29 protein-coding genes, 1 tRNA gene and 2 pseudogenes are annotated in these 47,831 nt (G+C 61.7%); 17 read left to right on the top strand and 15 right to left on the bottom strand.

Going from position 1 to position 47,831, the window contains the following annotated elements:
* The first annotated feature begins 38 nt into the window (after positions 1-38).
* Both serA and FXV83_RS21760 read left to right on the top strand, forming a co-directional pair.
* Positions 39-1,628 (top strand): phosphoglycerate dehydrogenase, encoded by a 1,590-nt coding sequence (serA, locus tag FXV83_RS21765; RefSeq protein ID WP_148741434.1) that lies wholly within the window; start codon positions 39-41, stop codon positions 1,626-1,628.
* 144 nt (positions 1,629-1,772) lie between these two features.
* Positions 1,773-2,945, top strand: coding sequence for a thiolase family protein (locus tag FXV83_RS21760; RefSeq protein ID WP_148741433.1), 1,173 nt, complete (start codon positions 1,773-1,775; stop codon positions 2,943-2,945).
* Positions 2,946-3,116: 171 nt separating this feature from the next.
* On the opposite strand, the gene FXV83_RS21755 is transcribed toward FXV83_RS21760, so the two are convergent.
* Positions 3,117-6,527: a PAS domain-containing sensor histidine kinase gene (locus tag FXV83_RS21755; RefSeq protein ID WP_148741432.1), complete on the bottom strand. Its 3,411-nt coding sequence runs from the start codon at positions 6,525-6,527 to the stop codon at positions 3,117-3,119.
* 654 nt (positions 6,528-7,181) lie between these two features.
* Here FXV83_RS21755 and FXV83_RS21750 point away from each other — a divergent pair.
* Positions 7,182-7,616, top strand: a complete 435-nt coding sequence (locus FXV83_RS21750; RefSeq protein WP_148741431.1) for a phasin — start codon at positions 7,182-7,184, stop codon at positions 7,614-7,616.
* A gap of 196 nt (positions 7,617-7,812) precedes the next feature.
* Positions 7,813-7,889 (top strand) — tRNA-His (locus tag FXV83_RS21745).
* Positions 7,890-8,360: 471 nt separating this feature from the next.
* On the opposite strand, the gene FXV83_RS21740 is transcribed toward FXV83_RS21745, so the two are convergent.
* The 8 genes from FXV83_RS21740 to FXV83_RS21705 all read right to left on the bottom strand — a co-directional run bounded on the left by FXV83_RS21740 (position 8,361) and on the right by FXV83_RS21705 (position 20,024).
* On the bottom strand, positions 8,361-9,647 hold the full coding sequence (locus FXV83_RS21740; RefSeq protein ID WP_148741430.1) for a TIGR02679 family protein: 1,287 nt from the start codon (positions 9,645-9,647) through the stop codon (positions 8,361-8,363).
* Positions 9,644-13,822, bottom strand: coding sequence for a TIGR02680 family protein (locus FXV83_RS21735; RefSeq protein ID WP_148741429.1), 4,179 nt, complete (start codon positions 13,820-13,822; stop codon positions 9,644-9,646). The genes FXV83_RS21740 and FXV83_RS21735 overlap by 4 nt, the downstream gene beginning before the upstream one ends.
* A complete protein-coding gene (locus tag FXV83_RS21730) occupies positions 13,819-15,114 on the bottom strand; it encodes a TIGR02678 family protein (RefSeq protein ID WP_148741428.1) in 1,296 nt (431 codons plus the stop codon). The genes FXV83_RS21735 and FXV83_RS21730 overlap by 4 nt, the downstream gene beginning before the upstream one ends.
* A complete protein-coding gene (locus FXV83_RS21725; RefSeq protein ID WP_148741427.1) occupies positions 15,111-16,631 on the bottom strand; it encodes a TIGR02677 family protein in 1,521 nt (506 codons plus the stop codon). Before FXV83_RS21725 ends, FXV83_RS21730 begins: the two co-directional genes overlap by 4 nt.
* Before the next feature lie 249 nt (positions 16,632-16,880).
* Entirely contained in the window at positions 16,881-17,795 is a 915-nt protein-coding gene (locus tag FXV83_RS21720; RefSeq protein WP_148741426.1) for an aldo/keto reductase, read from the bottom strand.
* Positions 17,792-18,373: an AAA family ATPase gene (locus tag FXV83_RS21715; RefSeq protein ID WP_235940012.1), complete on the bottom strand. Its 582-nt coding sequence runs from the start codon at positions 18,371-18,373 to the stop codon at positions 17,792-17,794. Before FXV83_RS21715 ends, FXV83_RS21720 begins: the two co-directional genes overlap by 4 nt.
* Before the next feature lie 11 nt (positions 18,374-18,384).
* Complete coding sequence (locus FXV83_RS21710; RefSeq protein WP_235940010.1) at positions 18,385-18,975, bottom strand: 3'-5' exonuclease; 591 nt, start codon at positions 18,973-18,975, stop codon at positions 18,385-18,387.
* Complete coding sequence (locus FXV83_RS21705; protein ID WP_235940008.1) at positions 18,966-20,024, bottom strand: radical SAM protein; 1,059 nt, start codon at positions 20,022-20,024, stop codon at positions 18,966-18,968. Before FXV83_RS21705 ends, FXV83_RS21710 begins: the two co-directional genes overlap by 10 nt.
* 188 nt (positions 20,025-20,212) lie before the next feature.
* On the opposite strand from FXV83_RS21705, the pseudogene FXV83_RS45455 reads away from it, so the two are divergent.
* The 7 genes and pseudogenes from FXV83_RS45455 to FXV83_RS21675 form a co-directional block, all read left to right on the top strand.
* Positions 20,213-20,458, top strand: a pseudogene (locus FXV83_RS45455) (hypothetical protein); the annotation flags it as partial.
* 80 nt (positions 20,459-20,538) lie between these two features.
* Entirely contained in the window at positions 20,539-21,204 is a 666-nt protein-coding gene (locus FXV83_RS21695) for a hypothetical protein (protein ID WP_235940001.1), read from the top strand.
* 129 nt (positions 21,205-21,333) lie between these two features.
* Positions 21,334-22,143 (top strand): DUF6088 family protein, encoded by an 810-nt coding sequence (locus FXV83_RS21690; RefSeq protein ID WP_148741422.1) that lies wholly within the window; start codon positions 21,334-21,336, stop codon positions 22,141-22,143.
* On the top strand, positions 22,140-23,216 hold the full coding sequence (locus FXV83_RS21685; RefSeq protein ID WP_148741421.1) for a nucleotidyl transferase AbiEii/AbiGii toxin family protein: 1,077 nt from the start codon (positions 22,140-22,142) through the stop codon (positions 23,214-23,216). The genes FXV83_RS21690 and FXV83_RS21685 overlap by 4 nt, the downstream gene beginning before the upstream one ends.
* A 67-nt stretch (positions 23,217-23,283) precedes the next feature.
* On the top strand, positions 23,284-24,519 hold the full coding sequence (locus FXV83_RS42895; RefSeq protein ID WP_187436060.1) for a PD-(D/E)XK nuclease family protein: 1,236 nt from the start codon (positions 23,284-23,286) through the stop codon (positions 24,517-24,519).
* A 409-nt stretch (positions 24,520-24,928) separates the two neighbouring features.
* Positions 24,929-25,918, top strand: coding sequence for a RecB family exonuclease (locus tag FXV83_RS42890; RefSeq protein WP_187436059.1), 990 nt, complete (start codon positions 24,929-24,931; stop codon positions 25,916-25,918).
* A complete protein-coding gene (locus FXV83_RS21675; RefSeq protein ID WP_148741420.1) occupies positions 25,915-29,223 on the top strand; it encodes a UvrD-helicase domain-containing protein in 3,309 nt (1,102 codons plus the stop codon). Before FXV83_RS42890 ends, FXV83_RS21675 begins: the two co-directional genes overlap by 4 nt.
* A gap of 233 nt (positions 29,224-29,456) precedes the next feature.
* On the opposite strand, the gene eruA is transcribed toward FXV83_RS21675, so the two are convergent.
* The 3 genes from eruA to FXV83_RS21660 form a co-directional block, all read right to left on the bottom strand.
* A complete protein-coding gene (gene eruA, locus FXV83_RS21670; protein ID WP_148741419.1) occupies positions 29,457-33,470 on the bottom strand; it encodes an NACHT domain-containing antiphage protein EruA in 4,014 nt (1,337 codons plus the stop codon).
* A 246-nt stretch (positions 33,471-33,716) separates the two neighbouring features.
* Positions 33,717-33,968, bottom strand: a complete 252-nt coding sequence (locus tag FXV83_RS21665; RefSeq protein ID WP_148741418.1) for a hypothetical protein — start codon at positions 33,966-33,968, stop codon at positions 33,717-33,719.
* Entirely contained in the window at positions 33,955-35,010 is a 1,056-nt protein-coding gene (locus FXV83_RS21660; RefSeq protein ID WP_148741417.1) for a hypothetical protein, read from the bottom strand. The genes FXV83_RS21665 and FXV83_RS21660 overlap by 14 nt, the downstream gene beginning before the upstream one ends.
* A 279-nt stretch (positions 35,011-35,289) precedes the next feature.
* On the opposite strand from FXV83_RS21660, the gene FXV83_RS21655 reads away from it, so the two are divergent.
* Genes FXV83_RS21655 through FXV83_RS21645 form a run of 3 tightly spaced genes read left to right on the top strand, consistent with a single transcriptional unit; the run spans position 35,290 to position 39,471 of the window.
* On the top strand, positions 35,290-37,143 hold the full coding sequence (locus tag FXV83_RS21655) for a coiled-coil domain-containing protein (RefSeq protein WP_148741416.1): 1,854 nt from the start codon (positions 35,290-35,292) through the stop codon (positions 37,141-37,143).
* On the top strand, positions 37,124-38,029 hold the full coding sequence (locus FXV83_RS21650) for a sensor histidine kinase (RefSeq protein WP_148741415.1): 906 nt from the start codon (positions 37,124-37,126) through the stop codon (positions 38,027-38,029). Before FXV83_RS21655 ends, FXV83_RS21650 begins: the two co-directional genes overlap by 20 nt.
* The gene (locus FXV83_RS21645; RefSeq protein WP_148741414.1) at positions 38,008-39,471 is read left to right on the top strand and encodes a phosphotransferase; all 1,464 of its coding nucleotides are present in this window, start codon (positions 38,008-38,010) and stop codon (positions 39,469-39,471) included. The genes FXV83_RS21650 and FXV83_RS21645 overlap by 22 nt, the downstream gene beginning before the upstream one ends.
* A gap of 24 nt (positions 39,472-39,495) precedes the next feature.
* Here FXV83_RS21645 and FXV83_RS21640 read toward each other — a convergent pair whose 3' ends face one another.
* The 3 genes and pseudogenes from FXV83_RS21640 to FXV83_RS21630 all read right to left on the bottom strand — a co-directional run bounded on the left by FXV83_RS21640 (position 39,496) and on the right by FXV83_RS21630 (position 45,864).
* Positions 39,496-41,094 carry a hypothetical protein gene (locus tag FXV83_RS21640; RefSeq protein ID WP_148741413.1) on the bottom strand — a complete coding sequence of 533 codons (1,599 nt, stop codon included), beginning with the start codon at positions 41,092-41,094 and terminating at the stop codon, positions 39,496-39,498.
* A gap of 43 nt (positions 41,095-41,137) precedes the next feature.
* Positions 41,138-41,898, bottom strand: a pseudogene (locus tag FXV83_RS21635) (IS5 family transposase).
* A gap of 891 nt (positions 41,899-42,789) precedes the next feature.
* A complete protein-coding gene (locus FXV83_RS21630; protein WP_148741411.1) occupies positions 42,790-45,864 on the bottom strand; it encodes an HD domain-containing protein in 3,075 nt (1,024 codons plus the stop codon).
* A 478-nt stretch (positions 45,865-46,342) separates the two neighbouring features.
* On the opposite strand from FXV83_RS21630, the gene tnpA reads away from it, so the two are divergent.
* The 3 genes from tnpA to FXV83_RS21615 all read left to right on the top strand — a co-directional run.
* On the top strand, positions 46,343-46,795 hold the full coding sequence (gene tnpA, locus FXV83_RS45450) for an IS66-like element accessory protein TnpA (RefSeq protein WP_187436058.1): 453 nt from the start codon (positions 46,343-46,345) through the stop codon (positions 46,793-46,795).
* Positions 46,792-47,142: an IS66 family insertion sequence element accessory protein TnpB gene (gene tnpB, locus FXV83_RS21620; RefSeq protein WP_038952245.1), complete on the top strand. Its 351-nt coding sequence runs from the start codon at positions 46,792-46,794 to the stop codon at positions 47,140-47,142. Before tnpA ends, tnpB begins: the two co-directional genes overlap by 4 nt.
* Before the next feature lie 54 nt (positions 47,143-47,196).
* Positions 47,197-47,831, top strand: a 635-nt coding sequence (locus tag FXV83_RS21615) for an IS66 family transposase zinc-finger binding domain-containing protein (protein WP_235939999.1), incomplete at its 3' end; no start/stop codon positions are given.

Genomic DNA, 47,831 nt, shown 5'->3' with positions numbered 1-47,831 from the left:
CCCTCCCCCTCCAGGGGAGGGTGTGAAGGAAGACATCCATGACCAAGCCCAAAGTTCTCATTTCCGACGCGCTCTCTCCCGCCGCCGTGCAGATCTTCAAAGACCGCGGTATCGAGGTCGACTTCCAGCCCAATCTCGGCAAGGACAAGGACAAGCTCGCCGAGATCATCGGCAATTACGACGGCCTCGCGATCCGCTCCGCGACCAAGGCCACGGCCAAGATCCTGGAGAAGGCGACCAATCTCAAGGTGATCGGCCGCGCCGGCATCGGTGTCGACAACGTCGAAATTCCCGCGGCGACCGCCAAGGGCATCATCGTGATGAACACGCCGTTCGGCAATTCGATCACGACCGCCGAGCACGCCATCACGCTGATGCTGGCGCTGGCGCGCGAGATTCCGCAGGCCGACACCTCGACCCAAGCCGGCAAGTGGGAGAAGAACCGCTTCATGGGCGTCGAGATCACTGGCAAGGTGCTCGGCGTCGTCGGCTGCGGCAACATCGGCTCGATCGTCGCCGACCGCGCGCTCGGCCTGCGCATGAAGGTGATCGCCTTCGATCCGTTCCTGTCGCCGGAGCGCGCCAAGGACATCGGCGTCGAGAAGGTCGAGCTCGACGAGCTCTTGAAGCGCGCCGATTTCATCACGCTCCACACCCCGCTCACCGACAAGACCAGGAACATCATCGATGCGGCCGCGATCGCCAAGATGAAGAAGGGCGTGCGCCTGATCAATTGCGCCCGCGGCGGTCTGGTCGACGAGCAGGCGGTGGTCGATGCGCTGAACGCCAAGCACATTGCGGGCGCAGCCTTCGACGTCTTCGTCGAGGAGCCCGCGACCTCGAGCGTGCTGTTCGGCCATCCCAACGTGATCTGCACGCCGCATCTCGGCGCCGCCACCACCGAGGCGCAGGAGAACGTCGCGCTCCAGGTCGCCGAGCAGATGTCGGACTATCTGCTCACCGGCGCGATCTCGAACGCCGTCAACTTCCCCTCGATCACCGCGGAAGAGGCGCCGAAGCTGAAGCCGTTCATCGCACTTGCCGAGAAGCTCGGCTCGTTCGCCGGCCAGCTCACCGAGAGCGGCATCCTCAAGGTGCAGATTACCTACGAGGGCCACGTCGCCGAGATGAAGATCAAGGCGATCACCTCCGCCGTGCTGTCGGGCCTGCTGCGACCGATGCTGGGCGAGGTCAACGTGGTGTCCGCGCCGGTCGTCGCCAAGGAACGCGGCATGGTGGTGGACGAGATCGTGCGCGCTGCGCAGAGCGACTATGAGAGCCTGATCACCGTCACGGTGGCGACGGAGCGTCAGGAGCGCTCAGTCTCCGGCACCGTGTACCATGACGGCAAGCCGCGATTGGTTGACGTCAAGGGCATCCGCGTCGACGCCGAGTTCGGCAAGTCAATGATCTACGTCACCAACGAGGACAAGCCCGGCTTCATCGGCAGGTTCGCGAGTCTCCTCGGCGATGCCAAGCTCAACATCGCGACTTTCCATCTCGGCCGCGTCGCGCCCGGCAGCGATGCCATCGCGCTGGTCGAGGTCGACGGTGCGGTGCCGGCCGATGTGCTCGCCAAGGTGCAAGCCCTGCCGCAGGTCAAGCAGGTCAAGGCGCTGACGTTCTGAGGCGCCGATATATTCCGACCCGCGGAACAACGCCGCCTCCATCTCCGGAGGCGGCGTTTTTATTTCTCCCGCGGCCGCCCAACTTTGTGTACCAATGGCGCGAGGACGCTCCGTTCAAAATCGTTTCGAAAAAGGGAGAAAACAATGCGTGAAGCCGTCATCGTTTCCTATGCGCGCACGGGGCTGGCGAAGTCCGGCCGCGGCGGGTTCAACATCACGGCGCCGATGAGTCTTGCGGCGCACGCCATCCACCACGCGGTCGACCGCGCCGGCGTCGAGAAGGACTATGTCGAGGACAGCTATCTCGGCAACTGCGCCCATGGCGCGCCGAACATCGGCCGCCAGGCCGCGCTGCTCGCGGGTCTGCCGAAGACCACCGCCGGCGTGTCGGTGAACCGCTTCTGCTCCTCGGGCCTGCAGACCATCGCCATGGCCGCGAACTCGATCCGCTCCGACGGCGCCGATTGCATCGTCGCCGGCGGCGTCGAGAGCATCTCGATTCCGGGCGGCCCTCTGCCCAAGGAAGCGGTCGATCCGGAGCTGTTGAAAGTCGCGCCCGACATCTTCATGGCGATGATCGACACCGCCGATATCGTCGCGGAGCGCTACAAGGTCAGCCGCGAATATCAGGACGAGTTCTCGCTGGAATCGCAGCGCCGCATGGCCGCGGCCCAGCAGGCGGGCAAGTTCAAGAACGAGATCGTCCCGATGAAGACCAAGATGAAAGTGGTCGACAAGGCGACCAAGGCGGAGTCGATCGTCGACTACGTCGTCGATCGCGACGAGTGCAACCGGCCCGAGACCACGATGGAAGGCCTCGCCAAGCTCGAGCCGGTGAAAGGCCCCGGCAAGTCCGTCACCGCCGGCAATGCCAGCCAGCTCTCCGACGGCGCCGCGGCCGTGGTGCTGATGGAAGCCAAGGATGCCGAGAAGCGCGGCCTCAAGCCGCTCGGCCGGTTCGTCGCCTGGGCCACCGCCGGCTGCGAGCCGGACGAGATGGGCATCGGCCCGGTGTTTGCGATCCCGAAGCTGTTGAAGCGCACCGGCCTGAAGATCGACGACATCGATCTGTGGGAGCTCAACGAGGCCTTCGCCAGCCAGTGCCTGTATTGCCGCGACAAGCTCGGCATCGATCCCGAGAAGTACAACGTCAACGGCGGCTCGATCGCGATCGGCCATCCCTTCGGCATGACCGGCGCACGTCTCACCGGCCACATCCTCCTGGAAGGCGCGCGCCGCAAGGCCAAGTGGGGCGTGGTCACCATGTGTATCGGCGGCGGCCAGGGCGGCGCCGGCCTGTTCGAGATCTATAGCTGAGTAGCGCAGTGTGAATGCGAAAGGGCACGGCTCGCGCCGTGCCCTTTCGTCATTGCGAGCGTAGCGAAGCAATCCAGAATCTTTCCGCGGCGGCAGCCTGGATTGCTTCGCTGCGCTCGCAACGACGCGGGCGAAAGCCTTGTCTATCCCGCAGCTCGTATTTTTAAGCCTTCACGCCCGTTCCAGCGCCGGTGCGAACACCACTTCGATCAGCGTGCCGGTGTTGGCCGCGCTCTTGATGTTGAAGCGGGCGCGGTTGGCTTCGACCAGCGCCTTGGTCAGCGACAGGCTGAGCGCCGAACTGTCAGAGGCATCGCCGGGCGGCGGGGTGCGGAACGGCTCCATCGCGGCCGCGACTTCGCGCTCGGAGAGGCCGTGGCCGGTGTCGCGGATGCGCAAGCACACCTCGCCGCGGTCATTGAGGGCGGTCGAGACAATGACCTGGCCGCCGGCGGTGGCGAGCCTGATCGAGTTGGAGATCAGGTTCATGGCGACCTGCCGCATCGCGCGCGCGTCCACGCTGACCTGCGGCAGCGCATGAGCGAGCGAGGTGCGGATGATGATGCGCTCGCGGTTGGCCTGCGGCTGCATCACCACGACGCAGGCTTCGACGAGATCGTTGAGGTTGAGGTTGGCGAAGTTGAGGTCGAGCTTGCCGGTCTCGATCCGCGACAGCTCGAGCAGGTCGTCGATGATGGTGATCACGCGCTCGCCGGAGGCGCGGATGTCCTTCATGTATTCGCCGTAGCGCTCGTTGCCGAGGCTGCCGAAGCGCTCGGAGATCATCACCTCGGCAAAACCGATGATGGCGTTGAGCGGCGTGCGGATCTCGTGGCTGATCCGCGCCAGCATGTCGGCCTTGGCGTTGGCCGCGCCGTCGACGAGATGGCGGGCCCGCGTCAGCTCGCTCTCGCCCTGCTTGCTCTGCGACAGGTCGCGGAACACCGCGAAGAAGTTGGGGCCGTCGGGCCGGGTGCGGCCCATGATCATCGCCAGCGGAATGACGCCGCCGTTCTTCTCGCGTCCCAGCACCTCGCGGCCATGATCGAGCAGGCTCGATATGTCCTGGTTCTTCAGGCTGTCGAGATAGTCGATGACGATCTGCTGGCTCTCGGGCGCAAACAGCGTCAGCAGGTTCTTCTGCAGCAAGGCTTCGCCGTCATGGCCGAACAGCGCCTCGGCGCTGCGGTTGCAGGCGTGGATGTTGCCTTCGGCATCGAACATGACGATGCCTTCGGCCGTGGTGTCGAGGATCGCGGCGAGATCTTCTGCCTCGGCCTCGCCGGGCTCGAGCTCCGGCTCGGGATCGACGGGGGTCGTCGCAAGCGGCTCGGCGATGGCGGGCTCGGCGACGATTGGCGCAGCCTGCGGCAGCGCGCAGATCAGCGCATGTGCGCTCGCGCCGTCCCAGTCGATCGTGTGCAGATGCGCCTCGGTGGTCGCGAGCGGCGCTTCGCCGTTCGCCACCGCCGCGCTGATCGTCACCGGTGTGCCTGCTTGCGACGTGCTGCTGGCCGCGGAGACGCCGGGTTCGACGTAGAGCGCATCGAGCCCGCCGGCATCCTCCAGCGCGCTCAAATCGGCATAGCCCATGCGGGCGAGGAAGGCGGGGTTGGCGTAGAGCAGGCGGTCGAGCCGGTAGATCAGGATGCCCGTCGGCAACAGGTCGAGCAGCGCGCGGTCGCGCGTGCTGTGGCCGCGTGCGGGCGGGGTGGGTTCGCTCAGCCATTCGGCCGGCCGTTGCGGCGCTTCCGGCTCCGGCATCGACGGTTCGGACGCAATCGCCGTTGCCAGCGGCTCGATCGTTTCCGTTGTGACCGTCTCTCGCTCGCGTTCGAGGCGCTCGGACAATTGCCGCGCGAGCTCGTTGAACGCACTGTTCTCGACTGGCGTCAGCGTCGGCGATCTCGTATCGCCGGGCGCTCGGAACGGCACGACATTGGGAGGCGTTTCCACGGATGTTTCCAGACCGGTTGGGTGTGAATTCGCTTCGGTGACGGGTTCGGGCAGTTCAGCTTCAGGCTCAGGTGCGGGCGGCTCGCTCGGTGGAGGCGGCGCCTCCCGCTCCGGATCTGGCTCGATCACATCCGCGGACAGGCTCTGTGGCACCTCCGGCTTGGTGAGCCGCTCAAAGCGCCGCAGCGCATCGAGCCGGTTGAGGCAATCGAGATCGCGGCAGACGCCAAAGCCCTTGAAGCCTGCAAAGTTGCGCATCCCGTCATAGACGGGAAGTCCTGCGAGCTCGACCGGCAGGTGCTCGCCGCCATCGGCCGGCCAGTTCACGGTGATGCCGGCCCAGGTGTCGTGGCTGGCCAGCGCCGCTGCCACGCGCCCCTCCGGATCGAGCGCGAATTCCTCGGCGATCTCGCGCCAGGGGCGGCCGAAGCCGGCCGCCGTACGCGTGCCGATCAAGCCGATGAACTCGCCCGAGAGAAGCACAAAGCGGCCCTCCGCATCCATCTGCCACAGGAAGCGCAGCGGATGCTGACGCGGCGCGGACGGCTCCGCATGGCCCGACGGCGGCTCGACCATGCCAGCTGTATTCGGCGCAGCTTGGGGCGGCACGATGGCTTCGGCTAAGTTTTCAACCGGAGTTTTGGGCGCGGCATCGATCGTGTCTTCGATCGTTTCTTGGACAGGCTCTTGAACAGTCTTTTGGACGGCTTGTTGGATCGGCGCGAGGTCCGGCGCAGCGTCGCTTGCGGGCGCCGCGGGTGCTTCAGCGATCGTCTCGGTCGGCGCCGGCGCGTCGGCCGGCTCGGCGAACGCATCGAACAGCGCGATACCGAACGGCATTTCGTTTGGCGGCGCGGGCTGTTCATCGTCCGGCGGCGCAGGTGAAGCGGCGGGCATTGCGACGTCTTGCGATGGCGCGGCCTGCACGCTCTCATCTGCCGCCTCAGCCGCAGCCTCGCGCGCGGCCTGCACAGCAGGGGCGGGCTCGATCAGCGCGACGAGACCGGTATCGGCGCCTACGCCGACCCGTTGCAGCACCATCTGGCCGATGCCGATCGGGATCAGGGCGCGGCCTTGAGCAAGCGCATCGCGGCGCGCCTGTTCGAGGCCGGCCTCGACGAGATCGCGAAAGCCGAGCAGCGGGCGGGCAGCTTCGCTTGCGCCGGCGAACAGGCCGTCGGGCGCGAACGCCGCCATCGGCACCGCCGCGCCCTCGACCAGCCGGTGCAGGCGCTCGACCAGCGGCATGGTTCGGCCGGCCGGATCCATCGCGGTGACCAGCACGCCGTGGTGGCCGTCGGCAAATTCGAGCCGCGCGCAGGCGCAGGTCATCAGGCCGCCGAGCCGGGCGCCAAAGCCGCGCAGCCGTTCGAGCCGAACGGTGCCGCTCGCCGCCAGCTGACGCGCGAGGCGGACAATCTGGCGGCGATGCACGTCCGCCGGTCCGAAGGGCTTTTGCGCCAGCGCTGCGGCATGAGCCGCGCCAAAGAACTTTGCGCCGACCGGATTGGCCCAGAGCACGCGCGTGCCGTCGATCGACCAGAGCCAGGCGGGCAGCGCCGAGGTCGCGTGCACGGCCAGCCGCGGATCGCCCACGCCTCGCACCTGGAAATCCGAACTAGTCATCCAACCGGCTTCAAGTCTCGCTGCATCACCTGGGCGGCCGCCGGGAATGACAGCCTTAAGAAAGGGTTAGTATCGCCCGCGGGCACGGGCAGGTCCACGGCCCCGGTCTAGAAGCAAAGGCCTAAAGCCGCGATAACCTTAATGCTGCCGAACCCGCAAGCGGCACCCCGGTCGCATCCGCAGGATTCGCGGGGGCAAGCACCAGAGCTGGATGATTTTGGCTTGAACCGGTTGGGCCGCGGACGGTCACCTCTCCCGCTTGCGGGAGAGGTCGACGCGCTCGAAGAGCGCGGCGGGTGAGGGCTCTCTCCCCACCGGGATTGTCCCGCTGCGGACGCACCCTCTCCCCAGCCCTCTCCCGCAAGCGGAACAGGGAGCGGACCGCCATCATGGGTTCACATGTTGCACACCCTCAACCTCGGGTTCCCCTCCCTAGGAACTTCATCCTGTCCGAGATTAAATTTTCGCAGACGCCCTTCGATCACATTGCGGTGCACAATGTTGACATATTAGGCAGAGATGGTGGCGTCGCTGGGCGAGCCATCTTGTTTGTTTCGTGTTTCCAGTCTCCGTACCCGCCAAACTATGGCCCCGATCGGCCCGGCGGGCGCGCCAGAAGGCTCACTCCGTTTTTCATTATCGTGAGGGACAACCATGACAGGTGCGACTGATCCGTTTTCTGCCTCGATCATTCCGTTCGAGGTCCCCGAGCAGATGCGTGCGTTCGCCGAAAAGGGCGTTTCGCAGGCCCGCGAGAGCTACGCCAAGTTCAAGGACGCTGCCGAAACCCACAACGGCACCGTCGAGGCCGTATTCACCACCGCCAGCAAGGGCGCGAGCGAGTACACCGCCAAGCTGGTGGAGTTCATGAAGGCCAACACCACGGCCCAGCTGGACTTCGCCCAGGAGCTGTTCAGCCTCAAGTCGCCGTCCGAAGCGCTGGAGCTGTGGACCGGCCACACCCGCAAGCAGCTCGAGACCCTCCAGGCCCAGGCCAAGGAGCTCGTCGAGATCGGCCAGCGGGTTGCCAATGCGACCGCCGAGCCGATCAAGGCCTCTGCCTCGAAGTTCTACCCGCCCGCGGCTTAAGCGAAGCGGCGTTGAATTGATTAAGAAACCCGGGCCGTGAGGCCCGGGTTTTGCTTTGGAAATAACGCTGCTCGAAGGGTCGATTTGGGGGTCCAGCGGCCTTGCCAAAAACGGCCGTTGCACCTAGTTTCCGCCCCGTCCAGCCCCCTTGGTTCTCGGCCCGTTCAAGCCGCTTCCCGAGGCGGCTCGCAAGGATGCAGTTGTAGCTCAGTTGGTTAGAGCGCCTGTCTGTGGAACAGGAGGTCGGTGGTTCGAGCCCACCCAACTGTACCAACAAATCATTAACTTAACTCATTGGTCGCCTGGGCCGACGATCGCTAGCTACCGCATAGCTACCACGGTAATGGCAAACGAGTTAGGGTTCTAAAACAGCATTCGCAATGTTCTAAAATCAGTCATTTGCAATGAAGGGCGGAGTTCGATTCCCTTCGGAGCGACACTCGCGGGGTGCTGAGCTTTTTCAGGCATCCGGATCGGTTGGCGTGGCCCTCTGTGGGTGTCGCGACCGCCGGTCGAATTCTTCCGGGCACCGCAGGCTCTTTGATGCCGCGGCTAACTCCTGCACGCTGTAGAGTGCAAATCGGACGGACCGAAGCGCTGTTGGCAAGCCTGCCGCTCCCGCGCTCACTTGGCCCGTCAGCAACGTTCGGTCTACAGGCCTCACTTAAACTACGAATCTGAGGGTCGGACGTTCGAATCATTCCGGGTGCGCCAAATTTCCACCGTTCTGAATAAATCCACGAACTAGTTGCCGTGCGGGCCCAGGTCTTTCAACAGTGAAGCCGCAAGGCCTTCTTCAGCAATCGACAGACAATGGCGCTGCATCGCAGCCATCAACGCGTCGTCCCACATCGCGCGGACAGCCTTTCCTGTTAGGGGCTGTCCCATAACTGATACGCCTTCGGCGGCGACCTCATAGTCGCTTGCATTAAAGCGCCACGATTGCGCGCCGTGCTCGCGCATCACGTGGTTGCCGATTCTTACGCCTGGCCAATCGAAATCGCCGTGATAGCAAAGCTGCGCTCGTGCTTTGGCCAGTTGCGATAATAGGCATCGCTGCGCGGCAGCGGGCATGCCGTCCGTGCAGACGAGCGGTGCGCAGCCGGCGCCCCAGTGATCCGCAGCGATGGCGACAAGATTAGGATTTTCGCAAACGTAAACCTTGCGACCGGACACGTCCCAGGACAACGGAGCGCGCAAAAGCGAACGAAGCGAAGCATAGGTCGGCTCTCCTAGTGACCAACCGTGGTGCTCGGCGCTACGTATGGGCAGGTTTAGAAATAACACCGGACGTGCCAACTCGTTAACAAGCACTCCTGCTTTCGCCCAGACGTCGCGGTGGCTTTCCACACCGGCCTGCTCCAGGTCGTTATCTTCATCCTTCTCATCCACAGTAATGCCAGCACCACAGCCATCGGACCGCGTCGTCGACTGACGCCAGATCGTTAAGACCAACGTGGCCGCCGGTTGGCCGCTGTCAAGCCCATGGGGATCGCCCAGCGCATCGGCGGCCAATTGCGAACGCGTTATGCCGATCGCGGGCAGACGCTCCAATGTGGCTTCGACGCGGCGGCAGATCTGGAGTGCCGCAGTTGGGCTCTGCCGCGCGAGCCGCTTGAGCAATCCCATGCCCGCGGACGTTCTGAGCAATTCGATCAATGAGTTGTGCGTGCAGCTCTCCAGCACATCGGACCACATCGTTTGTATTGCCAAACGCCTCGTGGCGAGATGCGCGATCGGGCCATCGAGTTGCTCGAGTGCATCACGCAGCGAAACGGCGACGCCGGCATTTCTGAACGCGGTGTCGATGAAGCCAACATCAACCTGTAGGGAATTCACGTAGCGGCTCGGGCGACCCAGCAAGGACGCCAGTGCAGCGTGTTCATCCACGGAGAGTTGGCCGATGCGGAAGCCTTCGATCGCGGTATCCAGCGGTGCCCGCTCGAACCGCTGGCGCAGGCGCTTGCGCAGCGAGGCAAAGCGATCGCCGCCGAGCAGGCGTTGCAGCCGTGGATCGATCGCCGAACTCATGTCGACGCAAATCTGCGATCGGGGTCGCTTTCGCGCGTCTTGGCACGGCCATCCCAGGTCCAGCGCGAAACGAACACCGCGTCGATCCCTTCGCGCCGTTGCAATTGACAGATGGCGACGCAGGGCAACTCGGCATAACAGGCCCATTCGCGCTCGCTCGTAATCACGAAGTCAAGGTCGAACTCGCGGATCAGCCCCATACAGTGGGCGCGCGCGGCGTCATCAATGCCGGCGAATGCTTCATCAAGCAGCATGAGCCGTGGTGCCAGCTTGTAGCTGCCCTGGCTGTAGAAACTGGCGATCGCGGCGAACAGCGGCACCGTAAGGCCGAGCGCACGTTCGCCGCTGGAGGCCGGGCCCGAAAGCTTGCGCCAGTGCCCGTCTTGCCAGCGCTCGACGCGAAAGCGGTGCCAGCGGCGATAGTCCAGCGCGCGCGTCAGTTGGTCGATCAGGGCGCCTCCCGACTCGGTCCCGGCGCCTGAAACGGTGCGTTCCCGCTCCAAGGCAATGCGTTGCTGCAGCATGGCGCCCACCACGCGCCGATCTTCGGCCGACCACAGATCTGCGCTGGTATTGAGCAAGCGTTTTCGCGCCGCATCGAGGCCGACCGGAGCGCCTTCTTCTTCGCCCAACGGCTGCCATAACAGTCGGTAGCGGACACCGGTTGATGTCGGACGGCTATACAGTTCCTTGTTGATGGCGTCGCGCCGGTTCTCCGCCGCCTGCAGCAGTCGCTGCACCTCGGATGCGATTTCGGCCTGTAGATGGTTCTCCAGCACGGTTCGTTCTTGCGCCGTGAGCAACTCGCTGCGCTGGGCGATCTCCTCGACCAGCCGCGCGGCGAGACGATCCGGGCGTTCGGGCCTGTTCTGGTAAATGATGTGGGCGATCAATCCCCAGTCGTTGTGCTCGGACTGCGCGCGGTGACCGAGCGCGCCGAGAGTCGTTTGCAGCTCCGTCAATTCCTGGCTGATTTCCTTTTGCACGCGCGTCCAGGTCTCTTCCTTGTCGTCCAGCGAAGACAGCGCCTGTTCGGCGCGGCGCGCGAGGGTGAGGGCAGGATCGATCGTCCAGACAGCGATCATATCGGGCACTTCAAGCTGCGGAAGCGCCGCGGCGAGGAGGCCGGTGCTCGCGAACTGCTGGAACTTCGAAATGGCTTCGGCGCGCGCGTCGCTGCATCGTTCGAACTGCGAGTTCGCATTGTTGGCTTGTTCCTGCGCGACCGCGCGCGCCTGACCGGATTTGTTCAGACTTTCGCGTGCCCGACCAAGGCCCGTCTCGCTGGCATCGACGGCATCACGGGCTTTGACCAGTTGCTGCCGCAATTCCTCGACCTTTGCGCCGATCGTCTCGCGCAGCACCTCGAACCTAGTGGACGCCTCTTCGGCCTCGATCCGGGCCACCGCGCAGCGTTCTTCCTGCGCCGTCAGATCGTCATGTGCCTCGCTTTCGCGCAGACGTTCCTTTTTAAGGTTGGGCAAGGCCAGGCGCGCCTCCTGGATCGTCTGCGTCAGGTCGATCTGGGCATTCTGATAGCTGCTGAGGGCCGTCTCGATGCCCGTAAGGTCGGCCGGCGATGCAGGCAGGCGCAGGTCGGTGGCGTCGGCAACGCGCCGCTGCCGCGCCGCCTGCAAATCCAGCTCACTCGCATCGCGCTGCACGGTGGCTTCGGCCCACCGCTGGCGGGCGGTATCCGCTTCGCGTGCAGCGGCAGCCGCCGCCAGATGGGATTTGCGCAGGGGTTCGTCCGACGGAGCCATCCGCCATTCTTCAGCTGCCTGATCCTGATCCTTGCCGAGTTGATCGGCTCCCTCTTGCACGGCTGCAAGTGCATCAGCCAGCTGCATCAGCCGAGCGGAAATCTCGGACAACCGCCGCGCGCGGGCGGCGGCGCGGGCCGCATAGCCAATATAAACGGCTTCCGGTTTGCTCCAGGAACCGGCGAGCGCACCGAGCCTGAAGCGGCCGTCTGCTGCGATCCAGGTTTCGCAATCGACGGGATCATCGTCGGCACAGACGATGCCGGACAACAGTTGCTCGACGACGGTTGCGGGGACCATGCTGTCGGGCGGCACGTCGGCCTGCAACCAGTTGGCGAGCGACGACGATTGGGATGGACGCGCCATCATCTGCGTATCGAACAGCGGAACATCGCCATCGCCGGACTGTAAACGGCCATCGGGCGAGAGCCAGGCATCGAGCAGGCCAGTGGCTTCGAGTGCAGCTTCGAGGCCGGCTCGTTGCGAAATGGTGAGCGCCGCGCGAAAATCCACCAATTGCCAGAGCGGGGCGCCGTCGCGGCTGTTCCGAACATTGTCCGCGCGAGTATGAGGCTGCGGTGGCATGGTATCGACGCCACCTTCGAGGCGAAGGCGTTCGTCGTCGAGCGCCGTGCGCTCGGCCTCCAGGGCTTGCTGCTGGCCCTCCAGCGACACGCGCTTGGCCGCCAAACGCTCGCTGGCCTGCTGTTGCGCGACCTGCAAGCGCTGCCGCGCCGGATTGTCGCCGTCCATTGCGATGACCCATTCGGCCAGGACTGCAAGCGCGTCGAATCCGTCATCCGGGCCGATCCGCAACTGCTTCAAACCGCCAAAGCAGTTCTGCCAGGACTGAACCAAGGCCTGCCCTTCGCGCTCCACATCGGTATCGGCGTGCTCGCGCCGTTCCGCTGCGGCTTCGGCAGCTTCCCGCGCTTCATCGTGCCTCGTCTGGCGGTGCGCATGCAGGGCTTCAGCGGCAGCCACCTCCGCATCGCGCCGGCGTAGCGTCGCGATCTGGTCGCGCCGGTCGGAGACCAGAGCGCGAAGCCCGGAGCGAGCGCTTTCGAAAGCGGCCGGCGTCAACTCGCCAAGGGTAGCAGTGTCCAGCGCGGCGAACGGATGCTCCGCATGGAGGCTCGCAACCCCCGCGGCCTCGGCATCGGGGATACATTTCCGGCGCAGGTTGGCGATCTGACGTTCGGCCGCCGCCACGCGCAGCGTGGCCTGTTCCTTTTCCTCGATACTACGGTCCAATCGTCGCCGCGCCCCGGCGACCGCATCGGCTGCGATTCCGAATGCCCGCTTGCGGGCGGCTGCATCGCTCTCCGCGGTTTCGAGGCGGTTCGCATCTTCCATCCCGGCGCCCGATTGCAGGGTTTCAAGCCGGGTTCGTTCGCGTTTGAGTGCGACTTCGGCCGCGTCTCGGGCGAGATGCGCATTTGCTTCATCGGTCTGGGCCGTCTCAAGTCGCCCCTGCGCTTCGCCGCGTGAACGGCTCGCATTGTCGAATTCCGTCTGCGCCTGACGCAGCGTGCGTGCCTGTCGCCGGCTCTGCGTTCCCGCATAGATACGATAGCGCTGATCGAAGCGACCCACGGCCTTTGCCAGCGCCCGATAGTCCTCAAGCTGACGGCGATCGTCTTCCAGCTGGCCGAGCGCTTCGGCGACATCGCCGAGCAATTCCGGCGCTAGCGGCGGCAGGGCCTCGGTGAGCGCGTTGGACAGCGCCGCTTCATCGGGCTTCTTCGACAGTTGCGGCTGGCGCAGCTGGATCAGCGTATCCATCAGCGCGTCGTAGCGCCTGGCGCCCAGGTGGAATAGGCGTTCATCGACCGCGCGGCGATAGCTGGCAGCGGTGTCGAACATCTGGCCACGGCCAGCGAGTGCATCGCGCAGCCGCTCACGCGTCAGGACCACCCGTTGCTCGCTCATCAGCCAGAGGTCATGATTGATGCGCGGCGCGTTGTCCGCATCGTCTAGGATGAAGAACCAGCTATCAACCTGTGGCCGCGCCGCGACGGCGGAGAGCCCTGCGCCGAGCGTGAGGTAGTGCAGCGTGCCATCGTCGCCGCGACGGCCGAACTCGAGCCAGGCATAGCCGGTTCGTCGGTCGTAGCTGTTCATCAGCAAGTTCCAGGACATCTTCTTGCCGCTGTCGCCGTCCGGCTCGACGCGGGAAGACTTGAGTTGCGCATCGAGCAGAAACGGAAGCGTCAGTGACAGCACCTTCGATTTGCCGGTGCCGTTATTACCACGTAGCAACAGGTGTCCGTCGCGGAACCAGAATTCTTCGCTGTCGTAGTGGAACATCTCCACCAGCCCGAGCCGCAGCGGTTGCCAGCGGAGCTGTGACGGGACCGGAAGCGCCGGGCGCTCCATTAAGGCAGTAAACGAAGCCGGACGATCGTTCATGCGAAACCGAGTTGGCCAGCGGCCGCTGCCGGCATGCGTTCCGTATCACGGAGGTTACGAATCTCTGCCTCGCCGAGTCCGAAACGGGCGATCGCCGGCAGCGGATGGATCCTGTCGGCGTTTCTCACGACGAGCTGCAGCTTCTCCAATCGTTCAATCGCGATCAGTGCAAGTTCGCGCTCGGCACCGGCTTCCCGCGCCGACCTGCGCCAGTATCGGCCATATCGGCCCTTGGCGTCGCGCAAGAAGGCTATTACGTCCTGGTCCGAGTAGCCGGCTGATGGGAATGCTGCAGCGGCATCATCCATTTTTTGCCGCCGAATCCCACTGGCGAGGAATTCCGCAACCAGCAGCGTGGCGTGAGCATCGGTGCCTTCTGCGGGCATGGCCACATCGGTCAGCACCCCGGCCTCATCCACCAGCGCCAGCCCCTCAGCGCGGTGCTCCGCAACGAGACCTGCGGCGTCGCACAGACGGGCGGACATCACGCCGCGCTGGTTGACGAAATAAGCGCGGGCTTCCGCGTCCAACGTGTCGATATAGATCACCGGGTCATCGAGAAGGCGCCGCGCGAGTTGGTGGCGGAGCGCGGTCCGGCGCCCGTCATCGCTGTCCGACACATGCTCGCTGACCAAGGCCTGCAGGCGGGCTTCAAGCGAGGCAGGAGCGTCGTCCGGTCGCCATGTGGATGGACCACGCACGGCCGCCAGCATGCCGGCGAGCGTACGACGCTGCACGTCGTAGAGCGCGTCGGCCTGCTCGCCTCCGCCGTGGACAAAGGCATCTTCGTCGCCGACCACGCGCTGCAGAACGCCGATCTCCAGCAGCGTCCGGCAGACTGCGACCAATTCGCGCCGCTCGTGATGGGTGCCCAGCGTGAACGCAAAGCCGAGCGCGGCCAGCGCCGGCTCGGCGGCGAATTGCAACAGCCGCTCGCCGAGCAGGCGCAGCGTGATCTGCGGCTCGGCGCGTTCGAGCACGGCACAGGCCAGGCAAAGCAGTACATAACGGCGTCGGTCGTAACCGGGCAGGCCGCGCATGCTGGCGGAGAGGTCCGCCGGCCGCTTGTAGAGCCGTGCCCCCTCCTGCTCGATCTGCAGCGGCCAGCCGGTTTCACGCGCGAACCAGCCACGCAAGGCGTCGGCCTGACGACGGACCGCTGCAAAGTCGTTATGGGCCGGGGTCATCAGCGGTATCATCAATAGCGCGCGCACCGCGCTCCGAAACTCCTCGCGCTGGTGCTGTCGTTGTTGCTGGCCGATCCTACGACTATCCCCGGCGAGATCGGTCATCGGATATCCTGCGTCGATGTGATCGTAATCAGGTGATCGCGTCCGGAAAAAACGCCATGTGGCGTGTGGATCTCGGTCCGGCTCTCGGCTGCGAGGGGTGTCAGGCTGATATGCAGTAATCCGTCGCTGGTCTGCCGCGCCACGGCGGCGTCCGGCCCGGCCTGTTCCGTCAGCGCTTCGCCGAGCAGCCCGAGAAAAAGGCCAAAGGCATGCTGATCGAGTTCGCCGAGATCGGAAAGCCGCGTGGCCTGACCGGTCGCGAGCCGTCTGCGCGCGGTTTCGACCTGCAGCGACTCTTCGGCGAGTTCGAGTGCCAGCCGTGCGCGAGCCTCTGTGCGGTCGCGGATGCGGGCCATCGGGCCGCGCGGCGCAGCCTCGCCATATTCGCGCAGGCGGGGATGAATCTGGAGCGGTGGCGCATCGGCCCAGCGCGTGCTGGCCGGCAGATCCGCATCCGCGTCGGTATTCAGCGCGAAATGCCGTGCCGGATTGAGCGCGAATGCAGCGCGCCCCAGCCGGTGCGCGTCGCCATCGCTCTGGCAGGCCGCAAACCAGCCAGCGAGGACGCGAAAATCCGCGGAGCGATCGCTGCGACCGCTGCGGCGCTCGTTGATCGCGGCGATCGCGCCGAGCAATTGCGGGATTGCCGATCTTGCTCTTGCCCTGAGCAACTCGGCTTGCGAAGGCTCATGGCCGCTCCGGAAGAACCAGCCGTGCAGGCCTGTCCAGCGTTCGCGCCAGGCATTTCGGTAAAAGGCCTGTGCCTCGGCGCGATCCGTTGCATCACCGGGAGCGGAATCGCGTGCCTCGCGTACAGCGACCTGTTGCAGCAACGCGTCGATATGTGGCTCCAGAGCAAGGATGTGGCCTGCTATAGTGTCGGAGCGTCGCACCAGATCGCCAATAAAGCGCTCCAGATAGTCGATCAACTGGCGCTTGTAAGTCGCCACGGCCGTCGCTTCCGCCTGCTGCAGCGCAATGCTGCGGGCAACGCCGGCCATGAAGGCTTGTGCATTGTCAGCCAGACTTTCGAACACGCGCACCAGATCACGTAGCGTTTCGTGAACCTTCGCGACATCGGCCTCGCTTGCGTCAGCCAATGTCCGAAGCGCCTGCAGCCGGTTCGCGATGTCTTCAAGCGCCACCGTTTGCAGCTCGGCACGCCGTTGCAGCGTCGCAACGAACAACGCCAGCGATGTTTCGACAGCCTCGCCGCCGTGCGAGAGACGATACAGGAAACGGGCACGGTAGAAATCGCCGAGACTCGAAACCCGCGCGGTGTCAGGATGCGATTCCAGATTGCCCCAGGTGGTCAGTTGGGCAAGCGCAGCGTTGACGTCCTCGATCCGAGGCGACATGCCGGACCAACGAGCCTCGCCCAGGACTTCGTCAGGCCTCAATTGCAAACGGTACTGCCGTTTGGCTGCGGCAAAGACGTCCATGATGCAGCGATAAACGTCAGACTTCTCGGCACTCACATGCCTGAAAAGTTCGGCTGAATCGCTTACAGCGCGCATGGGGCTTCTTGCCTAAGGGTCTTCCGCTGAAATTGCCGGTCCGCGCGACAGCGTAATACATTTACCAATGGGTGACAGCAAAATCGGGTTCCATCCACTGGCGTACGCAGCAAGGCATCTCATGCACCTCTGATGGGCGGGCCGAAATTATAATGTGATTTCAACTGCATATGAGTTCGCAGTTTTATTCCGAATGGCACGCCATTCGTCTCGTTCATGCTGATTGAGGCTACTGAAAACCGAATGTCGTTAGGTTTTGTTGAGCTTGTCGAGAGCGGTCATCTCTTCTGAGGAGAGAACAATTTTGGCTCCGCCGACGTTCGTTTTCAATTGCTCTATTGATGTGGCGCCCGGAATGACCCGAATGGTAGGAGACTTCGCCAGCAGCCATGCAAGGGCGACCGCAGCTGGTGCGACCGAATGAGCGGCCGCTAGGTCCCAGAGCGGATCGAGAGCCCGGCTTATTTCAGCCAGGCGTCCCGATTCGAAGCGAGGGTCCTTCGCGCGATAATCGGTTGACGAGCGTTTCGTTTTCACATCGGGAATGCGCCCGAGTATCCCACGCCCGAGAGGTGAGTAGCAGACAAATTCGATGCTTTGGTCGTTCAGATACGTGAGGAGCCCTTTTTCCGGCTCACGCTGGATCAGAGAATACTCGTTTTGAACGAAAGATATCCGGTGTACCGCGGACGCTCGCTGCACCGTATCTGTGTCGGTAGCAGACAGGCCAAGGCCAAGCACTTTCCCTTCTTTCACGAGATCCGACATCGTGCCAACGACCTCTTCGGCCGCAACGTTTGGATCGGGTCGATGCTGATACAGGACGTCAATGTAATCACGGCGTAATCGGCGCAGCGACCCTTCTACGGCTGAACGAATAGATTGCGGCCTAGAGTCCAATCCTGCGATCTTGCCGGCTTCGAATTGGTATCCGAATTTAGTGGCGACTTCGACTCGGGCGCGATGGGAGCCGAGCGCATCGGCTAGCAGCTCTTCGTTGACGAAGGGACCGTAAAGCTCGGCCGTATCGAAATGCGTGACGCCCATATCGAGAGCTTGCCGGATGATCTCGACGGCAACATCACCTGCGATATGGCCGTAGATCCCGGTCAACGCCATGCATCCCAAACCGACACGCTTGGGACTGCAAGATGCCTCGTTCATTGAGGCCTAACAGCCGTCAGTCGAGATCGAACGATCTCAACAACGCGCTGCACCAGTTCTTTCCCATTGGCAGAGGTCAGGATTAGAGCGTTTGGCTCGATCTGGCTGACAAGCCGTTCGATCGCCGTCGCCGCAGCCATGCGAAACTCGCCGTCCAAATCCCGTCCCGCACCGACCTCGATATTACTGTCCAGCGCCGTTCTGATCAGGACATCGTAATCGGGGGTATGCGCCGTCGCGATCGTCATCAGTTCTTTCGACCGTCTGCTGTCGAGTGTTCGACCGGATACCTGCAAGGCGGCTTGCAGGTATCCCAACGCATCGATGACCGGTCGGTCGACCAGAATAAGATCACTCTGAAGCGAAGCCTCGGCTTCGCAACGCAGGCATTCCGCCATAATCCAGAGCGTGCTTTCATAGGTGTGCTTCTTCAAGATCGGGAAGCCGAGATCTTTTGCCCTGCGCGCGAAATCGCCGATGCTGTGAATTCTCAAGCCTTCACCCTCGAGCTCCTGCTTAAGACGCTCAAGGAACGTGGTCTTTCCGGACGAATGCGTGCCGGTAATGGCGATCTTCACCAGAGGCGAAATCACAGCAGTGATCCCTGTTTCGGATCCAGAATGTTCGCTTCCACGATGCCTCTGCGCCGTTCGTCGGTGGTCAGCGGCGACAATAAATGGATCATGAGGAGGGCGGTGAGTGTGGCGTCGTAAAGCGCCGAATGGTGCTTCGCGCCGGTACGATGAGCGGCTTCGTCGGCTAGTCGGAATTCAGTGCCGAGATTAGCGAGCCCGTAAGACGCCAATCCCGGCTTCAGCATCTTCGTGAGCTTTAACGTGTCGATCGCGGAACTAGGTTTCCAATCGGGGATCGACCTGGACAAAATATCAACCTCGATCTTTACGTTGTGACCGACGATCGGCGTGTCCTCGATCAATGTTATGATATCGTCGGCGATGTCCGCGATGTCCGGAGACCCCACGACGTCGTCGTCCGTCAGCCCATGAATGCGCGTGGCGGCCGGTTTGATCCCATGCTTTGGTCGAACGAACCAATGACGCTTATTTTCGGTCAGAACCAATCGATCGACCTGCAGCATCGCCAGCTCGACGATTTCGGGCGGAGAGCCGCCGCTGCCTTCGACGTCGATGACCCAGAACCGCTCGGTATCTATTCCCATCCGACTTCAGCCCGTCCGTGCCGCCCATGAAGGTGCGGGTGCGATCGATCGTGGACCTGATAATTAAGCGTGTGTTGGATAAAGTAGCGCTGCTGCTCAGTGCTCCCGCTCAGCTCGATTCGACGGTCGTCGATCGATATGTGGTCTGTCTTGAGTTGCGCAAGCGCCGCCAGTTCTTGCACCCGCGCAACGTCGGGTTTTAAGTGAGTCCGGGTGCAGCGATCGACCTGCGGCCGCGGACAGATGTCACAAATCTCGCGCACTCCGAAACGGCCGTTGTAATCGGCGATGCCGTGGGCGTAGGCCACGCCGCACGACGTCTTCCGGAAGAGCGGCTTGCCCGCGAACGCGTTCGTCACGCGTCCTTCGATCTCCGCCGGCAAGATCTTGCGTCTTGCGATCTCCGGATAGAGGTCCGTTACGCCGGCCTCGCGGAGATGCTTGCGGATTTCCTCGCGATGAAAGAGACCGGTGAATACCGTCGCATCGGCATACTCGGACAAGACCAACGCGCGGTCGATATGGTTGTCCGAGTCATTCAGCCCGGCGATCAGCGGCCTCCAGTATAGAATGGCTTTGGTTCTTGATGCATTGTCGTGAAGGACGCGCAGCGAATTTTTTGCATGCGCGCTGTCCACCGGCTCCACTCGCGCGTCCTCGATGCCAGACCAAGTGACGAGGATGGTCACGCGAAGGTTCTTCAGCCGCTCCAACCGTTCCACGTCGTCAGGCTCGATCTTCCATCGGGTAATGACGAGCACGGAATTCTTGAGCCCCCTGTCATCAAGCAGCTCCAGCGTTGCAACGAGATGTTCCTTCACGCCTGGCAGGAAGGGATCGGTCGCCCGGTTGAAGATCTGGATCGGTGTCGCATCGGGCCGGAAGGCCCAGTGGTTGACCAGGAGGTCAACCGCCTCGCGATCGCTGACGACCAGATGCGGCTGCTTCATGTCGAAGTTCTGGAAAAGGTGGCGGACGCAGTAGCCGCAGTCGAGCGGGCAGCCGACGACATGGTTGAGGCTGAGGCCGGATTTCCGGTATTCGATCACGTTCCGAAGCGAGTCGGGAAGGTCGGCTGGGGCTGCTCGAAGGACTGGCATGGTTCGACGAATCCAGCAAAATATACTATCGGGAAATGCGGGGGAGCGGCTTTTAACGGAGAGGTTGTGACTCCGCAAGGCCTTTTTTCCGAGCTTTTCCGGCCTGAAAGCCGGTGCACAGACATCTGATTGAGCCAATGAAAAAGCTGAATCCTCAGCTCCTGAAGGCGGGCGACATCATCCTGACGTCAGGCCCGAACAAGGTGAGCAAAGCCGTCCGGCGCATGACCAAGAGCGAGATCTCGCACGCGATGGTCTACGTCCAGCACGCCTCGGTCATCGACGCAACGGCGCATGGCGTCCATTCCAGCAATCTGCAACGCCTCTTCTTGGAAGACGACGCCGTCGTTGTCGCCTTGCGACATCGAACGCCGTTGAGGGCAGAAGTCATCCGGCAGGTCACCGATTTCGCTAGAGCTGCCACCGGCACCGAATACTCCAAGAAGCCGTCGTCGCGCGCACGATGCGGCGTACCGGAAGCCGTAAGCAATTTTGTTCGCGGCTCGCCGCCCAGGCCTATGCTTTCGCCGGGATTAGCCTGGTTTCGGATCCTGACTACTGCAGCCCCGAGGACCTTCGAACGAGCGGATACCTCGTCGAGATTCCCGACGTGGAGCTGCCCGCTTCTGATCCGGAGGTAGCCTTCTGGAAAACCAGAGCGAATACCCTGACGGCGATGTCTGAGGCGACGAATGCGGTTCTTAGAGCCGCCCGCCGGCGGTCGAACAGCATTCAAAGCCTCAACGACATCATCGGTTATTTGCTGGCCCATCCCAATGAGGATCGTCACCTCCGTCGGGCCTACGAAAAATCGGGATATTTGACGGTTTGGCAGCTCGAACTCACTAAAAGCGGCTGGCAATATGATCTGGACCTGATGCAGGCGGCGATCGAGCGCGACCCCGCCGGCGCGGCCTCGATGGAGGAGTACTGCCGGGAACTGCTCGCGGATTTGGAGGGCGGCCGCCGGTTCGAGATCAACTACTCGGGCTATCTGGAGCTCGCGAACCGCACGGGACTGAGCACGTTCCGAGTGTCGGCCGAGCTGTATGCGCGGCTGATGACTTTGCACCGGATGCGGGTCGAGACGGCCCGGGCCTGGCTGGCGGAAAGTGCCGGAAACACCTAGCTCGCTCGCGGTCCGGTCGGCTGAAATCGGAATAATTTGGCCAGTTCGCAGGGGTGTCCGAAATTTGTATACATATTTCGGACATGTCACTTTTGTGTTATGTCCGAAAAAATTATACATTTTTCGGACATGACCGACGACTCACCTGATCTCAAGACCGCAATCCTGGAGCGCATCCGGGCGGATGCGCCACGCAAGGTCTGGACGCCGACCGATTTCGTCGACCTCGCTTCGCGAGACGCCGTCGACAAGACGTTGCAGCGGCTGACCAACGCCGAAAACCTCAGGCGGATTGACCGCGGGCTCTACGACCAGCTCGGTTTCAACAAGCTGACCCAGAAGCCCAACCCGCCCGATCCGCGATCCGTCATCGACGCCGTCGGGCGGCGCGACCAGAACCGGATGCTCGTCGACGGCATGACCGCCGCGAACGACCTGGGCCTGACCGACGCTGTGCCAGCGAAAATCGTGGTCCATACCGACGCGCGCAAACAGCCGATCAAGCTCGGCAACGTCACCATTACTTTCCGTCCAACCGCTGCCAGCAAGCTCTTTTGGGCCGGACGGCCGGCCATGCGCATCATCCAGGCACTTCACTGGTTGCGTGATCTCCTGGCCCGTGAAGGCGAGAGTGACCGGGTTAAACGAAAGCTTGCCAAGCTCTTCGACGACCCGTCGGCAGGGCCGCCGCTTAAAGCCGATATCAACGCCGGCATGACCGCGCTTCCGACCTGGATGTGGGCGTTCCTCAAGCCGCTGATCGAAGGCGACATCAATGTCCAAGATCGGCACGTCGATGCTGACTATGCTGCTGATGATGATCATACTGGTTCGGATCATGATGATCATCATCCCGCTGCCGGCGTTCGGTCAAAGGGCAACCTGGACCTAACCAAAAAGCAGCAATCAGCCAAGCGGGGCAGGGCGAGGAAAACATGAATCGGTCTTTCGATGAGGTCCTCGCAGCCGGAACGGACACGATGTTGAGCGCCTTCGATACGACGGCGCTGCGCCTCGGCACGGTGTCCCAAAATATCGAAAAGGATTTCTGGGTGTGCTGGACGCTTGACTCCTTATTCCATGGCCTGAAGGAGGGAGGACCCCGCCTGCTATTCAAGGGCGGGACATCGTTGTCCAAAGGCTTTGGCCTGATCAATCGCTTTTCCGAAGACATCGACGTGACGGTTTTTCGGGACGACATCGGCGAGCCGGCGACCATCGAAGAGCTCAATGCTCTTAGCAACAACAAGCGCCGCGCGCGGCTCGATGCGATCAAAGCGGTCTGCCAGGCCTATATCAACGGTCCACTACGCAACCAACTGACACAGATTCTTAAGGATCGGCTAAAGGCCGCCGGTCTTGATGCAGGCGCGGCACGGGTGGAAGTAGACGACACAGATGCCGACAAGCAGACGCTTCTGATCTGGTATCCGACGGCGACGCCGCAATCGGATTATGTCCGCGCCGCGATCAAGATCGAGTCGGGCGCCAAATCCGCCCTTGATCCGAACAGCGAAGTGCCGATTAAGCCCTATGTTGATGACGATCTGCCGGCGCTCGACCTGACTGTTCCAGACGTACGAACTGTCGACCCCGAACGAACCTTCTGGGACAAGGTTGTCATTCTGCACGGCTTACGGCGTTGGTTCGACAAGCGCGGCGAGCTGCGCGGCGGCGGCCAGCGCGTGTCCCGCCACTATTATGACCTGCATAAGCTCCTTCAGACGCAGGCCGGAGCCTCCGCAATCGATGACCCGGAGCTCGGAGCCGACTGCGTCGCGCACGCACGGATGTTCTTCAACCGTCCAGATTTCGATCTCGCGAGCGCCGCGCCTGGCTCCTTTGCTCTTGCTCCACATGACGAGATGATCGAGCAGCTGCGTGTCGACTACAGAGCCATGACTGGCATGATCTTCGGCGACCCTCCGAGGTTCGAGGCCGTGCTCGAGAGCGTCACCGCGCTCGAGGCGCGCCTGAACAAACGCGCTGGTGAAGGCAGGGCAGCGCGATGAAACGATCAGAAGATCATGTTGGCGCAAAGCCGCAGGTGGATGCGGAGCCGTCAAGGCGAAAGTGGTGATGAGGAGGAACGTTATCGTCCAGGGCGGGCTGGCATTCGCCACCCGCCGCGCGGCCGCCGCACGCGATGGCGAGAACGGTCTGCAGATCATGACGGCAACGCAATTGGCGGCGCGGCTGGCAGGCGGCTTCCTGCATCAAGTGATAGGCGAGGAGCTTGAATTTGTTGTTGCCCGCGCCCTTGATGCGGGCGGCTTCGAGGACATCGAGACCGTTCGGCATCTTCCCGGGATGACGCGCGCCGTCGCGCGAATGTTGAGAGCGGCATGGAACGCGGACACCCGTCTTGCTCACGCGCCGGACGGTAACGCGCGAATCCGCGATCTTGCCCTGCTTGAGAACCGCGTCCGCGAATTTCTAGCCGGCGGCGCGCGCCTGCCGATGGATCTCCGTGACGAGGCGCGCGCGCGAATGCAATGGGCCCCCGCGGTGTTGGGCCCGGTCTCCATCATGGGGGTACACTTCATCGAGCCGGTCTGGCGACCGATCATCCATGATCTCTGCGCCATGGCGCCGGTTGTCTGGACCGCGCCGCCCGGCGCAGATACGGCCTGGTTTGCCGGGGAGGTCAGAACGGCGACCGCCGTGGCGGCGACGCCCGTCCAGGTCACGTGCGCCGATCCCCAACACGAGGTGCTCGAGGCTTTTCGCTGGGCGCGCGCCTTGATTGCCTCGGGACAAGCCGAGCCCCGGGACATCGCGGTCTGTGGCGTCAGCACCGACGAATGGGACGAGTACATCGTCGCGCTGGTGCAAGAAACCGAACTGCCGGTGAGTTTTCTGCACGGCCGGCCGTGTCTTGGCACCCCGGATGGACAGCGTTGCGCAGCGCTCGCGGATGTACTGCTCCACGGCCTCAGCCAGGCCCGCGTGCGGCGTCTGTTTGCTCTGGCAGCAGGCCAGCGAACAGCGCTCGACTCTTTGCCGCGCGACTGGCTGCGCCTGCCGCGCAGTGCCTCGCTGAGCTCGGCCGCGGAATGGGTTCGGGCCCTCGACCAACTGACCTTTCTAGATACCGATCCGCGCCCAATTGTGATGCCCCTGCTGACCTTGCTGGAACGAGGAACCATCGCGGCTGAAGAAGCGGCCGACGCGTTCCTGCGTGGCCATGCGCACCGCCTCTGGGAGCGGGCGATGCGAAGCGCTCCAGCGGCCGCTCTTGAGCTTTCGCTGCGTAAAATCCGAGTCGAGGATGAGCGAGATGCCTGCGACTCCGTGGCCTGGGCGCCAGCGTGAGCTAGCTGCGTCGCGACGCCCTTGGGTTCGTCTGCTTGGACTGACGGAGCGCGGATGGCCGCGCTCGTCAGGCGAAGACCCCCTGCTGCCGGACGATATTGGACCGCCGGATCCCCTCGACGCCGATCCGCCCGCTGAAGCGGACCGGCGGGCATTCGGCATCATTGCCGCTTGCGCGACACAGGGCATTGTTCTTTCCCGCAGCCGTCGCAACGCGCAGGGCAGTCGGGCAGGCCCGAGCCCGCTCCTCGCTCCGGGCGGCAATGCGCTCGCCCTCGCGCGCACGCGAATCACAGACCAAGCGGCGAGCGAATCGGACCGGCTTACAGCGCGCCCGCAAGAGATAGCCAAGCACCTTGCGACAGGCTCTGCCTTGCGATGCTGGCAGAGCTGGCACAGACCGGATTTGATGGCCCATGACGGGCTCCTGGTCGCGGATCACGCCGTCATCGCCGAAAGCCTCGCAGAGATCCAGTCGCCGACTTCTCTGGCGCGGCTGCTGCGCGATCCGCTGGGCTTTGTCTGGAAATACGCCCTCGGATGGCGTGCGCCGGACGACCGGGAGCGTCCACTGATCCTTCCACCCGATGAGTTCGGCCGGCTGGTCCATGAGCTTTTGCGCCGCGCCGTTGACGCGCTCGAGCCGGTGCCCGGTTTCACCGTGGCCGGTGCGGAGGAGTTCGAGGGCGCGTTGGAGGCGGCGGTGCGACACGTGATTGCAGCCTGGCCGCTGGAACGGCCGGTGCCGCCCGAGGTGCTCTGGGTCAACACCGTGCGCCAGGCATCCGCCATGGCGCTGGCTGGCCTGACGAACGAGAAATTCACCGAGAGCGGCACGCGCAGCTGGACTGAGGTGCCTTTCGGTGAGCACACCAATCCGCCAGAGCCTAAAAATCCGGATTGGCCGTGGGACCCTGCGTTGCGCGTCGATGTGCCCGGTACTGCGGTCGCCATTCGCGGAAAAATCGATCGCGTCGACCTGCGCGCCGGTGGCGTCGCTGTGCGTGTCACCGATTATAAGACTGGCGAGCGGCCGGAGAATGCCGCTGAGAGAGTCATCGCCGGCGGCGCCGAATTGCAACGTGTCCTGTACGCGTTGGCATGCCGCCAACTTCTGCCGGACACGCCAGCGATCCGAACCCGGCTCATCTATCTGAAAGACGAACCCGCGATCTTCTTGCTGCCGGATCTCGATGACGCAATTGCGCAAACCGCTGCCTTCGTTAACGCGGCCTGCGGTGCCTTGACACGAGGCCATGCTGTTCCGGGGCCGGCCGCCGACGACCGTCTCAACGATTTTCGGCTCGCGCTTCCTGCATCGCCTGCCTACTTCCGCAGAAAGCAGGCTGCGTTCATCGCCGCCGCCGGCGATCTGGCCCGATTTTGGGAGTTGCCATGAACGCGCTCGCCGACAGCGCCGACCGGCGGCGCGCCCTCACTGTCCTTGATCAAACCTTGCTTGTCGAGGCTGCGGCAGGCACCGGCAAGACCTCGCTGCTAGCCGGCCGTGTGACCATGCTCCTCGTCAGCGGTGTCGCGCCACGCAACATCGCCGCCATCACGTTCACCGAGCTCGCGGCCGGAGAATTGCGCGTGCGCGTGGAGCGGTTCGTGAACGAGCTGCTGAATGGAAACGTCCCCGATGACCTGACGCTCGCCGTAGATAAAACCCTGACCGCGCCACAGAGAGCCGCGCTCATAGCGGCGCGGGCGCGACTGGACGAACTGACGGCAACCACCATCCATGGCTTCTGCCACAAGCTGCTCCGCAGCTACGCGATTGAGGCGGGCGTCGATCCTGGCGCCGAGGTTCTCGATGCGGTCCAGACCGAGTTCGCCTTCACGACCGTATTCGAGCGTTGGCTGCGGCGCCGTCTCGGAGAGAACGCCGATCCGACCGATCCGGTCGTTGTTATGGCGCGCCGAGATCCGAGGGAAGCGGTCGATACCCTGAAAAAGCTCGGCAAATTCCGGCGCGACTTTCGTACCGCAAAGCCCCTGCCCCGCGATCTCGCCGAACACGCCGATCTGGAATTTGTCGAGAGCGTGCGGGAATTTCGCCGCTGGATCGACGGCACACGGGCTCCTGACCGGGCGCTCGAAGACCTTGCCGATCTCGAGAGGCTCGCTGCCTTCTTCGCGGGCGCCTTCGATCCTACTCCGTCATTCGAGCGGCTCTGGGAGCTTGCCCATCCGCCTCGCGTCAATGCAATGGCCTGGCGCTCTAACGACCTGCGCCCGTATCGGCGCTTGGGGGCCTGGAAGTACGTTGCCGGCAAGGACGAAGGCGCGCGCCTCGCAGAGGAGGCCGCGTCTCGCTATGGCCGGTGCGCGGCGGAGTTTCGTGTTCTTCTCGGCGGCATCGCAACAGCGCTGGTCGCGACCTTCTCCGGAGCGCTCGATGAGCTGCTTCAAGACTTCGAGGCGTTCAAGCGCAACGCTGCCGTCCTTGACTTTGACGATCTGCTGCTCGCCACGCGCGCGCTTTTGCGCGGTCACGAAACCGTGCGGCAGGCGGCGTCAAACCGCTACACGCGGATCCTCGTCGACGAATTCCAGGACACCGATCCGGTGCAGGCCGAGATTCTGTTTCTGACCGCCAGCGCTCCCGGCGCGGCTCTAGCCTGGCAGGAGCGGGGACTGATTCCGGGCAACCTGTTTGTGGTCGGCGATCCGAAGCAGGCGATCTACAGATTTCGAGGCGCTGATGTCGCAACCTATATGGAGGCGCGCAATGCCGTCGAGCGCCAGTTTCCGGGCAATATCTTGCGGATCACGACGAGCTTCCGATCACGTGGCGAGATCCTAGACCACGTCAATCGCTGTTTCCGCGATCCATTGGGCAGACAGGCCCCGGGTTATGTCCCCCTCGTGTCCTCGCTTGGTCCAGCAGAGCACGGTCTGCCTTGCGTCATGAAAGCCACGATCCGTATCGGCGAGAAAAGCCGTGCGGCGTTCATACGCGACGAGGATGCGCGCACCGTTGCCGACATCTGCGCTCAGCTCATCGGAAATGTCCGCGTGCGACGATCCGGCGGAGAAACCTCCTTGATCGTGCCCGGCGACATCGCCTTGCTCGCGCCGGTCGGCACCGAGCTTTGGCGTTACGAACGGGCGCTCGAGGAGCGTGGCCTGCCGCTCGTCTCGCAGGCCGGCCGCAACCTCTTCCGCCGCCAGGAAGCGCAGGATTTCGTCGCGCTGATCCGCGCGCTCGCGGACCCAGGTGATACGCTGGCACTCGGCGCTCTGTTGCGCGGGCCGCTCGTCGGTCTCACCAATCACGAATTGATCGATATCACGCGGGCTCTCGCGCCGGACGGGACAAAAGATGACCCGTCGGCGCAGAGGTTGACGTTGCAGACACTGCCAGAGCAGATCAACCATCCGCTTGCGCGGGAGACGCTGATCGTACTCCGAGATTTGCGGCGGCGTGTGCGGCGAACGACGCCGTTTCTGCTGCTGAGCGAGGCGATCGATCGGCTGCGCGTGCGGGCCACGCTTGCCGCGCGGGGCAGCGACCAGGCAGCACGGGCTCTGGCCAATCTCGACCTTCTGATGGAGCGCGCACGCCGCTATGGCGTGCGCGGCCTCAAGCAATTGGCGCAGGACATTGACGCCGACTGGGAGGGCGGTCCTCTTGGACCCGAGCCCTACGACGAAGCGCGGCTGGATGCGGACCGCGAAGCAATCGAAATCATCACGGTCCACAGTGCCAAGGGCCTCGAATGGCCGATCGTCATTCCGATCAACATGGGATCTGAACTCAGACGGCGCGAGCCGTTTATCCACCGCCGTCACGACGACACGCTGCACTGGGTGCTGGGCGATGTCGTTCCGCCAGCGATCGCGGATGCCATCAGCATCGACGACCAAGACAGCGCAGAGGAGCACGAGCGGCTTCTGTACGTCGCCTGCACGCGGGCGATCGAAATGCTGATCCTGCCGACATTGTCAGTGCCGCGCGCCAATAGCTGGGCGCACCTTCTCGATCTGGGGCAGGATGATATCCCGGAATGGGATGCCGCGCGCTTCTCTCGGCGTCCTCTGGCGCGGGTCGCGGCAGAAGAAAACCATCAGAGCGAAGAGGTATTTGCCGCTGAGCAAGCCGCGATCGCGGATGCGTCCCGGCCGATCCGGTGGGTTCGGCCAAGCGACGGCGACGCCGATCGCCTAGTCGAGATTGCACGGATCGACGAGGCCGCTGACGCTGACCCCGCGGGTCTCGTGACGGTCATGGGCAGCGCAATCCGGGGCGCGGTGCTGCACAAGCTGATCGAAGAGGTATTGACGGGAGAGATCGAGGAGGCGGCAGCTGTTCTGGAAGCCCGAGCCGACGTCCTCCTCGCGCAACTGGGCCCGCCAGAAGCGGGAGCGCTGCCCGCTCCCGCGGAGATGGCCATGACCGTCTTGCGAGCCCTAAATCTGCCGGGCGTCGCCGAACACCGTGCCACGCTAGTACCGGAGATGGCGCTCTACAGCTCCCGCGACGCCGGCGGCATCCTGATGGCTGGTCGCGCAGACGCCGTTGCCGTCGCAGTCGGCCGGGCCGTTGTCGCCTTTGACTGGAAGAGCGACGTGGCGCCGACTGCCGCCGACCGGCAGACCTATGCCGGCCAGCTGCTGCAGTATCTGGAAGCGGTCGGCGCACTGCGCGGTGCTGTCGTCTACCTGACACTCGGGGAACTGGACTGGATTGAACGATAAGGCGTTCGGGCAGTCTCGGACGCTGGCGCGACGAGATCGATGTAAGGGACTCATCCGACCGACACCACCGGACGACGACGCCATACCACGTCATGGGTATCCCGCGAAGCCCTGTCTTGTCGGAGGGCCTCAATTGCCCACGCGCTTTCGCGACGTAAGAGCGGACGCTACTTTGCAGAGCTCCAATGTCTTCAAGGCCATCGTTCCAGGAGACAGTGCAGCTCGCCGTTGGCTCAGAAGTCGCCAGACACGTCGATGACGATGACCGCCAGGCGATAGCGCATGGCGGTTGGGGTCAGCTCGATGAGCATTCGCTCCATCTCGGCGGCTGATTGCGGCCGCTGCATTTCGTTCGGAGGCGCTGGAATCATCCGGGGTCTCTTGTCGCCGAACCAGAACACGCCGAACACACCGAAACCCTTGGCGTCCGGATCATGCGCGTAGAAACGCTCGAGCTGGCCTTCAATCGCTGTCCAGACTTTGGAATGGTAGTCCCGCTTCCATTCGCACATCACCTTGCCGCCGGGAATGACGACCGACATGTCTGCACGCTTGTCGCCTGCCATATGGGCCTCCGGTTCAACGGCGATGCCCAAAGGCTGCAAGGTCGGACGTATCACGTCGATAAGCGCGTCCCGGCAGGCTTCCTCCGGACGCGGCTCTTCAGGCCGATTATATGAATCGACGTTCCAGAAATATTTGAAGATATCTGTGTTCGTCCGCTGAATGCGATGCCGCGCGTCTCGAAGCTGCGCAACCAGGAGAGCGTGAAGATCCGCTACGGTCGCGGGCGGTCCGTTGTCCAACGCTGCCACGGTTTGCGGCCAATCGGGACGCTCGAAAGAGGCCTCCCGTCGCCGCTGTTTCTGGCTTTCGTAGGCGTGCAAGATATGGGGCCGATACGACGCGAGATCCGCATTATTTTTCAAGCGCTCCAGCGCTTCACCTGCGAAATCTGCCGTCGACGAGGAAATCGCATTGATAAGCCCGCGTACCCACCCCGCCGCATCCCACGCGTTTCGGTCGCCATCCCACACGCCCGAAGGATGTGGGGCATCCGGAAAGAGCGTGCCGGTCAACGTCGCCAAGAATTCCATTTCCTGCAGGGAACGCACGGGCGCTGGCGCGGACGCCTCTTGGTCAAGGGACGTACCCTGGTCGCGGAGATCGAATACGAACGATGGATGCGACATCGCCCGCTGTTTGACCTCGCTTTCGAATTCTTTAGGCGCGAGCGCAAATGCTGCGACCAACCACAGGTCCCGTTGTGGCCCGGCAAGCGCGTGGCCTGCGAGCTGCGTGCGGCAGAGGGCAAGTAGCGCATCATGTGCCGCCGGAAGCTTGTGCGCCGAGCGCAGCATCTTAGCGAGGTCGAATGTGTAGGCGTTAGGATGCGAGCCTAGAAGATCGAGCACGGTGTCCCTGCGATAAGCCGCAAACGCTTCATCGCCGAGCAGTTCGTGTAAAGCTTCGGCGTGTTGCCCGCCTTTCCCGAGGTGAAGCTTAGCGAGTTTGACGTAAGCATCTTGCACAAATTTAGGGCGGCGCAAGGTGAGTTCGTTGCGCCAGGGCTGCATCACCCATTGCTCGGTCCCGTCGCGCTCCTCAGAGACCGGGTTGGCAACGTCGAAAATGAGCATCCCGGCGAGAAAATCATCGCTGAGGCCTGAAAAATCTTGCCCGGCAGCTAACCGCTCGCTTAATCCCGCGGACAAAACATACCACCAATCGCTGTGCATCCGCTTGGCGGCCGAAGCCAAGACAGCCGTGGTGGTCGGCACATCATCCCGAGATAACGTGGCTTTGAAGCCTTCGAGCGCGGCTTCGAGGCGCTCGTCCCCTATCCAGGCCACAAGCCGCGCGCGCGGCGCTGCTGCCCGGTCCGCTTCATCATAAAATGCGAAGTAGAACCGCATCAGATGCAGCATCCAGCCGACGTGAAGACCGGTGCGAATTTGTTCAACCTCCCGGTCGAATTGCTGGCACTGCTGGTCGCGGCTCTCATCGACATCTACGTCAGGTTCGGACGTGCGGCCCGCAAAATAATTGGACGGCAACAGCGAGACGGTGGCCTGCGCGCGAAGGCTAGCCAGGGTTGTGTCGACGTCTGCAAGCGCATAAAGCGCTGCGAAGGCTTCGCTCGCATAAGGCTCGTCGGCCTGGTAACAGAGACTGAATGAGAGATGATAAGGGAAGCCGCGCCGCTCGCTGCCAATCGAGCTCGTCAGCAGCTCTTCCTGCAAAAGGGCAAGCCAGGCAACCGCGCTAAGTTCATGAAGCAGTGTTTCGCGAAAGCGCTGCCAAGGAAGCCACTGGTCTTTGTCCACTGGGAGGTTGCGGAGGAAGTGCCGCGCAAGAGGCAAGAGCTTTTCTGGCGCTTCGCGCATTGCAGCGCGCAAATCCCGGGCCCGGGTTTCGTTCGTGCCTCCCTTGAACGCGGCTCGCTTGCGCAGCCATGCGATGGTCCGCTCAGGGTCAAGGACCGGAAGCCCCCGCCATGCCCGAACGAGAAGGCGCGCGTAGAACGAGCCTACTTCCCATGCGTGTCGATCCCCGCGTTTCCTGTCATCGAGCGGCACTACGCCATCGAGTATTGCGGGAAGGTCGTCGGTGGGAATGAGGTCAGCGAGCTGCCAGAATAGCCCGGCGCCGCCCTTGTCCCCGCCGCGGGCCGTATCATTGAGCAACGCCACCACCTCCGCCGCGCCATAAGGCCGGCCATAGAGCGCGCGGATGACTTCCGAACGCAGCCGTAGTCCGTCGGTGGTCGTCCCAAGGTTGCCGAACGCCTGTCGGACAGCCGTCGCGCCATCTGCGCCATAGCGGAGCAACGCCGCTAGCGCGTGCGCGCGCTCTGCGAAGGGCGAGGCCTCGCGCACAAGGACCGCTGCAAGGTCCGGCACCATTTCCGGGACAAGGCCACCCAGCATTAATGCGTCGACCACGACTGAGCGAACGCCAAAACCGGAAGCCGGATTGTTGAGGATCGCCCGGAATTCTTGCGTCATATCCGGACGCGACAGTCCGCCGATGGCTCGCGCCTCCCAGCCACCCGACCGAAACCACGGATTTTGCGCTGATAAGCGGTCGAGGGCCCGCACGAGGTTGGCGCAGGCGTATGGTGATAACGCCGCCGCATCGCCATAGCTCAGCACTCCATAAGGGTCGGCTTCTATGAGTTCTTCCGCACGCTCTGGCAGATGCACCGTAAGCCAAGCATGCAGGCCACGCAGCTCGGCCGCGGGGTGCCCATCGGCACCAATCAGGGCCTGGACGCGACCAAAGGGCAGACCGGCGCGGACCCGCGCTGCCAAAAATTCCGCTGCAAGATACTCTGCCATCGTGCGATGTGAGTAATCGACGGTCTCCGCCTCGGGCCCGGCATCGAAGATGCGCCGCCCTAACACCGCCAGCACCTTTTCTTTTGGTATAAACTTAAGCGAGCGATAACCCGGAATATCCGGCGTGCCTTCCTGCGCCTTCAGGCTGATGGCCGTAATGTCGCTGATGAGCCGCGCGGCGCAAAGCGCGCCCGCGGCCGGCCTGAGTTCCGCGGCGGCGAATGCGCCGCTGCCCGCGCGGGCCCGTTCATCGTCAAACTCCTGAAGCAGCAAACTTGCCGAGGTATCAAACAGCCTACTGCGCGTTTCCGGCCAGTCGCCGGCCTGAACCGCCCGCCATAGCATGCGCAGGTTCTGTGGGTTCTCGAAAAAGTCATCGAGCCCACGCCGTGCCGCTTCATCCAGAAACGCTTCCGAGAGGGAAGGTTGTGCCTCCATTGCGGCAAGCACCGCGAGCTGTTCGGTTCGGTCGAGATTTTGCAGCAGCAGCACAGCGGTTTCCCCGTGCTGATCGAAAAATGGCTGCAGTCCCGCAAGGTCGCTGTCGCCCAACCAATCCGCGACCCGGCACGATACCCGTAGCTTGGGCGGGTTCACCTCAAAGAGCTTGGCCACCAGGGCATCGATAATGCCCCGGTCGAAGCGGCCGGCGCGTTGCTCATCAAGGCCGTCAATGAAGAGGGGCTGACCCGCAAGCGTGGACGCGGGCAGGCTGAGAAAGGCCCGTGCTTTGATGAATCTCGCACCGTCCGCCTTGGCTGCGTGGGTGAAAACATGTGTCTTGCCTGCGCCGGGGTCGCCGAGCAGCACGAGACATGGCGTATCCCCGAAGTCTGAAAAGGGGCGTGGTCCTTTATCCTGTGAGCGGCCTGGCTTGGTGTTGATCTGGCGAACCGTGCGAGTCATGGCGGTATGTTACAGGGCATACCGTCACCTCGTCACGTGCCAACTAAACCAAAAACCTGCCAACAGCCATGGACCATCCGCCTCCGCCAACGGAGAGCGAACCCATGGCACTCGCCGAGCGAAACGGCCATCGATCCGATCGCCGGAGACGCCTTGAGCGGAGTCCGCCGAGGAGCGCATCTATTGGGTCTGCTGCCAGGCCGACTTTCCAGAGACGTGCTCACTGCAAGCGGCGGGGATTGATCGTTAGTACTTTTCCTCAATGGCCTTGCTGAGGCGATGCATCTCGACCTTCAAGTACATTTCGTCGTCCAGCGTGATGATGCGTGCGTGCGCGACCGAAATCCGGATTGGGAACAAACGGAAGAATGATTCTTGTACGCTTTCGCGGCGATTGAATGCGGCCGCGAAAACTCGCTTCCAGTTGTCGCTGCGTTCGATGATTTTGATGTAATCGGTGAAATCCGCATAGGCGATCAGCGGCTCAATCTGCGCCACCCCGCTCCTTTGCCGCCTGTTTCGCGTTCTTCCTACTATCAAGCATGCCGGGTGGTGTTTGGTGCTTGGTCCAGGCCACGCCGAATTCGGCCGTCATCAAGCGGTCAATGAACGCCCGTCGTTCAAAGCGCAGCAATCGGTCGTGGGCACGATTGGTGCGAACAAGACCTGTTTCTTCATCGCCGGCGGGTTCGGAATATTCCTGCGCATCAAGTCCGGCGATGGTGGTGGTTTCGTCGAACGCCTCAGCGGTGAATTCGGTTAGATCCGGATTGAAGCCGCGCGCGACATAGAACTCCGAACGCGCGACTGCATTGTCAAAGATAGCGGGTGGAAACGAGGGTATGTTTCGCCAATCGCCAAGCGAGAGGCGCAGCGTATCCGATAGCGCCGCGTCGAACGGCGCGAAGTTTCTCAAGCCATGCCCAATCGCCTGGATTTCTGCGAAGGCCCGGGCGGATTGCGCAATATTATCGTGCAAGAGCCACGGCGTATGCATCGACTGCACGGCCGCCGTGAAGCCGTTGCTCGCCGTTGCGGCATCCGCAAGGTGAGAAGCGACGGATCCCGCTCCGAGCGCGGCTTTGGCGAGCCGGTCCATCTCGTCATGAGCGGGCAAGCGGAAACGGTCGGTATACCCGGCATAGGCGCCTTTCATAGCCAGAATATCGCCGCGCATGGATGCAAGGTTGCCCACCGCGCCAAAATTGCGCAGATCGTCAAGCGGGCTCGCGAGCAGCTTGAGATGGTCGGCGGCGCCGGCAGCGAGAGCGCCTATTCCGGCGATGTCGAGATTAAGCGCTCCTGTAGGCCGTGCGGTGTCTATGATGTTAATGCCTTTGGCTGCATCCAGCAGCTTCTGGTCAATGGCTCCCAACCCGGCAATCTTGCGGCTTATGCGGTCGATTTCCGAAAACCGGTCCTGCATGCTGATCGCATCGAGAATGCTCCGATGCTGCCCTAGCGGATTTGCAACTCTCGCCGCCCGCTGCATGGCGGCGTTATCGGCCAGCATGCGTTTCATGTAGTCATCGACGCTCATTGCCTACATCCACAAAGTTACGTCCCTGGAGCCAAACTATATGATTCATCGCGGGGAGCCGGCTCCGACCGGCCAGACGGGATTCCCGCCCAGACATTGTACATGGACGCGCCAATAGCGGCTATTGGAGTCCCTGACTCGCGGGAGGGCGGATCGCTTGGAAAATCATTGAAAAATCAGTAGGATGGCGTCGCCAGCCTCTGATGCTGACAGCCTGCCTGTGTAGGCTATGATGTTGGCGAACATATGTGCCACCCGGCGTGGCATTGGAGAGTGGCTTTGTGGATTGAATCAATCAAGGTTGAGGGCGGACTCCTTCATGGATTCGATCAACGCTTTTCTCGCAAGCTTAACGTCCTGATCGGCGCGCGCGGCACCGGCAAAAGCTCCGTCATCGAGCTTATTCGCTTTTGCCTCGGGGCGCGATCGTACACGGCCGGGAGTGAGCAGCACTCCACCGAGCATGCTCTGGGCGTGCTTGGCGATGGCAAGGTGACCATCGTGCTGTCCGACGGGAAGCAACGGTTCGAGGTTTCGCGCACCGCTCAGGATACAGAAGTCGAAGATGGTGACAGGTTCGAGCCGCCATTTGTGTTCTCACAGGCCGAGATCGAGAGCATCGGCCTTCAATCGCAGTCGCGCCTGCGCCTTGTGGACGGCTTCCTGCCTGCCCGTCCTGCCACGCCAGCAAGCGCGACGAGCTCGCGGATCCGGTCTTTGACGGGGGAGATCAGGACGCTGTTGGCTGAGATCGACAATATCGACGAACGGACGGCCGAATTGCCGAAACTCCAGTCTACGCTGGCAACGCTGAAAGCGCAGGCCAAGGCGCAGACAAGCGTCCACAAGGAGATCGAGGGGTTCCGGAAGTCATTGAACGAACTCACCCCGCCGCTGGCTTCCGCGCGTGTGCGCGCCGAGTCAATCGAACGTGTCGTCGACTCGTTCACAGAATGGCTGGAGGAAGTGGATGCGGCCGTTGACCGCCATCCCTTGTTTGAGCCGTGGCCAACGCAGGTCGGCACGGCTGATGAGCTGGCTGACCTAAGGAAGCGCGAACGCACGGCGTATGGACGCATTCGGACGGGGATTGAAGAGCTGAACGCGATCGCGGAAGAGCTGCGCAAGAAACTGGCTGCGGCGCAGAGCCAAAAGACGGGCTTTGAGAACCGCGCACGTGATGTCCGGCAGAAGATCGAAGAAAAGCAAAAGGGTGCGAGCGCCATCGATAAGCAGATCGGCGACATCACCCAGCGCGTTTCCGTGCTGACGTCGCTGGTCGAGCTGCGGACGCAGCGCACGGCGCGTATTACAAGCCTGGAGGAGCAGCGAGAAAAGCTGCTCGCACAAAACGATGCCGCGAGGCAGGAGCGCACCAAGGACCGCGAAAAAATTGCCAAGCAACTGAATGTTGATCTCGGGCCGGCGGTGCGCTTGACTGTCCAGCCGTATTCGCAGCGCCTGGCATATGTCAGCGCACTGAACGCCGCGCTTCGGGGCAGTGGGCTGCGCTATGCGGAACTGGCTGATCGCATTGCCGAGACGTATAGCCCGGTCGAGATCGCGCACCTGGCCGAGGCGCGAGACACCGACACGATTGCCAAGGATCTCGAGATTACGGACGAAAGAGCCGCACGCCTTTGTGACGCGCTGCGCGGCGATGCAGGTGGCGCTCTCTTCACGACGATCGTCGAAGACGACATTCGGATCGCGTTGATGGACGGAGCCGACTACAAGGAAATCGACTTCCTCTCGATGGGGCAGCGCTGCACGGTAGTTCTGCCGGTCATCCTGCGCCATCTCGAGCGGATGATCGTCCTTGATCAGCCTGAGGATCATCTCGACAACAGCTTCGTCGTCGATACGCTGGTCAAGGGTATCGCTACGCGCAGCGCACGCGCGCAAACAATCGTTGCGACCCACAATCCCAACATCCCCGTTCTTGGCAGCGCCGATATGGTAATCCACCTGGAGTCAGACGGCAGTCGCTGCTTCGCGCGGTCATCCGGTTCGACGAACAAGCCCGCCATCGTCGGAGCGATCACGACGATCATGGAAGGCGGGCGCGAAGCTTTCGCGCGGCGCGCCGAATTCTACGCAAAGAACCTGCCACATGCCGCAACGAAATCCTGACGCCTTACTGCGCAAGCTACGCTCCGAATCCGCGACGGAGCGCTTGGAGGCTGCGCGTTTTTTTGCGGCGCATGCGACGGCGGCCGAAGAACAGGCGTTGCGCGAAGCAGCCGCACGGGAAACCGTTACCTGGATTAAGAGCGCCCTGCGGCGCGCGGTCGCCCGGGTGTCGCCAACCGCCCAGCCGGCGGGTTCACTCGCCTCGGTCGACACGGACGAATTGCCAAAAGGATTCGCGGCGCAGATCTTTGCCGAAGCGCTGGAAACGACCACTGCGCAGCTCCTGCATGAGGTGGAGCCGATATTGGGAAGCCTTCGGCTTTCCGCCGAAGGCGAGGTCGCGAATTTCGCGCAATCGAACACGAAGCAGAACCTCGACCGGCTTGATGAGTTTCTGAGCGCGCTTGGCCGTTTGCGGCGGGCGGCCAGCGCGCCGAAGATCGATGAATTCGCGCTCGACGTGGCCGTCGGCCGGTGCATTGATGAACTGGCACGGCCTCAAGGCTTGCGGCTGTTGCGCGCCGGGCCGACGCCATGCGTTGTGGACGGAGACAGCAGTCTGGTCTCGCTGTCCATTAGCAATGGCTTGCGAAACGCGGTGGAAGCAACGGTTGCAGCGAATGCGCCGCTCGAGGACGTGCCGATCACCGTCTCATGGGGTGCAACGGACATCGATTACTGGTTTTCGATCGTGGATCAGGGCATCGGCTTCAAGGGTGTGATTCAGAAAGCCTTCGACATCGGCTCGACGACCAAGGAAGGCCATCTCGGCATGGGTCTGGCTATCGTCCAGCAGTCCATGGAGTCCTTGGGTGGCCGGGTGACCCTGGTTCCCAATGAACGCGGCGTCCGCTTTGAGCTTCGTTGGCCAAAGAAGGCGGGCTGACCATGCGCGTGCTGCTCGTCGAGGATAACATTACCTTCTCCAAAGATATCGTGCGCGAGCTCACGAAGATCGCGGACTGCGAGACCGTGTGGGCAAGGAGCCGGGATGCGGCTCTAGCACGGCTCGAGGACGGTCTGTTTGATCTCGTCATCCTCGACCGCAGGATTCCTCCGACCGATGACGGTTTGGACGACGCGCAAGAACACGGCTGGACCGTTTTCCAGGAAGTGCGTAGCCGCATGCCGGGAACCTCGGTTTTCTTCCTGACCGGGACCGTCGACCCGGACTTTCCGGCCCAAGTGCTCAACGAATTTAGCCGGGTCGAGGACGTTCATGGGACCGGTGCGACCGAGCAGATGTATCAGGTTTTCTGGAAGAAGCGGCTTCCCGACTGCCTTGCACGGGTTCGGGCGTTCGCGGCCGCCCGCGCCGAGTTGGATCGGATCGCGGTTCAGCAGGACGCAGGCGAACGGGCTTTACAAGCCACCGAAGCGCAGGTCTTGCGAATCTTCAGTCGCCGCAACAATGGCGCAACCGCACGCATCAAGGAGTTGTCGGGCGGCTTGTCGGACTCACGCGTCCTGAAAGTCGTGGTGAGCCGGGCGGACGGCCTTTTCGTGACGTCGGCGGTCGCCAAGGTATCGACCCTTGCGATGATCGATGATGAGGGCCATCGCTACCGTACGGACATCACCCGCTTAACCGCAGGCGGATATCCGACCCTGGCCACGACGGTGAACGTCGGCGCGGCGAACCGCGGTGGCCTGTTCTACGCGATGGTCGGCGACACCGTCGAAAGTCTCTTCGACCGGATCGTCGCCGATGGAACAGACGTACGCGATATTCCTGCTGCCGTCCGAGCTATCGAAAGGCCTTGGTATCAAGGGAGCAACGTCGCCAACGTTCCTGTCTCGCGGATTCGCAGGCAGATCGTCGCCGATACGGACTTGCCCGGTATCCAGGCGGAGCTTGGCGAGATCGACATTCACGCAGTTGAGGCCACGCAGATACCGGCCGCGCGCTGCTGCCAGCACGGCGATCTTCACTGTGCGAACATCGTCTTTGATCAACGCGGGGTCGCGATGTTGATCGATTTCGGTGACGCGGGCCATTCCTTTGCGTCTGTCGACCCGGTGACATTGGAGCTGAGCACGATCTTTCATTTGCAGGCGGCGCGGTTGCCGCCGGGGTGGCCGTCGGAGGCCCTGCTCGGCCAGTGGGGAACGCTTGATGCATATGTTGCGGGCTGTGCGTTTCCTGATTTCATTCGCGCCTGCCGTCAGTGGGCCTTGGCGGTCGCTGGATCGCCCCAGGAGGTGTCGGCCGTCGCTTATGCATATGCCCTGCGTCAGCTCAAGTATGGCGATACGAATAAAGTATTAGCGCGAGCATTGATTCGCCACTGCATTGCGCAAATAACGGGCGGTGCAGCCGCTGCCTGACGCGTGCAGCGTCATGCAATCGGATCAGTTGCCGGGCTTTGTTGTGCTCACGTCGTCGCCGTCTCCGCCAGAGGCCTGCGTCAAAAGCCATTGGACGAGATCAATTGCTTCCGCAGGATATTCAATGCCGTGAAAGACACGGAGATCGTCGGCGAATTCGTCCAGCAGCTCCTTTTCCGTGTTTCCCCATCGACGCCCGCGTTCGAATCGCCCAGCAAAATCGCGGACACGTTCGCGAAAAGCGAGGAAAGCTGCCGACGCTGCAGTATAAGATTCGTTTGCGATCGCACGGTTCCGTGCCGCTTCGAAATCAATCTCATGCGTGCTGTGGGGTTGGCTGTTAACGATAGAAGTGCGGCGGTCTCCGGTACTAAGATAGGGATCACGGATCGATTGATCCTTCTGCATGAGGGCAGAACTAATTCCTGCGCAGTCCGCGCACACGGTAACCTGTGAGATGTCCCGCACGAAGATATCGTTCCGGAAGTCTGGAAACAGCCTTTGCCGATTTGCGATCGTCAGATCATTCCGCTCCAGGGTGCACTCATACAGCGACCGAACGCCCCCCGACCATCTTCCGCTCTTGCTCTTGCGCATGAGCTGGCGCTTGCCCCGCGCGCAGATCGGGCAGGCCCAATCGGACGGGATAGCGAGCCAGCGTTTCGACGAGACAGGATCAACATAGGCTGCATACTCGTCGTCGGTGGGCGCAATGACCGGGCGGCGCACCTGATCAACCGGGGCAAGCGTCGCGGAATCACGCCGTGTCGAGCGCGCCAGAAATTCGTCACGAAGAGTCCAGATCATCTGCGCTCGTTCGGTGTTCTTTGTATCCTGTTCGAACGACCTCATGAGAAGAGAGTAGGCGTCAAAGGCACCATTCATAATCCTGGTGCTCGCCATGCCCTGATGGTCGCGTGCCAACCGTCCATGGACGAGATGGCCAAGAAGTTCGTCGAGGAGGGATAGGCGTGCCTGGAAAGTTTCGCGTTCCGCTTGCCATGCGGCATAAGCTTTTTCGTAGTCGATTTCGTGATCCTTGCCGCCAGCCGAGCTGATAAATGTTCCGATTTCCTGCGCGGTGAAACTGAAGCGTGAATCGATTTCGTCACGAAACCGCGTTTTGACCTTACCATCTGCCGCGTTGCATTCCGAGCAGATGAGGCAAACGTCGAAACGCGATGTCAATTCACGGACATAGTCGAGAATGATGATCGACGACTTGGGGCGTGTCTCAAGCCAATCTTTGCCAAACAGCTCCCGTATGCGAGGCCAAATGCAGTCACGCATGTGGTCGTGGTGCAGCTCCAGTTTGGCGAGCAGCATCCCTCGCTTTGAGAGCCGGAAGATATCGTTTTTATGGCGGCGACACGCCGGGCAGATCCAATACTGAGGGCACAGCGCCCAGTTTTCATTTAGATCAAGACCCTTCGCTCCAAGGCGTTGCGCTGCGCGGTTGGTCTGCTCGCTCCATCTCCCATCCCAATGACTGAAGTGGAGCTGCATTTCCTCATCCGACAAGCGCGAAGGTCGCCAGAACAGAAGGCTGGCAAACCACGCTTTGGCATCCGGGTCATAACCGGAGAAGGGGATGTCGTCGTCCGCATCGAATACCTTGTCCATGGACGTCTTTCCCGCCAAAACTGGTGCATATTAGGGTCCGGACTCAATTGAGCCAATATGCGACAAGAGCGGCGAGATGAATAGCGGCCAAGAAGTTCCGTGCGAGCTTGTCATATCGTGTGGCGATGCGGCGGAAGTCCTTGAGCCGGCAAAAGCAGCGTTCGATGACATTTCGGCCTTTGTAGGCGCGTTTGTTGAAGCGGTGGATGACGATACGGTTGGATTTATTGGGAATGACGGGCTTGGCGCCGTGACTAGCGATTTCGGCGCGAAGGTTGTCACCGTCGTACCCTTTGTCTGCGAGAAGCGCGCTCATGGGTGGCGCGAGCGCCAGAACATCGGGCGCGGCAGCGATGTCGGCATCCTGACCTGGGGTCAGATGCAGGACGACCGGTCGGCAGAGCGGATCGCTCAGCGCATGGATTTTTGTCGTACGGCCTCCCCGCGAGCGGCCGATTGCCTGATTGTGCTCCCCCCTTTTCCGCCGGAGGCACACCGATGAGCTTTGATCGAAGTCGAGTCGAGCGACAGCACGACGGCATCTTTGCCAGGTTTGGCCAGTGCTTGAAAGATTGCGTACCATCGTTCGCGCTTGGCCCAGCGATTGAAGCGATTGTAGATCGTCGTGTAAGGACCATATTCGCGCGGACAATCACGCCATCGCGCACCCGATTGCAGCATGTGAACGATACCGCTGATGATGCGCCGATCGTCGTTCCGATCCGGCCCCGTCAGTCCCGTCGGCAGATGAGGTTCGATACGAGCCCATTGCCTGTCATTCAGCCAAAACAAACCCGCACGCATTCTCTCGCCTCCGAATCAAGAACACGCAGGCAAGAGAATCACGTGGCGCTAATTAGGTACAGACCCTAGTGCGGGTCGCTTCGTGTCTTGTGGCCCGCGTGGGATCGAAGCATGCGCGCTGATCAATCTCAGCGTCGATCGCTTCGTGCGAAGAGAGGTAAAGCGGCGTCGTTTCGCCCGTATCCTCGTGTATAAAGGTGGCGAAGTGTACGCGCGTCGCTTGGCGATCAAGACGACAACCGACGGAAACACCGGATGTGACTATTGTCATAAGCTTGCATTCAATCTCGCTCTCGCCGGCATCGGGCCGGCGGCCGGGAGGTCGAAACCTGCTCGAAACAGGCAGACGCGCTTCAAGCCTTTGCTCTGGACATAGCGCGGGTATCCCGGCCGAATGGCCAGAGTTGATCTCGCCTGACAGGGCGAGAACCGCAGCAGGTTTGGAAATGGCTGTTCGAGTCGGGCTTCGACACCCGCAGCAACTCATGCCCCATTCCTCGAATTCGCGCAATATGGTGCGTAATGCACTAATTCGACCCAAACGCGAGTAGAGAAATTGTATCGTACGAAACAAAACGGCGGCTCGATTTGGCCCGTTTGCAACGTGCCGCGCTGTCTCGTGAGGGCGATGCGTTTTGCCGCACGTACGCCCGCCGCTGCGAAGCCTAACCGCCTTCAGAAGTTATTCCGCTGCCCACCAAAACAACGACTTCCGGTTGTTCGGTAAGTTTGGACAGTCCAAAAAAATATCGGCTAGCGCTTTTTCGGCGTCCTCGTCGCTCAAGTTCGGCGTGTTCGGTGATTTTGGACCAGGATTCCAAGTTTGCGGCTCGTGCGTTTTCGGGGCGCGCTTGTGCCGTGTGTCCCCTGTGCACGACAGGACCGATTCGTTCAGTCGCCTAGCTCGTGATCGCGGAAAGACCACGCCGATGTATCAAATAATCCCCCTGGGCTTTCGTTCAGCGCGTCGATAAATTGATCGATTCCCTGCAAAAGGTCCTCGCCGAGATCGGCTTTCAATCGACGAAGCCGAGCGGCTGCCATTCCAACACGATCTCTATGATCTATGATTGAGGTCAAGATCGTAGAAAATATGCTGAGGCGCCGTATGGCATCGATATCGTTTCCTCCCACGGCGAGTTGGCGCAAGAAATGGGATATTTTGACATTGCCGCGAAGAAAGCTGCGATAATAGGAGGTGGTTCCGCAATATCGGTCATTTCCATAGAAGTTTACGCTTTCGGCAGCGATCCATAGGCGGGTGTTTCGCGATCTACGTTCGCTGCGCGTCGCTTCATCAAGGTGCTGCCTAATTCTTTGGTCCAAAGGAGTCGTCGCCATTTTTGAGTATTGGCGGTCTATTATTTCATCAATACGAGTCCACTGATCGACCGTCCGCGCGCCCCACTGGATGTCCACTCGACGCAAGCTCTCGCTGGTCCTGATCTGAATAGGCTCAAATTCAAGCTCAACGGAGTCCCGCATCATCGAACTAACATCCATGTTGAAGAGTATCGTTCCTTGAGGAAGAGCTTGCGCCTTGTCGCCCAGCGACGTGATCACGTCTGCGACTGTCGCATTAGCTTTGGATTCTCGAACGAGTCCTTCGGCGGAACTTACCAATTGGCAATCAACTGTCCAAAAAGTCTCTTCTTTAACAAGATCATTGAAGGCTCTGTTGACGCGTTTGCCATCCTGCTCCGTGATGTAAACTGGAAGTGCCTTCATATGTGCGCGAAGTTCGCTAGGTAACAGAGCATCTGTACTGTCGCCAAAACCAAATGGCACAAGCATGATGGCGTTATTGGCGGCCCACGTGAGGGAATATTTCTCTTCGGTCACAAGTCGGTTAAGTTCGTTTTTAACGTGGCCCACATAAAGTTCATAAAGAGTGGAAACCAGAGCGTCGCGCTCCGGAGTTGTTTCGAGAGTAGAACGAGCAACGTTGGTCTTCGGCGCTGTAGGCCCTCGCGCATTGGCCACCGCAATCAAGGATCGTGACGCCAGTCCGGGACTTGCAAATACCACCGCAATGCCTTCAACGCATGTGCAAGGGGCAGGTAGAGTTTGCGTCCGGCCGTTGACGTGCGCGATAGTCCAATCACGATAAGCGGGGGACCATCGAACAGCATACGCAAACTCGACGCCATCGAGATTGCGAGAGATGACTTTGTATTGCGGCTGATCACCTGTAACAGATAATCCTGATTGCTGGAGATGGTCTGCGACGGCGTCGGCAGCAGACGCGAATCCGACATCAACAGGTGCTTCGTCGTCGATTTGTACAGTAACTTTGCAGCGTGGGATAACGATCCATTGCCGCATGATGTCAACTACGGAACCGAGTCTGGCAGTTGATCGCACCTTCAACCGAACCCGAGTGCCGTGTGGAGCGAGGCTGCTAGCTTCGGTATCTCGGGCCTTATCCAGCAGCCGAACGAGGTACCTGCCATGCACCGAGCGTAACGAGATTTTGCGCGCCTTGTCTTCCTGTCGAGAACAAGTAGTTATTTCGACTTCGTCGGAAACCATGAATGTTGAAAGAACGCCGATACCAAAGCGGCTAATTGCAGAAAAAGTTGGGTGTGCTTCCTTGAATTTTTGATCTTGGTAACGCGACGATCCGACCTTGAGCAAATGTTGCTCAATAATATCCTGGGTCATTCCCGTACCGTTGTCGGTAACGGTCAATATTCTTTCCTCGCTTTGCCATCGCACGACTAGCCGGCCAGGGATGGCGCCCCCGCTTTCGGCTTCACGCAAACGAACAGCGTCGATTCCGTTCTGCGAGAGCTCACGTAGAACCACGCCGGTGTCGTTATACAGAGTGTGACCGATCAGAAGATCTAGGATCTTGTGTTGATCAAGATCAAACGAATACGTCTTCTTGAGAAATCCCTCTGTTTCGATGTGGTCATCTGCGATCTTTCTCCAGATGAACGAATGCTTGGACGCTCGCTCCTTCTTCGACGTCTCGGCCCAATCGTATGATTTCCGGATTTCTTTAGCGACATATGCAAGAAAGGACGTCAGACCGAAGAAGCCGTTCTCTTCTGTAAAGGTCGCGTGAACCTCAATTGTGTCTTTAGGAGCTTTGGGATCGGGGATGCGTTCATCATTCAATCCCATTTGCGGCATGACACGTCGCACTGCGTTTTGCTTTGCCCATTCGCGCTGACTTATTGGGTCGGTCGGATTTATTACCCTAAACAGAACTGACGGGGTTCTATCTCGGCGCATATGCAGTAGGTCTGCTGACCGCAGAATAATGGCGCAGTATTGAATATTTGCCGTTTCGGCATCCGATGAGCCATAAGGCTGAACAACCTTGTATTTTGTGGGATTGTCCAAGTCGTCTAAGTGATGGCTTTCGGCAATGAGCGCCAAATCTCTTCGCAGCGTTGGATCGAGATTTGCAAGAACGCGCTGCACTTCTCCAATGGCAGCTTTGGAAACGCCGAACGTTGGATCAATTGTTCCTTCAATCCATTGTCGAATGCGGTGCGCATGATTGTGACGAACAAATTCTTGATAAAGAAAGACGTCACGCTCCTCACTTCCCAGCTCATTCACGCGCGCCTTGTATTCAGCGGCGCGCTGACCGCTAAAAAGGACCTCATTGCAGAACACGTCAAACCCGGATTGATCGCGTAACTTAAATTCATCCCGAGTGACCAGCATCCCCATGTCGTGAAAATAGATCGACAGCGTGATCAGAAACCAGTCCGCGTCCGACATAAATTTCTTTGTCTGATCGTCGACAAGCCAGTCAGCTAATTTCAGCACTTCATCGATGTGAGAAATGTCGTGCTTGGAGTATTCGGAAAAGAAACCGTGCTTTCCAATTTGAGATAATAGGTCGGCGGCTGTTCGCTTGATTTCTTGCAAATTCACACCGAACCCTTCGAACGCCGTCGCCTTGAGCGCTCGAACTTCGGGATAGAGTTCAAGATTGACGTCCGTCATTTTATTTCCCCCTCCACGCAGGATGTAATTTTGCGCGTCTGCTAGACCTTTGGTTGAAACTGAAAACCCTGTCAATCGTGTCAACCTGGATTTGAACTGGTCTGGCTGGAGGATTTCAGGGGCGCGCTTGGGCCGTAGGGGGTGGGTACCACGGAAGGACCCGCCGCCTAGCAGGCGCTTTTCGCCTGCCGTTCCGCGATCCGCTTGCCAAGCTCGGTGACGCCCCAAGACGGGAGGCCGCCAGTGGCGCAAACATGCTGGCACTGCACGAGCCGGTGCCGGAATAGTTCATACAATTCAGGATCAGCGCGCTCGCTCGCGCTCATGAACCAACCATTCGGATAAATCGCGAGCGCCCGCAGAACGTGGCGCTGCTTAATGGTCATTGATTTGGCGTGAGCGTCATGCAGGGACCACGCGCTGAGGGCTGATCTGGTCGGCTAAAAGATCTCGCGGAATGGTTTGTCGCGAGGTCACAATGTCGAAGGATAGTCGTAAGGATAGCGATAAGGATAGGCATACGCCTATCCTCGAACACGGCGCCGACACGCTGCGGCGTGTCGAAATCATCACCGGGACGGGCCGGCGTCGGCGCTGGTCGACCGATGCGAAGGCGGCGATTGTCGCGGAGAGTTTCGCGCCGGGTGCAAGCGTGTCCGCGGTGGCACGACGACACGACATCAGCCCAAGCCTGTTGTTTCTGTGGCGTCGTCAGACCACGCGGGTGAAGCTCGCGGAGCGCCGGGACGGAGATGTGCCACCTGGCTTTGTGCCGGTCGCGATCACTGGCTGCGGCGGCGAATTGTCGTCGCGCGAAGAGCAGGCAGCAATTGAGATCCAGGTCGGCGCGGTTCGCATCCGTGTCAGGGGGACGGTCGACCGGCGGGCGCTGTGCGAGGTGCTTGCGGCAGTCGAGACGGTTGGCCGATGATTGGGCTCCGACCTGGGTTGTCGATCTGGATCGCGACGCAGCCGATCGATTTCCGTCGGGGGATGGACTCACTGGCGATGCTGGTGAGCGAGGCGTTTGGGGCCAATCCGTACGACGGCGGACTTTATGTCTTCCGGTCCAAGCGCCGAGATCGCGTGAAGATCCTGACCTGGGACGGAAGCGGCCTTGTCCTTTACTACAAAAGAATCGAGGGGCAGTTCACCTGGCCGCCGATCAAGGAAGGCGTCATGCCGCTATCTCATGCTCAACTCTCGGTGCTGCTCGATGGCTCAGACTGGAAGCGTGTGCCGATGCGGGTTGTGGATCAGCCAGCGCGAGCTGGTTGATCCGTATCAAGAGTAGCTCGTCACTCATGCGGAGTTGTTGTAAAATCACTCTGCATGAGTGATTTGCCTTCCGATCCAGCATTGCTCCGACACACCGTGATGGCGCTGTCGTCAAGGCTTGCGGCGTTGTCGGCGGAATGCAGCACGCTTTCGGCCGAGCGTGATGCGGCGATCGCCCAACGCGACGCTGCGGTTCAGGAGAACGACAAGCTCCTGATGATCCTGTCCCAGTTCAAGCGCACGATCTTCGGTCCCCGCTCCGAGACACTGGATCCCGGACAGCTGCCTCTCTTCACCATCACGGCACAGGCGGCTCGTGCCGCGGCCAACGACGACGTAACCGGAGGCAGGCTGCCTGATGGAGCGGAGGGCCGTGGAAAGCGACCGGCGCGACGCAACCGGGGGAAGCTTCCGGAGCATTTGCCGCGCATCGATGTCGTAATCGATATCGAGAGCTACATCTGCCCTTGCTGCGGCGAGCGGCTGCACAAGATCGGGGAGACCGTCAAGGAAGCGTTCGACGTCATTCCGATGCAGTACCGGGTCAAGCGCATTGTGCGTCCGCGGTATGGCTGCCGGGGATGCCGCCAGGGTGTGCTGCAGGCACCCGCGCCGGCCCAGGCGATCGATGGCGGGATGGTGACGGAAGCCTTGCTGGCCCACATCGCGGTGATGAAATACGGCTACCA

Source organism: Bradyrhizobium hipponense, assembly GCF_008123965.1.
Taxonomy (GTDB): Bacteria; Pseudomonadota; Alphaproteobacteria; order Rhizobiales; family Xanthobacteraceae; genus Bradyrhizobium; species Bradyrhizobium hipponense.
The sequence above is the reverse complement of the archived record's forward strand: the minus strand, read 5'-3'. Positions and strand labels throughout refer to the sequence as shown.

Bases quoted from the DNA above. Each gene is read 5' to 3' on its own strand.
- serA (WP_148741434.1), top strand. From the start codon at position 39: ATGACCAAGCCCAAAGTTCTCATTTCCGACGCGCTCTCTCCCGCCGCC.
- FXV83_RS21760 (WP_148741433.1), top strand. From the start codon at position 1,773: ATGCGTGAAGCCGTCATCGTTTCCTATGCGCGCACGGGGCTGGCGAAG.
- FXV83_RS21755 (WP_148741432.1), bottom strand. From the start codon at position 6,527: ATGACTAGTTCGGATTTCCAGGTGCGAGGCGTGGGCGATCCGCGGCTG.
- FXV83_RS21750 (WP_148741431.1), top strand. From the start codon at position 7,182: ATGACAGGTGCGACTGATCCGTTTTCTGCCTCGATCATTCCGTTCGAG.
- FXV83_RS21740 (WP_148741430.1), bottom strand. From the start codon at position 9,647: ATGAGTTCGGCGATCGATCCACGGCTGCAACGCCTGCTCGGCGGCGAT.
- FXV83_RS21735 (WP_148741429.1), bottom strand. From the start codon at position 13,822: ATGAACGATCGTCCGGCTTCGTTTACTGCCTTAATGGAGCGCCCGGCG.
- FXV83_RS21730 (WP_148741428.1), bottom strand. From the start codon at position 15,114: ATGACCGATCTCGCCGGGGATAGTCGTAGGATCGGCCAGCAACAACGA.
- FXV83_RS21725 (WP_148741427.1), bottom strand. From the start codon at position 16,631: ATGCGCGCTGTAAGCGATTCAGCCGAACTTTTCAGGCATGTGAGTGCC.
- FXV83_RS21720 (WP_148741426.1), bottom strand. From the start codon at position 17,795: ATGAACGAGGCATCTTGCAGTCCCAAGCGTGTCGGTTTGGGATGCATG.
- FXV83_RS21710 (WP_235940010.1), bottom strand. From the start codon at position 18,975: ATGGGAATAGATACCGAGCGGTTCTGGGTCATCGACGTCGAAGGCAGC.
- FXV83_RS21695 (WP_235940001.1), top strand. From the start codon at position 20,539: ATGCGGCGTACCGGAAGCCGTAAGCAATTTTGTTCGCGGCTCGCCGCC.
- FXV83_RS21690 (WP_148741422.1), top strand. From the start codon at position 21,334: ATGACCGACGACTCACCTGATCTCAAGACCGCAATCCTGGAGCGCATC.
- FXV83_RS21685 (WP_148741421.1), top strand. From the start codon at position 22,140: ATGAATCGGTCTTTCGATGAGGTCCTCGCAGCCGGAACGGACACGATG.
- FXV83_RS42895 (WP_187436060.1), top strand. From the start codon at position 23,284: ATGAGGAGGAACGTTATCGTCCAGGGCGGGCTGGCATTCGCCACCCGC.
- FXV83_RS42890 (WP_187436059.1), top strand. From the start codon at position 24,929: ATGGCCCATGACGGGCTCCTGGTCGCGGATCACGCCGTCATCGCCGAA.
- FXV83_RS21675 (WP_148741420.1), top strand. From the start codon at position 25,915: ATGAACGCGCTCGCCGACAGCGCCGACCGGCGGCGCGCCCTCACTGTC.
- eruA (WP_148741419.1), bottom strand. From the start codon at position 33,470: ATGACTCGCACGGTTCGCCAGATCAACACCAAGCCAGGCCGCTCACAG.
- FXV83_RS21660 (WP_148741417.1), bottom strand. From the start codon at position 35,010: ATGAGCGTCGATGACTACATGAAACGCATGCTGGCCGATAACGCCGCC.
- FXV83_RS21650 (WP_148741415.1), top strand. From the start codon at position 37,124: ATGCCGCAACGAAATCCTGACGCCTTACTGCGCAAGCTACGCTCCGAA.
- FXV83_RS21640 (WP_148741413.1), bottom strand. From the start codon at position 41,094: ATGGACAAGGTATTCGATGCGGACGACGACATCCCCTTCTCCGGTTAT.
- FXV83_RS21630 (WP_148741411.1), bottom strand. From the start codon at position 45,864: ATGACGGACGTCAATCTTGAACTCTATCCCGAAGTTCGAGCGCTCAAG.
- tnpA (WP_187436058.1), top strand. From the start codon at position 46,343: ATGTCGAAGGATAGTCGTAAGGATAGCGATAAGGATAGGCATACGCCT.
- tnpB (WP_038952245.1), top strand. From the start codon at position 46,792: ATGATTGGGCTCCGACCTGGGTTGTCGATCTGGATCGCGACGCAGCCG.